General features: G+C 72.0%; 62 protein-coding genes. 43 read left to right on the forward strand and 19 right to left on the reverse strand.

The window, feature by feature from the left end; translation table 11 throughout:
* Positions 1-935 (reverse strand): hypothetical protein (locus E9934_RS19575; RefSeq protein WP_202977244.1); only part of this gene is annotated, 935 nt, incomplete at its 3' end.
* Between the two features lie 704 nt (positions 936-1,639).
* Between E9934_RS19575 and E9934_RS08580 the strand changes: the two genes are divergently transcribed.
* From E9934_RS08580 to E9934_RS08710, 27 genes are all read left to right on the forward strand, one after another.
* The gene (locus E9934_RS08580; RefSeq protein ID WP_136562462.1) at positions 1,640-2,131 is read left to right on the forward strand and encodes a hypothetical protein; all 492 of its coding nucleotides are present in this window, start codon (positions 1,640-1,642) and stop codon (positions 2,129-2,131) included.
* Positions 2,132-2,204: 73 nt separating this feature from the next.
* On the forward strand, positions 2,205-3,125 hold the full coding sequence (locus E9934_RS08585; RefSeq protein WP_136562463.1) for an oxygenase MpaB family protein: 921 nt from the start codon (positions 2,205-2,207) through the stop codon (positions 3,123-3,125).
* Between the two features lie 228 nt (positions 3,126-3,353).
* Positions 3,354-3,713, forward strand: a complete 360-nt coding sequence (locus E9934_RS08590) for a flagellar basal body rod protein FlgB (protein ID WP_136562464.1) — start codon at positions 3,354-3,356, stop codon at positions 3,711-3,713.
* Positions 3,713-4,105: a flagellar basal body rod protein FlgC gene (locus E9934_RS08595; RefSeq protein ID WP_136562465.1), complete on the forward strand. Its 393-nt coding sequence runs from the start codon at positions 3,713-3,715 to the stop codon at positions 4,103-4,105. The genes E9934_RS08590 and E9934_RS08595 overlap by 1 nt, the downstream gene beginning before the upstream one ends.
* A gap of 20 nt (positions 4,106-4,125) precedes the next feature.
* Positions 4,126-4,443 carry a flagellar hook-basal body complex protein FliE gene (gene fliE, locus E9934_RS08600; RefSeq protein ID WP_136562466.1) on the forward strand — a complete coding sequence of 106 codons (318 nt, stop codon included), beginning with the start codon at positions 4,126-4,128 and terminating at the stop codon, positions 4,441-4,443.
* Positions 4,444-4,468: 25 nt separating this feature from the next.
* Positions 4,469-6,052 carry a flagellar basal-body MS-ring/collar protein FliF gene (gene fliF, locus E9934_RS08605; protein WP_136562616.1) on the forward strand — a complete coding sequence of 528 codons (1,584 nt, stop codon included), beginning with the start codon at positions 4,469-4,471 and terminating at the stop codon, positions 6,050-6,052.
* Positions 6,053-6,057: 5 nt separating this feature from the next.
* The gene (fliG, locus tag E9934_RS08610) at positions 6,058-7,086 is read left to right on the forward strand and encodes a flagellar motor switch protein FliG (RefSeq protein ID WP_136562617.1); all 1,029 of its coding nucleotides are present in this window, start codon (positions 6,058-6,060) and stop codon (positions 7,084-7,086) included.
* Positions 7,070-7,747 carry a FliH/SctL family protein gene (locus E9934_RS08615; protein WP_136562467.1) on the forward strand — a complete coding sequence of 226 codons (678 nt, stop codon included), beginning with the start codon at positions 7,070-7,072 and terminating at the stop codon, positions 7,745-7,747. Before fliG ends, E9934_RS08615 begins: the two co-directional genes overlap by 17 nt.
* The gene (locus E9934_RS08620; protein ID WP_136562468.1) at positions 7,744-9,069 is read left to right on the forward strand and encodes a FliI/YscN family ATPase; all 1,326 of its coding nucleotides are present in this window, start codon (positions 7,744-7,746) and stop codon (positions 9,067-9,069) included. Before E9934_RS08615 ends, E9934_RS08620 begins: the two co-directional genes overlap by 4 nt.
* Positions 9,066-9,518: a flagellar FliJ family protein gene (locus E9934_RS08625; RefSeq protein WP_136562469.1), complete on the forward strand. Its 453-nt coding sequence runs from the start codon at positions 9,066-9,068 to the stop codon at positions 9,516-9,518. The genes E9934_RS08620 and E9934_RS08625 overlap by 4 nt, the downstream gene beginning before the upstream one ends.
* Complete coding sequence (locus E9934_RS08630; protein WP_136562470.1) at positions 9,515-10,480, forward strand: transglycosylase SLT domain-containing protein; 966 nt, start codon at positions 9,515-9,517, stop codon at positions 10,478-10,480. The genes E9934_RS08625 and E9934_RS08630 overlap by 4 nt, the downstream gene beginning before the upstream one ends.
* A 5-nt stretch (positions 10,481-10,485) precedes the next feature.
* On the forward strand, positions 10,486-11,697 hold the full coding sequence (locus tag E9934_RS08635; RefSeq protein WP_136562471.1) for a flagellar hook-length control protein FliK: 1,212 nt from the start codon (positions 10,486-10,488) through the stop codon (positions 11,695-11,697).
* 9 nt (positions 11,698-11,706) lie between these two features.
* Positions 11,707-12,159 (forward strand): flagellar hook capping FlgD N-terminal domain-containing protein, encoded by a 453-nt coding sequence (locus E9934_RS08640; RefSeq protein ID WP_136562472.1) that lies wholly within the window; start codon positions 11,707-11,709, stop codon positions 12,157-12,159.
* A 61-nt stretch (positions 12,160-12,220) separates the two neighbouring features.
* The gene (locus E9934_RS08645) at positions 12,221-13,069 is read left to right on the forward strand and encodes a flagellar hook-basal body complex protein (protein WP_136562473.1); all 849 of its coding nucleotides are present in this window, start codon (positions 12,221-12,223) and stop codon (positions 13,067-13,069) included.
* 94 nt (positions 13,070-13,163) lie between these two features.
* Positions 13,164-13,466, forward strand: coding sequence for a flagellar FlbD family protein (locus E9934_RS08650; protein WP_136562474.1), 303 nt, complete (start codon positions 13,164-13,166; stop codon positions 13,464-13,466).
* Positions 13,467-13,471: 5 nt separating this feature from the next.
* Positions 13,472-14,233, forward strand: a complete 762-nt coding sequence (locus E9934_RS08655) for a motility protein A (RefSeq protein WP_202977254.1) — start codon at positions 13,472-13,474, stop codon at positions 14,231-14,233.
* A gap of 1 nt (position 14,234) precedes the next feature.
* The gene (locus E9934_RS08660) at positions 14,235-15,239 is read left to right on the forward strand and encodes a flagellar motor protein MotB (RefSeq protein WP_158294966.1); all 1,005 of its coding nucleotides are present in this window, start codon (positions 14,235-14,237) and stop codon (positions 15,237-15,239) included.
* Complete coding sequence (locus E9934_RS08665; RefSeq protein ID WP_136562476.1) at positions 15,236-15,670, forward strand: flagellar basal body-associated FliL family protein; 435 nt, start codon at positions 15,236-15,238, stop codon at positions 15,668-15,670. Before E9934_RS08660 ends, E9934_RS08665 begins: the two co-directional genes overlap by 4 nt.
* 142 nt (positions 15,671-15,812) lie before the next feature.
* On the forward strand, positions 15,813-16,751 hold the full coding sequence (locus tag E9934_RS08670; protein ID WP_136562477.1) for a flagellar motor switch protein FliM: 939 nt from the start codon (positions 15,813-15,815) through the stop codon (positions 16,749-16,751).
* Positions 16,751-17,566 (forward strand): flagellar motor switch protein FliN, encoded by an 816-nt coding sequence (gene fliN / locus E9934_RS08675; RefSeq protein WP_136562478.1) that lies wholly within the window; start codon positions 16,751-16,753, stop codon positions 17,564-17,566. The genes E9934_RS08670 and fliN overlap by 1 nt, the downstream gene beginning before the upstream one ends.
* Positions 17,563-18,093, forward strand: coding sequence for a flagellar biosynthetic protein FliO (locus tag E9934_RS08680; protein WP_136562479.1), 531 nt, complete (start codon positions 17,563-17,565; stop codon positions 18,091-18,093). Before fliN ends, E9934_RS08680 begins: the two co-directional genes overlap by 4 nt.
* Positions 18,090-18,911, forward strand: coding sequence for a flagellar type III secretion system pore protein FliP (gene fliP / locus E9934_RS08685; protein ID WP_136562480.1), 822 nt, complete (start codon positions 18,090-18,092; stop codon positions 18,909-18,911). The genes E9934_RS08680 and fliP overlap by 4 nt, the downstream gene beginning before the upstream one ends.
* A gap of 7 nt (positions 18,912-18,918) precedes the next feature.
* Positions 18,919-19,188 (forward strand): flagellar biosynthesis protein FliQ, encoded by a 270-nt coding sequence (gene fliQ, locus E9934_RS08690; RefSeq protein ID WP_136562481.1) that lies wholly within the window; start codon positions 18,919-18,921, stop codon positions 19,186-19,188.
* 21 nt (positions 19,189-19,209) lie between these two features.
* Entirely contained in the window at positions 19,210-19,977 is a 768-nt protein-coding gene (locus E9934_RS08695) for a flagellar biosynthetic protein FliR (protein WP_136562482.1), read from the forward strand.
* Between the two features lie 11 nt (positions 19,978-19,988).
* Positions 19,989-21,137, forward strand: a complete 1,149-nt coding sequence (locus E9934_RS08700) for an EscU/YscU/HrcU family type III secretion system export apparatus switch protein (RefSeq protein ID WP_136562483.1) — start codon at positions 19,989-19,991, stop codon at positions 21,135-21,137.
* Between the two features lie 124 nt (positions 21,138-21,261).
* On the forward strand, positions 21,262-23,346 hold the full coding sequence (flhA, locus tag E9934_RS08705; protein WP_136562484.1) for a flagellar biosynthesis protein FlhA: 2,085 nt from the start codon (positions 21,262-21,264) through the stop codon (positions 23,344-23,346).
* Positions 23,346-23,669, forward strand: a complete 324-nt coding sequence (locus tag E9934_RS08710) for a hypothetical protein (protein WP_136562485.1) — start codon at positions 23,346-23,348, stop codon at positions 23,667-23,669. The genes flhA and E9934_RS08710 overlap by 1 nt, the downstream gene beginning before the upstream one ends.
* Here the strand turns inward: E9934_RS08710 and E9934_RS08715 are convergent.
* The 3 genes from E9934_RS08715 to E9934_RS08725 form a co-directional block, all read right to left on the reverse strand.
* Positions 23,650-25,218: a GAF domain-containing sensor histidine kinase gene (locus E9934_RS08715; RefSeq protein ID WP_136562486.1), complete on the reverse strand. Its 1,569-nt coding sequence runs from the start codon at positions 25,216-25,218 to the stop codon at positions 23,650-23,652. The genes E9934_RS08710 and E9934_RS08715 overlap by 20 nt on opposite strands.
* A 154-nt stretch (positions 25,219-25,372) precedes the next feature.
* Entirely contained in the window at positions 25,373-25,813 is a 441-nt protein-coding gene (locus E9934_RS08720) for a YiiD C-terminal domain-containing protein (protein WP_158294967.1), read from the reverse strand.
* 36 nt (positions 25,814-25,849) lie between these two features.
* Positions 25,850-26,674, reverse strand: a complete 825-nt coding sequence (locus E9934_RS08725) for an alpha/beta fold hydrolase (RefSeq protein WP_136562488.1) — start codon at positions 26,672-26,674, stop codon at positions 25,850-25,852.
* A gap of 337 nt (positions 26,675-27,011) precedes the next feature.
* Between E9934_RS08725 and E9934_RS08730 the strand changes: the two genes are divergently transcribed.
* Positions 27,012-28,619, forward strand: coding sequence for an ABC transporter substrate-binding protein (locus tag E9934_RS08730; RefSeq protein ID WP_136562489.1), 1,608 nt, complete (start codon positions 27,012-27,014; stop codon positions 28,617-28,619).
* 124 nt (positions 28,620-28,743) lie between these two features.
* Here E9934_RS08730 and E9934_RS08735 read toward each other — a convergent pair whose 3' ends face one another.
* From E9934_RS08735 to casG, 8 genes are all read right to left on the reverse strand, one after another.
* On the reverse strand, positions 28,744-29,742 hold the full coding sequence (locus E9934_RS08735; protein WP_136562490.1) for a type IV toxin-antitoxin system AbiEi family antitoxin domain-containing protein: 999 nt from the start codon (positions 29,740-29,742) through the stop codon (positions 28,744-28,746).
* Positions 29,743-29,959: 217 nt separating this feature from the next.
* Positions 29,960-31,369, reverse strand: a complete 1,410-nt coding sequence (locus tag E9934_RS08740) for an amidase (RefSeq protein WP_136562491.1) — start codon at positions 31,367-31,369, stop codon at positions 29,960-29,962.
* Between the two features lie 27 nt (positions 31,370-31,396).
* Complete coding sequence (locus E9934_RS08745) at positions 31,397-32,389, reverse strand: ABC transporter ATP-binding protein (RefSeq protein ID WP_136562492.1); 993 nt, start codon at positions 32,387-32,389, stop codon at positions 31,397-31,399.
* A complete protein-coding gene (locus E9934_RS08750) occupies positions 32,379-33,434 on the reverse strand; it encodes an ABC transporter ATP-binding protein (RefSeq protein WP_136562493.1) in 1,056 nt (351 codons plus the stop codon). Before E9934_RS08750 ends, E9934_RS08745 begins: the two co-directional genes overlap by 11 nt.
* On the reverse strand, positions 33,431-34,459 hold the full coding sequence (locus tag E9934_RS08755) for an ABC transporter permease (RefSeq protein WP_202977245.1): 1,029 nt from the start codon (positions 34,457-34,459) through the stop codon (positions 33,431-33,433). The genes E9934_RS08750 and E9934_RS08755 overlap by 4 nt, the downstream gene beginning before the upstream one ends.
* Entirely contained in the window at positions 34,446-35,399 is a 954-nt protein-coding gene (locus E9934_RS08760; RefSeq protein ID WP_136562494.1) for an ABC transporter permease, read from the reverse strand. Before E9934_RS08760 ends, E9934_RS08755 begins: the two co-directional genes overlap by 14 nt.
* 48 nt (positions 35,400-35,447) lie before the next feature.
* Positions 35,448-36,704, reverse strand: coding sequence for an NADH:flavin oxidoreductase (locus E9934_RS08765; protein ID WP_238694850.1), 1,257 nt, complete (start codon positions 36,702-36,704; stop codon positions 35,448-35,450).
* Entirely contained in the window at positions 36,701-38,365 is a 1,665-nt protein-coding gene (gene casG / locus E9934_RS08770; protein WP_136562495.1) for a steroid-24-oyl-CoA synthetase, read from the reverse strand. Before casG ends, E9934_RS08765 begins: the two co-directional genes overlap by 4 nt.
* Before the next feature lie 101 nt (positions 38,366-38,466).
* Here casG and E9934_RS08775 point away from each other — a divergent pair, with 101 nt between their 5' ends.
* Positions 38,467-39,234, forward strand: coding sequence for an SDR family NAD(P)-dependent oxidoreductase (locus tag E9934_RS08775; RefSeq protein ID WP_136562496.1), 768 nt, complete (start codon positions 38,467-38,469; stop codon positions 39,232-39,234).
* A 281-nt stretch (positions 39,235-39,515) separates the two neighbouring features.
* Positions 39,516-39,839, forward strand: coding sequence for a GIY-YIG nuclease family protein (locus tag E9934_RS08780; protein WP_136562497.1), 324 nt, complete (start codon positions 39,516-39,518; stop codon positions 39,837-39,839).
* Between the two features lie 317 nt (positions 39,840-40,156).
* On the opposite strand, the gene E9934_RS08785 is transcribed toward E9934_RS08780, so the two are convergent.
* Both E9934_RS08785 and E9934_RS08790 read right to left on the reverse strand, forming a co-directional pair.
* Positions 40,157-40,939, reverse strand: a complete 783-nt coding sequence (locus E9934_RS08785) for an SDR family oxidoreductase (protein ID WP_136562498.1) — start codon at positions 40,937-40,939, stop codon at positions 40,157-40,159.
* Positions 40,936-41,562: a TetR/AcrR family transcriptional regulator gene (locus tag E9934_RS08790; RefSeq protein WP_136562499.1), complete on the reverse strand. Its 627-nt coding sequence runs from the start codon at positions 41,560-41,562 to the stop codon at positions 40,936-40,938. Before E9934_RS08790 ends, E9934_RS08785 begins: the two co-directional genes overlap by 4 nt.
* Before the next feature lie 142 nt (positions 41,563-41,704).
* On the opposite strand from E9934_RS08790, the gene E9934_RS08795 reads away from it, so the two are divergent.
* From E9934_RS08795 to E9934_RS08805, 3 genes are read left to right on the forward strand one after another with little or no spacing between them, the layout of a single operon-like run.
* Positions 41,705-42,847 (forward strand): 3-ketosteroid-9-alpha-monooxygenase, oxygenase component, encoded by a 1,143-nt coding sequence (locus E9934_RS08795; RefSeq protein WP_136562500.1) that lies wholly within the window; start codon positions 41,705-41,707, stop codon positions 42,845-42,847.
* Between the two features lie 7 nt (positions 42,848-42,854).
* A complete protein-coding gene (locus tag E9934_RS08800; protein WP_136562501.1) occupies positions 42,855-43,166 on the forward strand; it encodes a ferredoxin in 312 nt (103 codons plus the stop codon).
* Positions 43,159-43,956 carry an SDR family NAD(P)-dependent oxidoreductase gene (locus tag E9934_RS08805; RefSeq protein ID WP_136562502.1) on the forward strand — a complete coding sequence of 266 codons (798 nt, stop codon included), beginning with the start codon at positions 43,159-43,161 and terminating at the stop codon, positions 43,954-43,956. The genes E9934_RS08800 and E9934_RS08805 overlap by 8 nt, the downstream gene beginning before the upstream one ends.
* Before the next feature lie 9 nt (positions 43,957-43,965).
* Here the strand turns inward: E9934_RS08805 and E9934_RS08810 are convergent, their stop codons facing one another.
* Positions 43,966-44,769: an IclR family transcriptional regulator gene (locus E9934_RS08810; RefSeq protein WP_202977246.1), complete on the reverse strand. Its 804-nt coding sequence runs from the start codon at positions 44,767-44,769 to the stop codon at positions 43,966-43,968.
* Positions 44,770-44,963: 194 nt separating this feature from the next.
* Between E9934_RS08810 and E9934_RS08815 the strand changes: the two genes are divergently transcribed.
* From E9934_RS08815 to E9934_RS08825, 3 genes are read left to right on the forward strand one after another with little or no spacing between them, the layout of a single operon-like run.
* The gene (locus E9934_RS08815; protein WP_136562503.1) at positions 44,964-45,830 is read left to right on the forward strand and encodes a TIGR03619 family F420-dependent LLM class oxidoreductase; all 867 of its coding nucleotides are present in this window, start codon (positions 44,964-44,966) and stop codon (positions 45,828-45,830) included.
* On the forward strand, positions 45,827-46,333 hold the full coding sequence (locus E9934_RS08820) for a nuclear transport factor 2 family protein (protein ID WP_136562504.1): 507 nt from the start codon (positions 45,827-45,829) through the stop codon (positions 46,331-46,333). The genes E9934_RS08815 and E9934_RS08820 overlap by 4 nt, the downstream gene beginning before the upstream one ends.
* Complete coding sequence (locus E9934_RS08825; RefSeq protein ID WP_136562505.1) at positions 46,330-47,106, forward strand: SDR family NAD(P)-dependent oxidoreductase; 777 nt, start codon at positions 46,330-46,332, stop codon at positions 47,104-47,106. The genes E9934_RS08820 and E9934_RS08825 overlap by 4 nt, the downstream gene beginning before the upstream one ends.
* A gap of 19 nt (positions 47,107-47,125) precedes the next feature.
* Here the strand turns inward: E9934_RS08825 and E9934_RS08830 are convergent, their stop codons facing one another.
* Both E9934_RS08830 and E9934_RS08835 read right to left on the reverse strand, forming a co-directional pair.
* Positions 47,126-47,530: a DoxX family protein gene (locus tag E9934_RS08830; protein ID WP_136562506.1), complete on the reverse strand. Its 405-nt coding sequence runs from the start codon at positions 47,528-47,530 to the stop codon at positions 47,126-47,128.
* A 62-nt stretch (positions 47,531-47,592) separates the two neighbouring features.
* Complete coding sequence (locus tag E9934_RS08835) at positions 47,593-48,474, reverse strand: helix-turn-helix domain-containing GNAT family N-acetyltransferase (protein WP_136562507.1); 882 nt, start codon at positions 48,472-48,474, stop codon at positions 47,593-47,595.
* A 100-nt stretch (positions 48,475-48,574) separates the two neighbouring features.
* Between E9934_RS08835 and E9934_RS08840 the strand changes: the two genes are divergently transcribed.
* The 7 genes from E9934_RS08840 to E9934_RS08870 all read left to right on the forward strand — a co-directional run bounded on the left by E9934_RS08840 (position 48,575) and on the right by E9934_RS08870 (position 54,719).
* Positions 48,575-49,951: an NAD(P)-binding domain-containing protein gene (locus tag E9934_RS08840; RefSeq protein ID WP_202977247.1), complete on the forward strand. Its 1,377-nt coding sequence runs from the start codon at positions 48,575-48,577 to the stop codon at positions 49,949-49,951.
* On the forward strand, positions 49,944-51,197 hold the full coding sequence (locus E9934_RS08845) for an MFS transporter (protein WP_136562509.1): 1,254 nt from the start codon (positions 49,944-49,946) through the stop codon (positions 51,195-51,197). Before E9934_RS08840 ends, E9934_RS08845 begins: the two co-directional genes overlap by 8 nt.
* 62 nt (positions 51,198-51,259) lie before the next feature.
* Positions 51,260-51,619 carry an ArsR/SmtB family transcription factor gene (locus E9934_RS08850; protein ID WP_136562510.1) on the forward strand — a complete coding sequence of 120 codons (360 nt, stop codon included), beginning with the start codon at positions 51,260-51,262 and terminating at the stop codon, positions 51,617-51,619.
* Positions 51,616-52,353: an aquaporin gene (locus E9934_RS08855; protein WP_136562511.1), complete on the forward strand. Its 738-nt coding sequence runs from the start codon at positions 51,616-51,618 to the stop codon at positions 52,351-52,353. Before E9934_RS08850 ends, E9934_RS08855 begins: the two co-directional genes overlap by 4 nt.
* Positions 52,350-52,973 carry an arsenate reductase ArsC gene (locus E9934_RS20240; protein ID WP_238694851.1) on the forward strand — a complete coding sequence of 208 codons (624 nt, stop codon included), beginning with the start codon at positions 52,350-52,352 and terminating at the stop codon, positions 52,971-52,973. Before E9934_RS08855 ends, E9934_RS20240 begins: the two co-directional genes overlap by 4 nt.
* A gap of 25 nt (positions 52,974-52,998) precedes the next feature.
* Positions 52,999-53,418, forward strand: a complete 420-nt coding sequence (locus E9934_RS08865) for an arsenate reductase ArsC (RefSeq protein ID WP_136562512.1) — start codon at positions 52,999-53,001, stop codon at positions 53,416-53,418.
* Positions 53,419-53,558: 140 nt separating this feature from the next.
* Positions 53,559-54,719 carry a zinc-binding dehydrogenase gene (locus tag E9934_RS08870; RefSeq protein WP_136562513.1) on the forward strand — a complete coding sequence of 387 codons (1,161 nt, stop codon included), beginning with the start codon at positions 53,559-53,561 and terminating at the stop codon, positions 54,717-54,719.
* 66 nt (positions 54,720-54,785) lie between these two features.
* Here the strand turns inward: E9934_RS08870 and E9934_RS19580 are convergent, their stop codons facing one another.
* Entirely contained in the window at positions 54,786-54,926 is a 141-nt protein-coding gene (locus E9934_RS19580; protein ID WP_158294968.1) for a hypothetical protein, read from the reverse strand.
* A gap of 14 nt (positions 54,927-54,940) precedes the next feature.
* Positions 54,941-55,468 (reverse strand): DUF4396 domain-containing protein, encoded by a 528-nt coding sequence (locus tag E9934_RS08875; protein ID WP_238694852.1) that lies wholly within the window; start codon positions 55,466-55,468, stop codon positions 54,941-54,943.
* Between the last annotated feature and the right edge of the window lie 19 nt (positions 55,469-55,487).

Consider the following 55,487-nt stretch of genomic DNA (forward strand, 5'->3'; position numbering starts at 1 on the left):
TCGGTGACCTGCTCGAGGAGCAGGGGGCCGATGCCCTCGACCCTCGCCACCCCGTCACACTGCCCGGCAAGGACCTCGGCAGCGATGTGGACCACGATCTCGGCGCGCTTGCGCCGCCACTTCGGCGGACTCGCCTCGGGAGCGGGCTGGGCGTCGGGCTGGGTGGCGGTGTCGGTTTCGGTTTCGGTTTCGGGGTGGGGGCCGTCGAGGAAGCGGGCTGCGGCGTGGGGGTCGGCCATCAGCTCGACCGCACGGGCGCGGAACTGGTCCATGGTCGGCACGTCGTCCTCGTGGGCTGGGACATGGTCCTCGGCCAGTCTGGTCGCGATCACGGTGGTGGTCTCGTGGAACAGCTCCGAGGCCGCGGTCGACAGCCTCATCCCCACGCCCTGGACATCAGCACCCAGGGTGGCGCCATCGACAGCGCCAAGTGCCTGGCCGACACGACGACGGCGCAACCACACTCCTTGTCGTGCTTCGTCGGCGGCGATACGGGCGCGGTGGGCGTCGGGGTCGGCCTCGATGACCTTGGCCTCGGCGATCACCAGCACCCGCCCCGGTGATTCGTGCCGGGCGGCGGCGACGGCGAGGTCGACGACCTGGGCCTGTTCGGGGGTGAGGCGGCGTGCCAGCGCGGCGGTCTTGCGGGCCACCCACAGCTCCAGGTCGAGGCCCTTGACCGCGTCGTAGACGTTGGGCAGGCGGTGGCGCAGGTCGAGGAAGTCAGCGGCCTTGTTCTTGGTGGCGATGACGCCGGCGTGGGCGGCGATCGCGAACTCCTCGAAACACAGCTCCGCGACCCTCGGCGTCCCTTCCCCGCCGAGGCGGATCAGCCGGTCGCCCCCCGAACCGCACCGGCACCGCCCCCGGCGTCTCTTGCGGGTCGCTCGAGTGGAGGTCGCACCAAGCCAGCAACCGGTCCATGCCCTCGACATCCCCACGGCGCCTCGCGAGCACCCCGTCCTCCTCCGCGGCAAGGACCGCCGCCGGAGTGAGATCGAGGAGAGAGGACATGACCACAGCATCGGACAAGGCTCCGACACAAACCCGACCATGACCGTCGCTGCGATCGTTCATCGAGGAGCTTGCGCAGCAAGCGTCGCGATACGCCGATGCCTTCAGCTCCCGACTGGCCCGGTCCGGCGTACGGCTTGCGGGGTCTCGAGACGGCCGTGGCCGGCCTCCTCGACCACCACGGGCCGGCAGTCAGTCGGGAACAACGACGTGCGGCAGGGCCCAGCCCGGCTGGTCACCGACGCCGGAGGACCAGCCCGGGGTCGGGTGCGTTGACCTGACGGCCCGAAGCGTCGGTAGTCAAGCGGATCGAACGCCTCTCGATACCGCAGCGACGGTCAGCGCCGGGCCGCGGGGAGCGTCCGATGCGGCACCTCGTCACGGACGTACCAGGCAACCCAGGTGACGGGAAAGAAGACCGCCGCCACTCCCGCGAGCACCACGGACGTCCCTCGGCAGCGGGCACCGAGACCGGTGAGGACAGCCAGAGCCACGACTCCGCCAATCGCTGCCACTGCCATCACGATCACGTCGTCAGTATCGTCGCCGACCCGCGAGCGCGCCAGAGGCTCTGATGGAACCGAAGGCGGCCGGAGAGCGTCATCGAGTCATGAGGATGTCGCGGGTGGGCGCTGCCGTGCTGGGGGTCCTGATGCTTGCGGCCTGCTCGTCGGAGAGCTCCGACGACGCTCCGGAGGCAGGGTCGCCGGCGTCCCCGTCGATGCCAGAGTCCCCGTCGGGAGCGGTCGGCGACGACAGCGCGGTGAGTTGCGTCGAGGAGTACTCCCCCGCCGCCGTCAACGGCCGGGGCTTCGCGTTCGACGGCACAGTGGTGGAGGTCGGTCCGGGCACGACGGACCGGCCGGGCAAGGGGCGGCTGAACTACGCGGGCGTGACCTTCGCCGTCGAGACGTGGTTCGTGGGCGGGTCGGGACCGACGGTGAGCGTCGACATGGCCGCGCCCGAGTCCGGCTGGGAGACAGGCACGCGGTTGCTGGTGAGCGGCGAGTCGCGGTACGGCGAGGGCGTGATGGAGGACGGCATCGCGTGGATGTGCGGCTTCACCCGCTACCACGACGAGGACACCGCAGCCGCGTGGGCGGCGGCGACCGACTGACCTCGACAGCCGGCCGTCGACGGGCTACCGTCAATCTGCACACGAACGTGTGCAGATAAGGCAGGATGCTCCCGTGCGCACCCCGAGGACGCCGACCCGGCTGGCCGACACCTTCACCACGGTCGGTACGACGAGCAGCGTCGCCAACATCGTGATGCAGCTGTCGCTGCCGCCGGTGGGCGAGGGCGTCAGCGAGAGCCGGGTCGTCTCCGGCAGCCCGCGCCGGCGGCCGGTGAAGCGCGCGCGGACCACCGCGACCTACCTCGCCCTCGCCACCCTCGGCACCGAGGACGACCGCGCGGTCATGCGCGAGGCGATCGCCGAGGTCCACCGCGCCGTCCACTCCACACCCGAGAGCCCGGTCCGCTACAGCGGCAATGCAGCCGACCTGCAGCTGTGGGTGGCCGCCTGCCTCTTCCGCTTCTTCCTCGACCAGTTCACGACGCTCTACGGCCCGCTCGACCGAGCCGCGCTCGACCAACTGGTCGCCAACGCCGCGCCGCTGGCGACCGGACTCAACGTGAAGCCCGCCGACTGGCCGCAGGACTGGCCCGCCTTCGAGACCTACTGGGACTCGATGCTCCCCCGCCTCGCCATCTCGCAGGAGGTACGCCGCGACTTCGAGTCCCTCGCCGACCTGAGCTTCCTCGCCGAGGCGTGGGGCGGCCCCGGTCGGCTGCTGAGCGCGGTGTTCGGTCCGACGTACCACCTGATGACGCGGGGCAACCTGCCGTCGCACTTCCGCGACCTCATGAGGTGGTCGTGGACCGACGCCGACCAGCGGCGCTTCGAGCGGGTGTTGTGGCTGCAGCGCTGGGCCGACCGGCTCGGCAACCGCTCGGTGATCCGGCTCTTCTACCGGCTGCACGTGTGGGACTTCCGGCTCCGGCGCCGGCTCGGCATCCCTGTCCTGGGCAGGCTGCGGCTCTCCGAGGCGATGATCCGCGACGGTGGCGGGCAGCGGCGGTGGCTGAGGAGGAGCGCGCGGGGCTGAGTCACGAGGTCGGCTGCGGGCGTCTCGTGACGCTCGCTGGCGCTCGCTCCTCGACGACCAGAGGGCTCGATCGGCCGGACTATTCAGGACCAAGTCCCAGAGATCCTGGCTCAGGTCGTCGGGCACGGGACCGATCGGGGGCGGTGAGCGACGGAATGCTCATCCCCGCCGAAGGACCGGCACCGAATGCGTCGACCTGGTCGACGCCTTCCTCAGGAGACGCCTGAAGTGTCCTTCGCAGCGACTGATGCCGTCGGCTTCGTGTTGCACACCGCGATCAACGGACTGTCCCTGCGCCAGCAGGTGACGGCCGACAACATCGCCAATGTCGACACCCCCGGCTTCCGGGCCCGCGCCGTGGACTTCGAGTCCGCGCTGCGCGACGCCATCGACCGCGGTCGCGCCACGGGCAGCTCCCTCGGCCTGTCGGTCCAGGCGACCGAGACTCCTGTCGGTGCCAACGACAACAACGTGGACCTGCGCAACGAGACGATCGCGGCGATCCAGACGCAGTACCAGTACCAGGTGATGAGCCGCGCGATCAGCGACCGCGACACCCGGATCTCCACGATGGGGGCTGCGTTCTGATGGGCGCCTTCGACACCCTGCGCATCGCGAACACCTCGCTCGGCGCCCACCAGGTGTGGCTCGACGCCGTCGCCGGCAACATCGCCAACGTCAACACCGTCCGCTCCACCGACCAGGACGCCTTCCAGGCGACCTACGTGATCATGGACGGCCTCGAGGACGGCGGCGTCGACGTCACCGGCTTCGCGAAGTCCGACCCCGAGGGCCGGATCGTCCACAACCCCGAGCACCCCCTGGCGGACGAGGACGGCTACGTCCGCCTCCCCGAGATCGACATGTCCGCCCAGATGGGGCAGCTCGTCATGGCGCAGCGCGGCTACCAGGCCTCGGTGCAGATGACCAAGACCGCCCAGGACACCTACACCGCAGCCCTGCAGATCGGGAGCCGGTGATCGCCATGAGCATCTCCCCCATGGAGTTCCCCTCCCTGTCCGGCATTTCCGGCATCGGCGGGATCGCGCCCGCGTCCCTGACCCCGAGCACCGCCGTCCAGGCGACGCCGGGCACCGACACCGAGTTCGGCTCCCTCGTCCTCGACGGCCTCGACCGGCTCGAGGGCCTGACCGACAAGGCCGACGGCCTGGCGGTCCAGGCCGCGACCGGCGACCTCGAGAACATCCACGACTACACGATCGCCGCCAGTGAGGCCTCGGTCGCCAGCCAGCTCACCGTGGCGCTGCGCAACAAGGGCATCGAGGCCTTCAACGAGATCATGCGGATGCAGGTCTGAGGGCGACTGAGTAATGGCACAGACGATGCAACAGAAGCTCCAGGGCTCCCTCACCCGAGGCCGCGACACGTTCGCGGCCTTCACCGCCGGCCAGAAGGCCGTCGCCGTCATCGGTACGGCGGCGCTGCTCATCGCGGCGTTCATGGTCTTTCGCTGGGTGTCGGCCCCCAGCTATGCGCCGCTCTATTCGAACCTGTCCGGCGAGGACGCCAGCGCGGTGATCGAGGAGCTCGAGGCCAAGGGCATCCCCTATGAGGTGTCCGGCGGTGGCGGCACGATCATGGTGCCGCGCGCCGACGTCTACACGACGCGCATCGCCCTGTCCGGCGAGGGCCTTCCCGGCAACTCCGAGGGCGGCTACGCCCTCCTGGACGGCAACAGCCTCTCCACCTCGGAGTCGCAGGAGCGCACCAACCTCAAGCGGGCGATGGAGGGCGAGCTCGCCATGACCATCGAGGCCATCGACGGCGTCGAGACCGCCGTCGTGCACCTCGCGATGCCCGAGAAGCAGGTCTTCTCCGACGACCAGGACCCGACCACCGCGTCGGTCCTCGTCGCGACCTCGGCCGGCGACGAGCTCACCGAGGAGAGCGTCCAGACGATCGTCCACCTGGTCTCGTCGAGCATCCCCGCGCTCGACGCAAAGAAGGTCACCGTGAGCGACTCCACCGGCAAGCTGCTCACTGCCGACACCGCGGAGGGCAGCGCGGGCGCGGCCTCCACGCGGGCCAAGCAGGTCGAGGCCTTCGAGTCCTCGACCCAGGGCAAGATCCAGGCCGCCCTCGACAACGTCCTCGGCGCCGGCAACTCCTCGACGACCGTCACCGCCGACCTCGACTTCGACAAGTCCACGGTCAACAGCCGCACCTACGGCTCGAGCGAGGGCGTGCCGCCGCTGTCGGAGTCGACGTCGACCGAGACCTACAACGGGACCGGCCAGCCCGACACGACCGGAGGCGTCGTCGGCTCCGACGGCGAGATGGACCCAGCCGCAGCCGGGACCGGCGACAACAGCTATCGCAAGTCCGACACGACCCGGGACAACCCCGTCGACGAGACCGTCGAGACGCGCGAGGCCGCGCCGGGCAAGGTCAACTCGCTGCACGTCGGCGTCATCCTCGACGCCACGGCGGCCGCGGCCATCCAGCCCGAGGTCATCGAGGACACCATCGCCAGCGCCGTCGGCATCGACGCCGAGCGCGGCGACACCATCGACGTCACCGCCCTGCCCTTCGACCGCTCCGCGCAGGACGCAGCCGCCAAGGAGCTCGCCGCCGCCGAGGCCGCCAAGGCCGCAGCGAGCCGCAAGGACCTCTATCGCAACCTCGGCATCGCCGGCGGCATCGCGCTGATGGTGTTGCTGGCCTGGTTCCAGGCACGGCGTCGCGCCGCGGCGCGGGCCGAGGCGACGGCGTACCTCGTCGAGCAGCTCAAGCTCGACCAGGCCAAGCGCACTCCCGAGCTCGAGACCCCGGCACTGGCCGCGCTCGAGTCCGCCGAGAACGACGAGGAGGAGTCCATGCGCGAGGAGCTCATCGCCCTGGTCGAGAAGCAGCCCGAGGACGTGGCCGCTCTCCTCCGCGGCTGGCTGGTGGAGCCGCGCCCGTGAGCCTCATGACGATCAACCCCAACGGCAGCGCGCTGGCGCAGCTGGGCGTCCGCAAGGCCGCGATCCTCCTGATCCAGCTCGGCAAGGAGCGCGCCGCGCAGGTGATGGCGCACCTCAACGACGCCGAGGTCGAGGGCATCTCCGCCGAGATCGCCCGCCTCGACGCCGTGTCGGCCAACGAGACCAGCCAGGTGCTGAGCGAATTCCACGACCTCGCCGTCGCCCACGCCCACGTCACCCAGGGCGGCTTCAACTTCGCGCAGCAGCTGCTCGAGCAGTCCCTCGGCCCCGAGCGGGCCAAGGAGATCATGGAGCGGCTGCACGCCGCCGCGGTCCAGATGCCCTTCCAGTTCCTGCACCGCGCCGACCCTGCCCAGCTGCGCGGCTTCATCGCCGACGAGCACCCGCAGGTGATCGCGCTCGTGCTCGCCCACATGGCGGCCGACAAGGCCTCTCTGCTGCTCAGCGGCCTGCCCGCCCACCAGCAGGCGGTCGTGGCCCACCGGATCGCGGTGATGGACCGGACCTCCCCCGAGATCGTCCGCACGGTGGAGAGCATCCTCGAGCGCAAGCTCTCCTCGATGCTGCAGCCCACCGAGGTCTCCCGCGTCGGCGGCGTCGACCCGCTCGTCAACATCATCAACCGCTCCGACCGCCCGACCGAGCGCCAGATCGTCGAGGGCCTCGAGGGACTGGACCCGGCGCTCGCCGACGAGGTCAAGAGCCGGATGTTCATGTTCGAGGACATCGTCGGCCTCGACGACCGCTCGGTGCAGCAGGTGCTGCGCCAGGTCGACACGGCCGAGCTCGCCCTCGCCCTCAAGGGCGTCAGCGAGACCGTCCGCACCAAGATCACGGGCAACCTGTCCGAGCGCGCCGCCGAGAACCTGCTCGACGAGGTCGAGCTCCTCGGCGCCGTCCGTCTCGCCCAGGTCGAGGAGGCGCAGCAGAGCATCATCCGCACCATCCGCCAGCTCGAGGAGCAGGGCCAGATCATGGTCCGGCGAGGGAACGACGATGAGTTCATCGTCTGACGCCCGAGGGGCCACCACGGTCACCGTGCCCGCGCTCCCCGAGCTGCGGGTCGGCACCTGGACCCGCCGGGGCGGCGACACGCTGCTCGGCGACGAGGTGACCGAGTCGCTGCTGGCCGGCGTGGCGGCCGAGACCCGCGACGCCGCCCGCGCCCAGGGGTACGCCGTGGGGTGGGCCGAGGGTCGACGGGCGGCCGCCGAGGAGGCAGCCGAGGAGGCCAGTCGCCGCGCCTCCGTGCACGCCGCTGCCGAGGCGCGCCACGAGCTGGAGCACCGCGCCGCCCTCGACGCGTTGGCCACCGCCGCCCGCGACGTCCGGGGCCTCCTCGACGGGCTCGCCGCCGCGGTCGAGCACCAGGCCACGGACCTGGCACTGGCCCTGGTGACCGAGCTGGTGGGGCAGGCCGTCGCCATCGCGACCCCGGCCGACGTCGTCGCGCGCGTGCTGCAGGTGCTGCCGCCCGCGCCGGTGGCCACGGTCCGGCTGCACCCTTCGGTAGCCGCAGCTGCAGCCGCCGCCGACCTGGCGGACCGGGGCCTCGTCGTCGTCGCCGACGCACGCCTCGACCGCGCCGACGCACTCGTCGAGACCGACAGCGGTGCCGTGACCGACCTGCGCATCGCCGAGGCGATGGCACGGGTGCGGGAGGTCCTGTCGTGAACGCCCTCTCCCCCGCCGTCCTCGACCGCGCCCTCGATGCGGCGCGCCCCCTCGAGCTGGGCACGGTCGCCGAGATCGTCGGCCTGCAGCTGGAGGTCCGCGGCGTCCCCACCGCCGCCGTCGGCGACCTGCTCGAGATCCGCACCTCCGACGCGCAGGGCCCGCTGCTCGCGGAGGTCGCCGCCCTGCGCCCCGGCACCGCCGTCTGCCTGCCCCTCGGCACCACCACCGGCGTGCGGGTCGGCGACCACGTCCGCCCCACCGGCGCACCCCTGCACGTCCGGGTCGGCGACGCCCTCCGGGGCCGCGTGCTCGACGGCCTCGGCCGGCCGATCGACGGCGGCACCCCGCTCGACCTCGTCGACGGTCTCGAGCTGGTCTCGACCGAGCACCCCACGCCCGACGCCCTGGCCCGGCCGCGGATCACCGAGCCGCTCGGCCTCGGTGTCCGTGCGCTCGACGCGCTCGTCCCGGCCGGTCGGGGCCAGCGGCTCGGCATCATGGCCGGCTCCGGCGTCGGCAAGTCGTCGCTGCTGTCGATGATCGCGCGCGGCACCGACGCCCAGGTCAACGTGATCGCCCTCGTCGGCGAGCGCGGCCGCGAGGTCCGCGAGTTCATCGACGGCGACCTCGGACCCGAGGGTCTGGCCCGCTCCGTCGTCGTCGTCGCCACCTCCGACGCTCCCGCCGTCGAGCGGCTGCGCGCCGCCTTCACCGCGACCCGGATCGCCGAGTGGTTCCGCGACAGCGGCCAGGACGTGCTGCTCATGATGGACTCGCTGACCCGCGTCGCGATGGCGCAGCGCGAGATCGGCCTGTCCGCCGGCGAGCCGCCCGCGACCCGCGGCTACCCGCCCAGCGTCTTCGGCCTGCTGCCCCGTCTCCTCGAGCGCGCCGGCACCGCCGCCGCGGGCTCCATCACCGGTCTCTACACCGTCCTCGTCGAGGGCGACGACCTGCAGGACCCGATCGGCGACACCGCCCGCTCGATCCTCGACGGCCACGTCGTGCTCTCCCGCGAGCTCGCCACTGCCGGACACTTCCCCGCCATCGACGTCCTCGAGTCGATCTCCCGCGTCCACGGCGCCGTCACCACCCCCGCGCAGAAGCAGGCGGCTGCGCTGCTCCGCCGGATGATGGCCGCCCACCGCAACGTCAAGGAGCTCGTCGAGATCGGCGCGTACGTCGCCGGGGCCGACACCTACGCAGACGCGGCCCTGGAGCGTCGGGTCGCCATCGAGGACTTCCTGCGCCAAGACATGGGCGACACCACCGCACCCGCCGACACCTGGGGCCGACTCGCCGGGCTGGTGGCCCCGTGAGCACGCGCCCCCACCCCGCCGACCGCGGTCTCGCCGCCGTCGCCCGGGTCCGCGAGGTCCGCGAGACCGACAGCCGGATCGGCCTGCAGCAGATGCTCGCCGAGCAGGCGTCGGTCGCCGGTCGCCTGGCCGCGCTCGAGCAGGGTCTCGCCAACGCTGCGGTGCCGGCCGTCACCACGCCCGCCGCGCTCCTCGCCGACCGCACCGCGCTCACCGGCGCCGGTGTCCTCATCGGCGAGACCCGCACCGCCCTCGACCACGCCCAGGTCCTCACCGCGGAGTCCCGCGCCCGCTGGACGACCGACAAGACCCGGCTCGCCGCGGTCGAGCACCTCCTCGAGCGACGGGCGGCAGGGCGTCGTACCGCTGCGGCACGGGCGGAGGCGCGCGACGCCGACGACCTCGCCGGGCAGGCCTGGGCCCGCAACCGAGCGGGGGCACGCCGATGAGCATCGACAACGTGACCGCGCGGATCGCACAGATCCAGTCCCAGCTCGCGCGCTTCAGCACGACCAGCACGACCAGCGCGACAGGGGCCTCGGCCACCGACGCGACGGAGTTCGCGACCGCACTCGCCTCCACGAGCGGCGCAACTGCCGACCCGGCGACCGGTGTCAGCGGCGACGACGTGGTGGCCGAGGCGAAGAAGTACCTCGGACTGCCCTACGTGTGGGGTGGCACCAGCATCACCAAGGGCGTCGACTGCTCGGGGCTGGTGCAGTCGGTCTACAAGGCGCTCGGCTATGACCTGCCGCGCGTCTCCGCCGACCAGGCCCGCTCCGGCACCGCGGTCCCCAGCCTCGCCGAGGCCCGACCCGGCGACCTCATCGCGTGGGACAACTCCAGCCGCAACAACGGCGCCGACCACATCGCGATCTACATCGGCGACGGCAAGATGATCGAGGCGCCGCGCACCGGCCTGGACGTGCGGATCCTCGACGTCCCGTCCGAGCCCGACATGATCCGCCGCATCATCGACACCCCCGCGGCCACCGGCAGCAGCGCGACCGGCGGGATCTCGGCGAAGGTCTCCGCCGCCACGCCGTACGCCGACCTGATCAACGCCGCTGCAGCCCGCACCGGCGTGCCGGGCGAGCTGCTCGCGGCCGTCGCGAAGCAGGAGTCCGGCTTCGACCCGCGTGCCGTCAGCCCGGCCGGCGCCCAGGGACTGATGCAGCTGATGCCCGCCACCGCGCGCGGGCTCGGCGTGACCAACTCGTTCGACCCGGCCCAGGCCATCGACGGGGCCGCCCGCCTGCTCGACTCGCTGCTCGACCGGTTCGGGACGACCGAGCTGGCCCTGGCCGCCTACAACGCCGGCCCCGGCGCCGTCAGCCGCTATGGCGGGATCCCGCCCTATGCCGAGACCCAGAACTACGTCCGCAACATCATGTCCATGGTGAGGAGCTGACCTTCGTGAGCATCGCCCCCTTCCTGCCCGCGCTGCCGACCCCCGTCGGCGCCGGTCCGGCGACCGATGCCGGCACGTCCGACACCGGGACCCCCGCCGGCGAGGGTGAGAGCCCGTTCGTCGACGCGCTGGCTGCCGCGCTCGCCGCGGTGGCGCCGGCAGCCACGCTGATCCCGGAGGCCAACCCGGCCGCCCCGGTGGGCCTCCCGACTGCGTCCCCGGCTGCAGCGGCGCCGGGGCCGCAGACCTCTCTGCCGCTCCCGGCCGTCGAGGCGCCGGCTGCCTCCGCCGACGCCGAGGTCGCCGCGCCCGCGATGCAGGGGTCCTCGACGGTGGCCCCGGTCCCCGGCACCACCGTCACCGCACCCAGCGCCTCCGACACCTCCGCCGGGACGGAGCCGCTGCCGCTCGACGGCGTCGCCACCAGCCGGACCGACCCCGACCGCTCGTCCCCCGACACCGGGAGCGACCCGGGCAGCGGCGCCCACCCCGGCACTCCCACCGGCACTCGCGCCCCTGCGGCTCCGGCCGAGGCCACCGCACCTCCGCTGCCCGCGACACCGACCGCGGCCACCGCACCCGCGGCGCCGACCGCCACCGCCGTCACCGTGGGCGCTCCGGTCGACGTCGCGCCGGTCCGGGGCGAGATCCCGGGCACCACGGTCACCAAGGCCGTCGTGCAGCAGGTCTTCCCGGAGGTCACCCGGGTCGTCACCGCGGCCGCCCAGGGCCCCAACGGCACCCAGCGGATCACGCTGACCCTCCAGCCCGAGCAGCTCGGCGAGGTGCGCGTGACGCTCGTGGTCCGCGACGGCAGCGTCCAGGTCCGCCTCGCCGGCGACGCCGGGGACGGGCGGATCCACCAGGCCCTCGCCCAGGGCGCACCCGAGCTGCAGCGACTGCTCGAGCGCGGCGGCGCCGACGCCAAGGTGCTCGTCCGCGACGCCCTCCCCGGACTGCCGACCAGCCCCGTCCCGGCGTCCTCCAGCACCGCGGGCACCAGCTGGCAGCAGGCCGGCGAGCAGGCCCACCAGGGCTGGGCGGACCAGGGCCAGCCCGGTCAGCCCGGCCAGTCCCGTCAGCCCGGCCAGTCCCGTCAGCACGGTCAGCCCGATGACGGGGCAGCCGGTCGTCGTACTCCCGGCGAGGCGCAGCCCGCCGTCACCAGCCCGGTCCCGGGCACCACCCCGCCCGGTCGCCTCGACCGGGCCCTGTGAGGAGGCAGCATGTCGATCTCGGCCACCGAGGGCGTGACCTACGGAGTCACCGGCACCGCCGGCACGTCCAGCACCAGCAGCACCGCGTCGGACAAGAACATGTTCCTCGAGCTGATGGTGACCCAGCTGCGCTACCAGGACCCGCTCAACCCGGCCGACTCCAGCGAGATGCTCGCGCAGACCGCGCAGTTCACCGCGCTGGAGAAGATGGAGGCCGTCGCCGAGCAGACCGCGATGCTGCTGAGCACGCAGCTCGCGTTCGGCGCGACGACCATGATCGGCAAGACCGTCCGCTGGTACGACGAGACCGGCGCCGAGCTCAGCGGCGTGGTCCAGGGCACGACCTATCTGTCCACCGGCCCGGTCCTGAGCGTCGACGGCCAGACCGTGCCCATCACCGACGTCGTCAGCGTCGGCGACGCCCCGACGGCCACGCCCACCCCGCCCACGGCGACCGCCTGACCCACCGTTCGACCCCGACCCGACAACCCACACAGCAACCACCAGATCGAGGAGACACCCCATGCTTCGTTCGCTCTTCGCCGGCATCTCCGGCCTCCGCGTCAACCAGACCATGCTCGACGTGACCGGCAACAACATCGCCAACGCCAACACCACCGGCTTCAAGGCCTCCACCACGGTCTTCTCCGACACGCTCAGCCAGATGCTGACCGCGGCGTCGGGCGGCAACGCCGAGCGCGGTGGCACCAACCCGATCCAGATCGGCCTCGGCGTGCAGCTCGCGGCGACGTCGACCAACTTCGGCCAGGGCTCTGCCCAGCTCACCGGTCGCCAGACCGACGTGATGCTCAACGGCGACGGCTTCTTCGTCCTCGCCGACGGCGCCGAGAACGTCTTCACCCGCGCCGGCGCGTTCACCTTCGACCAGAACGGCATCCTCGTGTCGCCGACCGGCATGCGCGTCCAGGGCTACGAGCTCGACGCGCTCGGCGTCCCGACCGGCGGCCTGGTCGACGTGGACCTGAGCCTGATCGACGCGTCGCTGCCGCCGGGCGTGGAGCTGACGTCGTACTCCATCTCCGCCGACGGCAAGGTCCGCGGCGTCTTCTCCGACGGCGTCCAGCGCGACGTCTGCCAGCTGGCCGTCGCCGACTTCACCAACCCGATGGGCCTGGAGAAGATCGGCGACACCACCTTCCGCGCCTCCGCCAACTCCGGCGCGGTCGACCTCGGCGTCGCCGGCGAGGGCCAGCGCGGCACCATCCAGGCCGGTGCACTCGAGATGTCCAACGTCGACCTGTCGGCCGAGTTCACCAACCTGATCCTCGCCCAGCGTGGCTTCCAGGCCAGCTCGCGCGTCATCACGACCAGCGACCAGGTGCTCGAGGAGCTCGTCAACATCAAGCGCTGACCCCTCAGCCCCGTCGGCCTCCAGCCGATGGAAGACCCGAGGCGTCCACGGACGGACCGCCTGAGCCGAACCACACGCACATGGAGGTGCCGCGGTGATCTCGCTGACCCGATTGTCCGGGACGGCGTTCCTGCTGAACGCCGACCTCATCGAACGAGTCGACTGCACCCCCGACACCGTCGTCACCCTCGTCGACGGCACGAAGTACCTGGTGTCGGAGTCGCTCGGCGAGGTGCTGGAGAGCGTCGTCCGCTACCGCGCCTCCATCGTGGCCTACTCCGCGCTCCCCGAAGCCGCGACGCTGCCCACGCTGCGTCCCGGCCCTGTGCGCGCCAGCCGCCTGGCCGCCGTACCCCCTGCCGTCCACCTGCCCATTGACCGAGGAGGTACGCCGTGAAGGACATGGCCAGCATGCTCGGCATCGGTGCCGCCCTCGGCGTCATCATGCTCGCCAACATCCTGGAGGGCGGCAGCCCGGCCAGCCTGTTCCTCCTCCCCCCGCTGCTGCTGGTCTTCGGCGGCACCCTGATGGTCAGCGTCGCGGGCGGCACGCTCGCCGACGCCAAGAACGCCATCAAGTCCGTCAAGCACGCGCTGACGGGCAAGATCGCCACCTCCGCCGACGTCGTCCCCGTCATCGTGGAGCTCTCCGACAGCGCCCGCCGCGAGGGCATGCTCGCCCTCGAGGGCAAGCTCGAGTCGATCGACGATCCCTTCCTCGTCAAGGGCGTGACCCTCGCGGTCGACGGCATCGACCCCGACGAGCTCCGCGAGATCATGGAGTACGAGGTCCACGCCAAGAAGGCGACCGACAAGCACTCCGCGAAGTTCTTCACCGACGCCGGCGGCTATGCGCCGACCATCGGCATCGTCGGCACCGTGATGAGCCTGGTGCACGTGCTGGAGAACCTCTCGAAGCCCGACGAGCTGGGCCACATGATCGCCGCGGCGTTCCTCGCGACCCTGTGGGGCGTGCTGTCGGCCAACGTCCTGTGGCTGCCGATCGCCGCGCGCCTCAAGCGGATGAGCGAGCTCGAGTGCACCCGCATGGAGATCGTCATCGAGGGTGTCGCCGCGATCCAGGCCGGCGCCAACCCGCGCGTGGTGGCCCAGAAGCTGCGCTCGCTCCTGCCGCCGCAGGAGCAGCTGGACGAGGCGGCCTGACGTGTCCCGCAAGACCGGGCAGAAGCGCGCCGTGGAGGAGGAGCACGAGAACCACGAGCGGTGGCTCGTCTCCTATGCCGACATGATCACCGTGCTGATGGCGCTGTTCATCGTGCTCTATGCGATGAGCCAGGTCGACGAGACCAAGTACCAGCAGCTCCGGGAGGGCCTGGCCGTCGGCTTCGGCCACGAGAAGTCGATCCTCAACGGGGAGACGCCGGTGAGCAGCGCCAAGGGCGCCTCCAACACCGCCGAGACGACCTACCAGCAGCTGCTCGCGCAGGTGCCGGAGGACAGCATCGAGGTGGTCGAGCAGATCGTCAACGAGTCCGAGCGGCTGCGCCGCGACCGGCAGTACGGCGACGCGGCGGTCGAGGTCGAGCGGCTGCTCGAGGTGTGGCGCAAGATCGACCGGGCGCTGCGCCAGCAGGGGCTGCGCGAGGACGTGCGGGCCACGATCGACGAGCGGGGGCTGGTGGTCAGCCTCGTCTCCGAGCACATCGTCTTCGAGCCGGACATCGCGACGCTGACCGACCGGGGCCGGCGGGTGGTCGACACCCTCGCCCCCGTGCTCGCGGTGCTGACCGAGCCGATCGAGGTCGACGGGCACACCAACCAGGAGAAGGTGGATCCGGCGTACTTCCCGACCGACTGGGAGCTCTCCCTGGCCCGCGCCGCCCACGTGCTGCGCCGCCTGGAGGAGGTCCACCGCGTCCCCGCACACCGCCTGCGGGCCACCGGCTTCGGTCACACCAAGCCGTTGATCGACCCGGCCCGGGCCGGGTCGCAGAAGATCAACAAGCGCGTCGACATCATCGTGCTCAGCCAGGTCCCCGCCGAGACGCGGGCGCTGATGACCGAGGCCTACGAGGACGTGCGCCGCGAGGCCGGCCTCGACGAGCCGCCGACGGCCTCGTCGGCCAACGTCCCGGGCACCGACGACGAGCTCCCGACCGCCTCCGGCGAGCACCGCCCCGACCGACCCCATGGAGAGGACCAGCCATGAGCACCGCCACCGCCGCCCCACCGGACAAGGGCGCCGCCGACGCGAAGAGCAGCAAGGTGCGGACCATCGGCATCGCCGTCCTGGTCCTCGGTCTCGCCGCCGGCGCCGCCTGGTACTTCATGCTCCGCCCCAGCGGGGAGACCGAGCCCAAGCCCGGCGAGGTCGTGGCGCTCGAGCCGATCCAGGTCAACCTGGCCGGCGGCCACTACCTGCGGCTGGGGATGGCCCTCCAGCTGGTCGAGGGTGCCCACGAGGTCGACGGCTCGAAGGCCCTCGACGCCGCGATCACCGTGTTCAGCGGCCGCCCGGTCGGCGAGGTCAACAAGGCCGAGAGCCGGGAGCACCTGCGCCACGAGCTCAACGAGGTGCTCCACGAGCGCTATCACGACGAGGTGATGGAGGTCCTCTTCACCGAGTTCGTCACCCAGTGACCCACCCGTCGACCCACCCGGAATGACCGGGACCCGGGACCGTCCCCGGGACCTCACGTGGTCCGTCGTGACCACGGGACCCTGACCGCTCGGCGCCTCGGCGACCCCTCAGGTCTTCCCCACGGCCACCGATGGGGCGGTCGTGACCGTGGCTCCGCAGCGACCCCGCCGGCGTACGCGCTCCTCCGAGCCGACGCCCTACGACTTCCGTCGACCCATCCAGCTCAGCCGCGAGCACCAGCGCACCCTGCAGCTGGGCTTCGACGGCTTCGCGCGCCAGGTGACGACCGTGTTCACGAGCTCGCTGCGCACGGTCTGCACGGTCACCCTCGCGGGCATCGAGCAGCGCACCTACGCGGAATACGTCGACAGCCTCGGCGCGTCGACCTACATGACCCTCTTCTCCGCCGACCCGATCCCCGGCACCGGGGTCCTCGAGATCCCGCTGTTCGCGACCATGTCGTGCATCGACCACATGCTCGGCGGCCCGGGCTCGGACGAGCAGCCGGACCGGCCGCTGACCGAGATCGAGGACGGCGTCATCCGCGGCCTGGTCGAGCGGATGCTCGGCGAGATGCGCTACTCACTCGACGGGATCGTCGCCCTCGATCCGGCCGTGACCGGGATCGAGTACTCCCCCCAGTTCGCCCAGGTCGCCAGCGCCGCCGACGTGATGGTCGTCGTGCGCCTCGAGCTGCGGATCGGCGAGCAGGCCCACCACATGTCGGTCTGCCTGCCCTTCAGCGGCCTGCTGCCGCACCTGACCAACGCCAGCGGCGCCGGCGCGATGAGCGACCGGGAGCGACTGCAGCGCGCCCAGTCGGCCGTGCTGCTGCAGGACCAGTTCCACCAGGTCCCGGTCGCCGTCGCCGTGCGCTTCCGGCCGATGGAGATGGACCCCGCGGAGCTGGCCGGCCTCGAGCCGGGCTCGGTCGTCCGCCTCAGCCATCCGGCCTCCGCCCCCCTGGACGTCTGCATCGCTGGTGGCGCCGCCGGCAACACCTTCGCCCACGCCACCCCCGGAACCCGCGGCCAACGCCTGGCCGCGCTCATCGTCACCACGCCCGAGGAGAACTCCTGATGACCACCGCTCCCGACACCCAGGCCCTCGCCGAGGCCGTGACCGCGGCCGCGGCCGACCTGCTCCCCTCGGTCACGCCGCTCCAGCTGGGCCCTGTCCAGCCCGGATCGCCGCACGTCGCGGCGGCCTTCGCCGGCGGCGCCGTCGCCGAGCTCGACGGTGGCGTGCCCGGCGTCGTCGCCGTCCTGGTCGGCAAGGAGCTCGTCGACGCGCTGGCCTCCAGCCCGATCGGCGAGCTCGAGGTCGCCGCCGCCGTCCAGCCCGCGATCGACGCTGCCGCGCTGCGGCTGGGCGCCCACGCCCGCACGGCGCGCGCGCTCGACCTCGCCGACGACGCCTTCGACATCACCGCCGAGCTGGGCGGGGAGTTCGTCACGGTCCCGCTGATCGGCATGGGCATCGCTGCCGCGGTCCTCATCCCCCTCGCCACCGCCGAGGGTGCCCGGGAGCCGATCGACCCGGCCGCGGCGCCTGTCGCCGAGGAGCCGTCGCCCGCGCTCGCCGCGCTCGCCGCGTCGGAGCCCTCCGAGCCCTTCGTCCCCGCCTTCGGCGCCGCCGCCCTCCCCCCGCGCGGCCTGGAGCTGCTGCACGGCGTCGACATGGAGGTGACGGTCGAGCTGGGCCGCACCCGGATGACGGTCCGCGACCTGCTCGCGCTCACCCCCGGCGCCGTGCTCGAGCTGGACCGGGCGGCCGGGAGCCCCGCCGACCTGCTCGTCAACGGCCGGCTCGTCGCGCGCGGCGAGGTCGTCGTCGTCGACGAGGACTTCGGCCTGCGGGTCACCGAGATCGTCGACGCAGCAGCCGCGTCATGATCATCCTGGCCGCGTCGGACCCCGGGGTCGGGGCGCTCGCGTTCCGCCTCCTCGGCTCGCTCGCGGTCGTGGTCGGACTGCTGCTGCTCATCGCCCGCTTCGTCAACCGCCGCTTCACCGCGCCGTCCGGCGCGCCCGTGCAGGTCATGCACCGCCAGCAGCTCGGCCGCGGCCAGGGTGTCGCGGTCATCTCCGTCGGCGGCCGCGTCCTCGTCGTCGGCACCACCGAGCACCAGGTCACCCTGCTGACCGAGCTCGAGCCCGACCCTGCGGACGACGGGATCGAGGTCGACCCGATCGTCGCCGGCGCGCTGGGGCTGGACGCCCCAGCCAACCACGAGGCCGTCGACCCCGACGACGGGTTCGAGAAGGAGCTCGCCGCCGCGTCGGCGGGAGTCGCGTCGTCGGGAGTCGACAGGCCGGGCGCACTGGCCGGGTCGCTCCTCTCGCCGCAGACCTGGCGCCAGACCTTCGCCGCGATCAGCGGTCAGGGCGGGCATCCGCCCCCGGGGCGGCGCGCGTCATGACCACCGCGCGACGGCTGGCGATCCTCCTCGTGGGCACCGCCGGCCTGGTCCTCCTTGCCCCGATGACGGCGCTGCCGGGATCGGCGGCCTCGGCCGCCCCGACGCCCAACGGCCCGAACGGTCCCAACGGCCCCAGCGGCACGGGAGGCGGCTCGGTCCAGATCGACCTGACCGGGATGACCGAGAAGCCGAGCAACAGCCTGGTGGTGTTCCTCGCGCTGACCCTGCTGAGCCTGCTGCCGGCGATCCTGCTGACCTGCACCAGCTTCACCAAGATCCTCGTGGTGCTGGGACTGACCCGCAACGCGCTCGGCCTGCAGCAGACGCCCAACAACCAGGTGCTCGCCGGACTGGCGCTCTTTCTCAGCCTCTTCATCATGGGCCCGGTGTTCGCGGCGATCAACGACGCCGGCGTGCAGCCCTATCTCGACGGCGACAAGACGACGAAGACCGCCTTCAACGACGGCCTGGAGCCGCTGCGCGAGTTCATGCTCGACAACACCGACGACGAGGAGCTGATGCTCCTGACGAGCGTCGCCGACCGCGAGCTGCCGGCCAACCGCGACGAGGTCGGCACGACGACGCTGATCCCGGCCTTCGTGCTCTCGGAGCTGAAGGACGCCTTCATCATCGGCTTCATCATCTTCATCCCGTTCCTCGTCATCGACATCGTCGTGAGCGGCGCACTGATGAGCCTAGGCATGATGATGATGCCGCCGGTGATGGTGTCGTTGCCGTTCAAGCTGTTGCTGTTCGTGATGGTCGACGGCTGGGCGTTGATCATCAAGTCCCTCGTCGCGTCGTACGGGACGGGGTGAGGCAGCCGTGACCGACACCGCGATCATCGAGATCGCCCTGCGGACGATGCTGGTCGCGCTGAAGCTCTCGGCGCCGATCCTCGCGACCTCGCTCGTCATCGGCTTCGCGATCTCGCTCTTCCAGTCGATGACGCAGATCCAGGAGTTCACGCTCTCCTTCGTCCCGAAGCTGATCGGCGTGGGGGTCGCCCTGCTCCTCTGCGGCAACTGGATGCTGCACACGCTCATGGAATTCACCCGGCAGCTGTTCGAGTCGCTGCCCGGGCTGCTCACGTAGGCCCGCGCGAGTCCCGAAGTCATGGTCCTCACCGTCGACGGCGCCGCCCTGACCGCGCTGCTGCTCGCGTCCGTGCGAGTCGTGGCGTGGATCGCCGTCGTACCTCCCTTCGCGACGCGGGGCATCCCGACGATGGCGAAGGTCGTGCTCTCGCTCGGCCTGTCCTTCGCGATCGCGCCGGTGCTGGCGACCCAGGAGCTGCCCTCGACGCTGCCGGGGCTGCTGGTGTCGACGCTGACGCAGCTGCTGATCGGCCTCGGCATGGGCTACGTGACGATGCTGCTCTTCTCCGCGATCGCCGCGGCGGGCGCGCTGATCGACCTGTTCGGCGGCTTCGCGCTCGCCGCCGCCTGGGACCCGATGACGATGAACAACAACACCGTCTTCGGCCGCTTCCACCAGATGCTGGCCACCGCGCTGCTGCTCGCCACCGGCGGCCACCTGCTGGTGATCGGCGGACTGCTCAGCACCTTCCACTACCTGCCGCTGACGGGATTCCCCGACGTGTCGGGCTGGGACGGCATCCTCATCACGGCCTTCTCGATGTTCTTCACGATCGCCGTGCAGATGGCGCTGCCGATGATCGCGGTGCTCTTCGTCGCCGACCTCGCGCTCGCACTGCTGACCAAGGTGGCACCGCAGCTCAACGCCCTCAACGTGATGTTCCCGGCCAAGGTGGGCCTGACGCTGCTCCTGCTCGGACTGTCCTTCCCGATGCTGCCCGGCGCCGTCGAGAACCTCGTCGAGCTCGCCAACGAGGCCATGGCGGCCATGGCCGGCGCGGACTGAGGGGGTGACGGATGGGAGCCGACTCCGGAGGTGAGAAGACCGAGAAGCCCACCCCCAAGCGCAAGAAGCAGGCCCGCAAGGACGGGCAGGTGCCGCGGACCCCCGAGCTCGGCGGCTGGCTGGCCCTGCTCATCATCACCCTCGCCCTGGGCCCGCTGCTCGACAACGAGCTCGAGCGCCTGCGCACCATGATGGCCACCCACCTGCGCGCGATCGAGGACGCCTCGCTGCCGCTGGCGCTCGAGCTGCTCGGCGACGCGGGGAAGCACATGCTCGTCACCTTGGTGCTGCTCGGCGTGATCGTGCTGTTCGTCGGGGTCGGCGCCGCGCTCGCCCAGGGCGGCTTCTTCCTCTCCCCCAAGCTCGTCAAGCCGGACCCCAAGAAGCTCGACCCCTTCAAGGGAGCCAAGCGGCTCTTCGGACCGCACGCCCTGTGGGAGGGCGTGAAGGTGCTGGTGAAGAGCTCCGTCGTCGCGTTCATCGCCTACGGCGCCATCCGCTCGATGATGCCGCTCGTCGGCGGCCTCGTGCCGATCGACTACGTGCTGCACCAGGTGCGCTCCGAGATCTCCCACCTGATGCTGACCGTGGCCCTCGCCGGACTGGTGATGGCGGCCGCCGACTACGCGATGATGCGCCGGCGGATCGGCAAGCAGACCCGGATGAGCCACCACGAGATCAAGCAGGAGCACAAGCAGTCCGAGGGCGACCCGATGCTCAAGGGCGCGATCCGTGCCCGGCAGCTCGCGGCGGCCCGCAACCGGATGATCGCCGACGTCTCGACCGCCGACGTGCTGCTGGTCAACCCGACCCACGTGGCCGTCGCGCTGCGCTACGACCCCGAGCAGGGCGCGCCCCGCGTCGTGGCCCGCGGCGCCGGTGCGATCGCCGCGAGGATCCGCGAGCGGGCCGCCGAGGAGCGCATCCCGCTGGTCCAGGACGTCCCGCTCGCCCGGGCCCTCTATCGCCACTGCCAGGTCGGCCAGGAGATCCCCCGCGAGCTGTGGGCGGCGGTCGCGCAGGTGTTGGCGTTCGTGCTGAGTCGCCGGCGGGCCGGTCAGTACGGCGGCGAGCACCGCACCCCGCGTCGTACCGACGAGCTGCCGGAGGTGCTGGCGGCCGCCCGCCGCCGGCGCGCCACGGTCCAGGAATCCGGATGATCGCTCAGACCCCGGATCGCGCGGCCGATGAGTCCTTCGGTGCCAGGACGACACCACCGACGTGCCACGGACGGCGCTCCGCTCGACCGACCCCCGGTCACCCCGCGAGAGGCTGACGCCGCACATGTCCACGCCCAGGCCATCGAAGTCGCTGACCCGGCTGGGTGTCCCGCTCGGGATCATCCTCATCGTCGTGATGCTGGTCGTCCCGCTGCCCGCGGTCGTCCTGGACCTGCTGATCGCCCTCAACATCACCGGTGCGCTCCTGGTGCTGATGGTCGCGATGTTCATCCACAAGCCGCTGGAGTTCGCGGCGTTCCCGTCGGTCATCCTCGTGATGACGCTCTTCCGCCTCGCGCTCAACGTGAGCGCCACCCGGCTCGTGCTGCGCGACGGCTACGCCGGCAAGGTGATCGACACCTTCGGCCACTTCGTCGTCGGTGGCTCGCTGATCATCGGCCTCATCGTCTTCGCGATCCTGCTCGTCATCCAGTTCGTCGTCATCACCAACGGCGCGGGCCGGGTCGCCGAGGTCGGCGCCCGCTTCACCCTCGACGCCATGCCGGGCAAGCAGATGGCGATCGACGCCGACCTCAACTCCGGTCTCATCGACGAGGAGGAGGCCCGTCGGCGTCGCGCCGAGGTGCACGCCGAGGCCGACTTCCACGGCGCGATGGACGGTGCGTCGAAGTTCGTGAAGGGCGACGCGATCGCCGCGATCGTCATCACCCTCGTCAACCTCGTCGGCGGCTTCGCCATCGGGGTGGCCCAGCACGGCATGCCGTTCGGCGAGGCCGTCAACACCTACTCGCTGCTGTCGATCGGCGACGGCCTGGTCTCCCAGGTGCCGGCGCTGCTGCTGTCCGTGGCGACCGGCCTCATCGTCACCCGGTCGGTGGCCGACTCCGACATGGGCTCCGACATCGTCGGGCAGCTCTTCGCTCGGAGGATGCCGCTGCGGGTCGCCGGCTTCGGCGCCCTCGGCCTGTGCCTGATCCCCGGCCTGCCCAAGCTGCCGTTCCTCATCGCGGGCGGGGTGATGCTGATCGCCGCCAGCCGGATCGACGAGGATGCCGACGCCGTCGGTGCGGATCTCGCCGCGACCGGAGCGGCCGGCGAGCTCGCCGAGGTCCCGGACACCCCGGAGGCGTTGGTCGCCGAGATCCGCGTCGACCCGCTGGGGCTCGAGCTGTCCGCCGACCTGATCGACCTCGTCGACACCCGCACCGGTGGGGACCTGCTCGACCGGGTCAAGGCGCTGCGTCGCAAGGTCGCCGGCGAGCTGGGCATCGTCATCCCGCCGGTCCGCACCCGCGACAACCTCGAGCTGCCGCCGCACACCTACGCCATCACGCTCTTCGGCGCCGAGGTGGCACGCGGCGAGGCGCCGCGCGGCACGGTGCTGGCGATCGGCGACTTCCTCGGGTCCCTGCCCGGGACGCCGACCCAGGAGCCGGTCTTCGGGCTGGAGGCCAAGTGGATCCCCGCCGAGCTGCGGCACCAGGCCGAGATCGGTGGGGCGACCGTCGTGGACCGCGCGTCCGTCGTCACCACCCACCTCTCCGAGGTCGTCCACCAGCACGCCGGCCGCCTGCTCGGCCGCGAGGACGTCCGCATGCTCACCGACGTGGTCAAGCGCAGCCACCCCGTCGTCATCGAGGAGCTCACCCCCACGCTGCTGCCCCTCGGCGAGGTGCAGCGGGTGCTGCGGGCCCTGCTCGACGAGCGGATCCCGATCCGTGACCTCGTGCGGATCTTCGAGGCGCTGTCGATCCGCGCCAGCATCTCCAAGGACCTCGACGGTCTGGTCGAGGCCGCCCGTGCCGCGCTCGAGCCGTCGCTCGCGGCGCCGTACGTCACCGACGGCGTGCTGCATGCCATCACCTTCGAGCCGGTCCTCGAGCAGCATCTGCTCGAGGGCCTGCGACCGACCGACCAGGGGGCTGTCATCGTGATCGATCCCGACCTCGCGCAGACCATGCTGATGGGCCTGTCCCAGTCGGCGCAGACCTGCGAGAACACCGGCGCCCGGCCGGTCCTGGTGTGCGCGCCCCAGGTGCGTGCCGCCGTACGACGGATGGTGGCGCCGGCGCTCGAGCGGCTCCCCGTGCTCGCCTACTCCGAGCTGGCGGCCGCCCGCGAGGTGCGCTCCGTGGCCGTGATCAGCGCCGCCGGGGCCCGCCCGGCGCTGGCCGAGGTCGGTGCCTGATGGGCCGGCGTCGCAGTGCGCTCGGCACGGGCCGGGCGGCCAGCGACCCGGGATCACCGATCATCGACGTGAAGGTCCTCGTCGTCGCGGCGCTGGTGGCCTCGCCGGCCGCCTGGCGGGCGAGCCAGGGCCTGCTCAGCGTCGACGAGGCGATCACCCGCTTCCTGCTGGTGATGCTGGCCTGCATGGTCACGGCCACCCTGGTGCGGGCCGTGTGGCCGATCCTCGCGGGACCGATGCCGTCCTCATCCGAGCCGGCCGCGCTCGAGGAGGGCGCGCCTCTCCCGCAGGACGAGGCGGCGCTCAGCCCACTGACGGAATGACCCACTCCACCGTGGTGCCCTCGCCACGGGCGGAGGTCAGCAGCAGGTGACCGCCGAGGTCCTCGGCGCGCGACCGCATGCTCATCGCCCCGAGGCCGCTGGTCACCGTGCCGGGGTCGAAGCCGACGCCGTCGTCGGTGACCCGCAGGCGGAACCAGGCGGGCGAGGCGGTCAGCTCGACGGAGACCGCGGTCGCCTGGGCGTGCCGGGCGACGTTGGACAGCGCCTCGCGCAGCGTCGACAGCACGTGGGTGCCCGACGCGGGCAGCAGGGCGCGGTCGACGGGGCCCGAGATCCGCAGGACGGGCTGGAAGCCCAGGACGCTGGCGTACTCGCCGAGCACGCCGCGGACGTCGTCCAGCAGCGGCCGGCCGGAGCCGGTGCCGAGCTCGAAGATCGCCGCCCGGAGCTCCTTGATCGCGACGTCGAGCTCGGCGACGGCGGCGTCCACGCGGCCCCGCATCTGCTCGGGCTCGAGGTTGCGCCCGCCCTGGAGCTGCATGCCGGTCGCGAAGAGGCGCTGGATGACGAGGTCGTGCAGGTCGCGGGCGATGCGGTCGCGGTCGCGGGCGACGAGCAGCTGGGTGCGCTCGCGCAGGGCCTGGTCGCGGTCGAGGATGAGGCCGAACTGGACCGCGGTCACCGCGACCAGGTCGATCATGACGTCGCGCAGCGAGGTGGTCTCGCGGGCCTCCTCGACGAGGATCACGCCGGAGCCGGCGAGCCGGGTCTCGACGGGGACGATGAGGGTCGCCCGGCCCGGGGCGTCGGAGATGCGCTGCTGCGTGCGGCGCCGGGCGACGTCGTGGATGGCGGCCGAGCGCTGCTCGATGACGTCGGCCGCGACGTCGGCGTCGCCGGCCACCTGGCGGATCTCGAGGACGTCGCCGTCGGCGCGGACGTAGGCGACGAGCCGGGCCTCGCACAGCTCGCGCAGCGACACGACCAGCTCGTCGAGGGCCTCCTGCACCCGGCTGGACCCGGTCAGGTCACTGCCGATCTCGGCGGTGCCGGCGAGCCAGCGGCGGCGCCACTCGGCCTGCTCGTAGGTGCGGGCGTTGTCGATGAGGACACCCGCCGCACGGGCCAGCGCCTCGACGAGGGCCTGGTCGGTGGCGGTGAACTCCACCTCGCCCCGCTTGTTGCCGAGGTAGAGGTGGCCGTAGGCCTGCTCACCCACCATCACCGGCGCGCCGAGGAAGCTGTCGATGTCGGGATGGTGGCGGGGGAACGCGCCGAGGGCCTCGGGATGGCCGTGGACGTGGTCGACGCGGATCGCCCGGCGCTCGCGCGGCACCAGGCCGATCAGGCCGTGGCCCTCGGGCATCAGGCCGATCTTGTCGAAGCGGTCGGCGACGGCCGCGTTGGGCACCAGGTCGATGAACTTGCCGTCGTCGTCGACGATGCCGAGGACGCCGAACTCGGCGCCCGTCAGCCGACACGAGGTCTCCACGATGCGCGACAGCACGCCGCGAAGGTCGAGGTCGGAGCCGATCGCGACGACGGCGTCGAGCAGCGCGCTCGCCTCCGGCGGCAGCTCCAGATCCATGTCGTTCCCTCCCAAGTCCGACGGGACCCTCAAGGTTAACCCCAAGGAGCCGGTTGGCGCGTCATCGTCGCGGCGGCGCCGCAGCCCGGCGGGTCCATCGGCTCCGGGACGTCCGTCCTGAGGAGTCCCGGGAAAGAGGGAGCAGGGTCCCGGGTCAGAAGCGGCGCAGCTGGTAGAAGCCGCGCGTGGCCGCCACGACGGTGCCGGCGGTGTCGGTGACCTCGGTCGCCAGCTCGAAGTCGGCCTTGCCCCGCTCGTCGTACTCGCTGAGGATGCGGGCAATCTCGTCCTCGGTGATCGAGGTGCGGGAGACGACGTCGGTCGCGGCCGGGCGGAGGAAGTCGATCTCCATCCGCTTGACCAGCGGGACGCCGCCCTCGGCGGCCAGCGAGGTCCGCGGGAAGAGGCCGCCGAGGACCTCGGCGACCGTGAAGAGGGAGCCCGCATAGGCCATGCCGAAGTGGTTGACGTTGGGCCCGGCGGGGATGCGCGCGGCCGCGGTCGTCCGGTCCAGCTCGATGATCTCGACCTGCATGGCGTCGAGGATCGGGATGAGACGACGGACGTCGGCGGTCAGCTCCTGGAGGTCGATCACGATCGACAACCTAGCGCTCCCACCGGGCAGGCACCGTCACGCCACGTGGGTGACCTGCTGGCCCCGCAGGCCGTGCGAGGAGCCGCGGAGCAGCACGTCGGCCACCAGCTCGACGTCGTCGACCATCGGGACGTGACCGCACTTCGGCAGCGTGACGTGGGTGGCGTCGGGCAGCGCCTTGCGGGCGCGGGTCGCCTGGTAGGGCAGCAGCACGAGGTCGCGGGTGCCCCACGCCACGGTGACCGGGATGGACGGGTCGATCGGGCGGTCGAAGGGCTCGCCGCCATCGATGATCGTGCGCAGCGCGGGCTTGGCCTGGATCAGGCCGCGGACGTCACCGAGGACGCGCTCGGCGTCGAGCCGGCCGCCGTGGGTCATGAGCAGGCCCATCGCGGCCGCCCGGGCGGGCGCGGACCTGAGCAGGGTGGGCGCGATCGGCTCGAGCAGCGTCGCGGCGCCGGTGAGCGCGACGAAGACCGCGCGGATGTAGAGGAACTCCAGGTTGCCGCGCCAGAAGCCGGCGGGCGCCAGGGTCGTGGCGCTGCTGACCAGGTCGTCGGCCGCCGCCTCGAGGGCGATCCGGCCGCCGAGGCTGTTGCCGGCGATGTGCGGCCGGTCGAGGCCGAGGTCGTCGAAGAAGTCGACCAGGATGTCGTGGAGGATGTCCTTGACCGGACGACCGTCGGGCACCAGGGCCGGCGACTCACCGTGGCCGGGCAGGTCGAGCAGGATGACCTCGCGCTCCTCGGCCAGCCGGTCGACGAGCGGGTACCAGGCCTGCCGCCGGTGACCGATCCCGTGGACCAGCACCAGGGGCTCCCCCGAGCCGATCCGTTCGTGAGCGAGCGTGATCCGCGACATCGTCGACCTCGATTCCTGCGCACCGCCGTTGGTGCGACTTACCCGCAACTCTGCGTTGCGGATACTGACGGTATGCCACGTGCTAACTGTTGGCAAGCACTTCTTCCGCACTGTCCGAGGGGCGAGGTCGCCCGCACGAGGTGCGCCGGTTTCTCGCACGAGGTGCGCCGGTTTCTCGCACGAGGTACGGCGGTTTCTCGCTCGAGGTACGGCGGTTTCTGCTCTCCCGGTGAGTGGGACGGGGCCCGCCCCCCTGCCGTCGAGGACTCCTAGCGTGACGCGGGACACACCAGCCCGGGCGTCGTACGCCGTGGGCCTGACCCAATCTGGAGGATCAGTGAGGAACCGCATCACGACACGAAGCCGTGTCGTCACCGCATTCCTGGCGACGGCGCTGCTCGTGAGCGGATGCGCCAGCTCGGGAGGCGACGACGGCGAGGACAGCTCGGCGTTGACCAAGGAGGAGATCTACAGCGCGGGCGTCGTCGGCGCCGACGGCGACGCGGGCGACCCGGTCCAGGGCGGCACCCTGACGATCGCCGACTACTCCGAGGCCCGCAGCCTCGACCCGACCAGCACGATCCCCAACGGCGCGGCCGGGGGCAACGCCCTGGCGGCGATCTATGACGTGCTGATGCGCTACGACCAGGCCTCCGGCGAGTTCGTCCCCCACCTGGCCGAGTCGCTGACCACCGAGGACAACACGACCTGGACCCTGACCCTGCGCGAGGGCGTGAAGTTCAGCGACGGTACGCCGCTCGACGGCGCGGCCGTCGCGGGCAGCCTCGGCTACTACATGCAGAACGTCGGCTTCAACACCCTGCTGCTGGCGACCAACATCAAGTCGATGGTCCCCAACGGCAACGAGGTCGTCTTCACCCTCAACCAGCCGTGGGCGACCTTCCCCAACATGCTCGCCTCCGGCCCCGGCATGATCCTGGCGCCGGCGGCCTACGCGAAGGGCAAGGAGAAGTTCACGCCGATCGGCGCCGGCCCGTTCGTCCTCGACGACTACAAGCCCGCCGAGGAGCTCGTCCTCACCGCCAACCCGGACTACTGGGGCGGCGCCCCGAACCTCGAAGCCGTGCGCTTCGTCTGGCTCGGCAGCGATGACGACCGACTGACCTCGCTGGCCGACGGCACCGTCGACATCAGCAACATCCGCGCGCCGCAGACGGTCGAGAAGGCCCGCAACGACGGCTTCGCGGGCATCATGATCCCCTCCGGCCTCGGCACGGTCTACTGGATCAACAACCGCAAGGGCTACCCGGGTGAGGACGTGCGCGTCCGCCAGGCGATCAACTACGCGATCGACCCGGCCGTCGTCGCCGAGCGCGTCAACGGCGGCGCCGGTCTGCCGGGCCGCAACATCTACTCGCCGTCGGCGCCCTACTACACCGACGTCGAGACCGCCGACTACGACCTGGAGAAGGCCAAGGAGCTGCTGGCCGAGGCCAAGGCGGACGGCTACGACGGCAAGATCAGCTACATGGGCCAGTCCGACCAGGCGTCGCAGACGCAGGCAGTCACGGTGCAGGCCATGCTCGAGGCCGCCGGCTTCGAGGTCGAGACCGAGCTGCTGCGCAACATCGCCGACCAGACCAACCGGATCTACGTCACCCAGGACTACGACCTGGTCGTCGCGGCGTTCAGCGTCCCCGACGAGGACGCCTACGGCCGGATGTCCTCGCTCGCCTCGACGAACCCGCAGAACGCACCGGGCTACGCCAACGAGGAGATGGACGGCCTGATCGCTCAGCTGCAGGCCGCCGAGGGGGACGCCGCCACCGATCTCCTCACCCAGATCAACGAGCTGTGGCAGGAGACCGTCCCCGGCGTGGCCATGGGCGCGGGCGCCTTCTTCTACCCGTGGACCGACAAGGTGCACGGCGTCGGCTACAGCTCCGAGGCCCTGCTCCTCCTGGGCGACGCCTGGAAGAGCTGACCGACTGCTCCAATCCTGGGGAGCCCCTCTCGCCGACCGGTGGGAGGGGCTCCTCTGCTGTCGCCGAAGTGCGCAGGTTTCTCGCACGAGGTGCGGGGGTTTCTCGCACGAGGTGCGGTGGTTTCTACCCCCTCCGCCAGCGGTACGACGCCCGCTCGGTCCCCCGCGCATAGCGCCTCTTGCCCGTTTGACCGGGCGTGCGCTCATCGATCGCGGCGGACAGGTCGGCGAGCCAGGCTGCCCGTGGCCCGGGCGCGAAGTCGCCCTTGCGGAGCACCAGGATGATCCAGCCGTCGTCGACCAGCGCGCCGCGGCGGACGTCGTCACGCTCGCGGTCCTCGCTGGAGGAGTGGTGCTCCTCCCCGTCGTACTCCACGGCGATGCGGCGGTGTCGATAGGCGTTCTCGAGGCGCGCGTGCCCCCAGCCGGGGACGAGGACCTCGACCTGGGGCTCGGGTGTCGGCAGGCCGGCGTCGCGGATCGTCAGCCGGGTCCAGGACTCGGGTTGGGAGTCGGCGCGGTCGGTCGAGAGCGGGATCAGCTCGCGCAGCTGGGTGACGCCGCGACGACCACGAAAGCGCGGCAGCATCGAGGCGAGGTCGTCGACCGACAGGTGGTGCTTGCGACGGAACTCGTCGAGGGTGGCGATGGCGCGATGGCGCCCGAGCAGGCAGGCAACGTCACAGGCGGTGCGCAATGGTGTCGTGACCCGCAGTCCCGACGGGAGCACCATGATGTCGCTGGCCGACAGGTCGCGCTTGCCGCCGAAGACACCGCGCCGGGCAGACGGTCCCTTGCCGCCGACCGAGACGGCATCGAGCGCCGGAGGGGTGTCCTTCTCGGCGAAGGCGAGGATGTCGACGTCGTGGAGCCAGGCGGCGCACCGGTCCGCCACGACGGCGTGGGGTGGCAGGACGAGCGCGGCGGCGCGGGCCCGGAGGTCGATGGAGTCCGGGACGGACGAGCGCACGTAGACGCCGTAGAGGACGGCGCGCAGCTCGCCGCCGGCGACCAGCCGGTGCAGGTGGTTGCGGTCGATGCCCGCCGCGCGAGCCGTCTTGGCGGTGAAGGGGCGGGGGGCGAGAAAGGCACCCGGGACGGTGGGATCGGCGAGGTCGGTCATGGCAGGAGGATGCGCCGCACAACCACCCTGGCCGGCTCCACGCAGGTGTGCCCTGTGGAGGACGAGTCGTGTCGCCGTACCTGCGGAGAATCGGTGGCCGACGGTGGGAAGTGTGGGATCAGCCAGGTCTCACCTCGAGCGAGAAACCGGCCCACCTCGTGCGAGAAACCTCCCCACCTCGCGCGAGAAACCTCCCCACCTCGCGCGAGAAACTGGCCTACTTCGTGGGGGCGAGGAGGGGCCAGGGGGCGGCGGCCTCGAGCTGGGCGGCGAGGGAGAGCAGGGTCCCCTCGGAGCCGAGATCAGCGATGAAGTGGGCGCCCATCGGCAGGCCGTGGGAGTCGAGGCCGCACGGGACCGACATCGCTGGACTGCCGGTGGCGTTGGCGACCGCGGTGAAGGAGGAGTAGTCGCTGCCGCGCTCCCACATCGCCATCGGGTCGGTGGTGTCGAGGTAGCCGAGCTCGGGCACCGACATCGGCAGCGTGGGGGTGAGCAGCAGGTCGAACGACCGGAAGGACTCGCCCAGCTGCCAGCCGACCAGCTGCAGCGCCTCCAGCGCGTCGTGGACCTGCACGGCCGTCATCGTGGCGCTGTAGTGCTCGTGCAGCAGTCGGGTGAACGGCTCGAGGTCGTCGTCGGCCAGCCCGCGCCCGAGGTCGGCGAGCCGGTGGTCGACGGCGGCCAGCAGCGAGACGCCCATCATGGTGGCGAAGCCGGTCATCAGCAGCTCGGCGTCATAGGTCAGCTCGGTCTCCTCGACGTGGTGGCCGAGGTCCTCGCACAGCGCGGCCGTACGACGGACGACGGCCACCATCTCCTCGTCGACCCGACCGCCGTCGGCCCGGCGGGTGGCCAGGCCGATCCGCAGGCGGAGCGGCTCGCGGCCGGCCTGCTCGACGAAGGTGGTCGTCGGGGTGGGCGCGGCGAAGGCATCGCCGGGCAGCGGGGCGCTGGAGAGATCGAGCAGCAGGGCGCTGTCGCGGACCGAGCGGCTGAGGACGTGGTTGCACGACAGGGGTGCGGCCAGGGAGCCGGGCGCGGGATGGGTGGTGACCCGGCCGCGGCTGGGCTTGAGGCCAAAGAGCCCGCAGGCGCTGGCGGGGATCCGGATCGAGCCGCCGCCGTCGTTGCCATGAGCGACCGGCACGAAGCCGGCGGAGACCGCGGCGGCGGACCCGCCGGACGACCCACCGGCGGAGTGGCCCGCCGACCAGGGGTTGCGGGTCGGGCCGTGGTGGACGGGCTCGGTGCTGGCGTTCTTGCCGAGCTCGGGGCTGTTGGTCATCCCGAGCACGACCATCCCGGCGCGGCGGTAGCGCTGGACGAGCTCGCTGTCGACGCTCTGGACGTCGTCGGCCCACAGCTTGCTGCCGCGGGTCAGCGGCAGGCCGGCGACCTGCAGGCCGAGGTCCTTGATGAGCGTCGGGACACCGTGCAGCGGCCCGGCCGGCAGGCCCGCGTCGACCTCGGCGAGTGCCTCGTCGAAGCGGCGGGCCACCACGGTGTTGAGCTCGCCGTCGCCCTTCTCGATGCGGGCGATGGCGTCCTCGACGACCTCGCGCGCGGACACCTCCCCGGCGCTGATCGCGGCGGCGGTGGCGGTGGCGTCGTCGTACAAGGTCATCGGGCCCTCCTGGGGGCGTGGGAAAGGTCAGGCCTCGACGTGGTGGCAGGCCACGAACTGGCCGGGACGGAGCTCGCGCAGCTGCGGCTCCTCGGCCGCGCAGCGGTCGGTGGCCAGCGGGCAACGGGTGCGGAAGCGGCAGCCCGACGGCGGGTCGATCGGCGAGGGCAGCTCGACAGCCTTCGCGGGCTCACCTCGTCGCTCGGCGTCCGACTCCCGCGGGACCGAGTCGAGCAGCAGGCGCGTGTAGGGATGCAGGGCGGTGCGCTCGAGACCGTCGGAGGGCAGCACCTCGCAGGTCTTGCCGAGATACATCACCATCACCCGGTCGCTGATGTTCTTGACGACGGCGACGTCGTGAGCGATGAAGACCATGCTCAGCCGGTAGCGCTCACGGGCCTGCTCCAGCAGGTTGAGGATCTGCGCCTGCACGGAGACGTCGAGGCTCGAGACGGGCTCGTCGCAGATGAGGACGTCGGGATCGAGGGCCAGCGAACGCGCGATGCAGACGCGCTGGCACTGGCCACCGGACAGCTCGTGCGGCCGCCGCTCCCGCACGACCTCGGGGTCGAGGCCGACGGCGGTCAGCAGCTCGTCGACGAAGGCGTCCTTGCCGCGCTGGTCCCGCTCGCCCCAGCCCCAGATCTCCAGGCCCTCGACGACGAGGTCCTTGACCTTGCGGCGCGGGTTGAGCGCGGACACCGGGTCCTGCAGGACCAGCTGCATGCGGGCCCGGGCCCGCCGCATCTCCTTCTCCTTGAGGCCGGTGAGCTCGACGTCGCCGAGGGTGACCGTGCCGGCCGTCGGCGGAGGCAGCTGCATCACGGCCCGCCCGGCGCTCGACTTGCCGCAGCCGGACTCGCCGAGGATGCCGAGGGTCTCACCGGGCAGCAGGTCCAGGTGCAGGTTGGAGACGGCGTGGACCGTGCCGCCGGCGACCGGGAACTCGACGACGAGGTCGTCGACCGTCAGCGCCCGGGGCTGGTCGTGGCGCAGGTGCGCGGTGCCGCTACCGGCCATCGGGTCCTCCTGGAGCGGCGAACGCCGCGGAAGTGGTCGGGTGGTGGCACGCCACCTCACGGTCGTACGACGCGGCCGGCGACCCGACCGACAGTGGCATCGACAGGGGCACCAGCGCCGGCATCGCGCCGGCGCAGTCGTCGTGCCGGACCGCGCAGCGCGGGGCGAAGCGGCAGCCTGCGGGCGGGCGGGCCATGTCGGGCGGGGTGCCCTCGATGGCGCGCAGCACGGTGTGCGGCGGGGCGTCGAGCTGCGGGATCGACGCGAGCAGGGCCTCGGTGTAGGGGTGCCGGGGCGCGGCGAACACGTCGCGGGTGCGGCCGGACTCGACGGTGCGGCCGGCGTACATGACCTGCACCCGGTCGGTGCGGCCGGCGACGGCGCCGAGGTCGTGGCTGACCAGGACCATCGCCATGGAGCGCTCCTCGACGAGCGAGCCGAGCAGGTCGAGGATCTGCTGCTGCACGGTCACGTCGAGGGCGGTGGTCGGCTCGTCGGCGATGAGCAGCCGCGGGTCGCAGGCGAGCGCGATGGCGATGACGACGCGCTGGCGCATGCCGCCGGAGAGCTCGTGGGGATACTGCCGCAGCCGGCGGGCCGGCTCGGGGATGCCGACCTGGCGGAGCAGGTCGACGGCCCGGTCGCGGGCCTCGGCGCGAGAGCAGTCGAGGTGGCGGCGCAGGGTCTCGGTGAGGTGGGTGCCGACCCGCTTGACGGGGTTGAGGGAGGTCATCGGGTCCTGGAAGACCATGGCGACCTCGGGGCCCCAGAGCCGGCGCCGGCGGCCGCGGGACAGGCCGTGCACGTCCTGCCCGTCGAGCAGCACCGAGCCGGTGACGGTCGTCGTGGCGCCGGTGGCGATCAGGCCCATGACGGTGCGCCCGAGCACGGACTTGCCGGAGCCGGACTCGCCGACGAGACCGAGCGTCTCGCCGCGGGCGACGGTGAAGGAGACGCCGTCGACGGCACGCACGGCGCCGCGAGCGGTGTGGAACACGGTGCGAAGGTCGTCGACGACCAGCAGCGGAGTGGTGGGGGCGGTCACAGCTTGGCGCTCCTCGTGTCCCAGCGTGCCTGCGCCTTCTCCCCCAGCAGGTTGAACGAGAAGACCGTCAGGAAGAGGCAGACGCTCGGCACGACGACGATGTAGGGGTGCTCCTCCATGACGCCGCCCTGGCCCTCGGCGATCATGTTGCCCCAGGTGGGCTGCGGGGGCTGGATGCCGATCCCGAGGAACGACAGCGACGCCTCGGCGACGATGAGCACCGAGATCATCACGACCGCGAGCGACAGCACGGGAAGCACGACGTTGGGCAGGATCTCGCGGCGCAGCAGGCGCATCCGCGACGCCCCGAGCGCCCGGGCGGCCAGCACGAACTCGCGCTCGGCGACCGTGATCGTGTTGGCGCGGGCCAGCCGCACCATGCTCGGGATCGTCAGCAGGGACAGGGCGAACGCGATGCTGCGCACGCTCGGGTCGAGCACGGTGCCGAGCGCGATCAGCAGGATGAGGGGCGGTACGGCGAGCAGAGAGTTGGACACGATGCCGACCAGCCGGTCCGTCGTACCGCGGACGAAGCCGGACACCATCCCCACCAGTCCCCCGACGGTGGTGCCGATCAGGACGGCCAGGAGGGCCACGAGGATCGACGTGCGGGCGCCGTGGATCGCGCGGGAGAACACGTCCAGGCCGTAGTTGTTGGTGCCGAGCAGGTAGCCGTCGCCGGGCTGGGCGAAGATCGGCGCGGTGAGACCGGCGACCGCGTCGTCGTGGTTGCCCAGCGGCAGCCAGGGAGCGAGGATCGCGGCGCCGAGGATGAAGGTCAGCCAGCCGATGCCGAGCCACAGGACGACGTCGACCGCACGACCGCAGACGGCGTGCGCGACCTTGCCGAGCCCGGCGATGGCGGCGAGCACGCCGGCGGCCAGCAGCAGCATCCGCACGATCGTGACGACGACCTCGGTGGTGAACGCCCAGCCGGCGAGCGCCAGGCCGGCGACCAGCAGCGGGAGGCCGGTGAGGAGGAGGGTACGCCGCGGGTGGGCGGCGCGGGTGTCAGGCGCGAGCACGTCGGGTCCTCGGGTCCAGATAGCCGTAGGAGCCGTCGATCAGCCGGTTGCTGGCGACGTAGATGAGCGCGATGACGAGCACCGCCCCCTGCACCACCGGGTAGTTGCCCTGGTTGGCGGCGTCGATGACGAGCTTGCCCATGCCGGGCAGCGCGAAGAGGTATTCGACGATCACCGTCGACCCGACGAGGCGTCCGATGCTGAGCCCGAGGATCGTCACCAGCGAGAATGACGAGGGCCGCAGCGCGTCGCTGACCATGATCCGCAGCGGCGACATGCCGCGGGCCCGCGCGGCGAGGATGTAGTCCTCGTTGAGGGTGGTGACCAGGTCGTTGCGCAGGATGCGCGTGAACATCGCGGCCTCCATCAGCGCGATGGTCAGCGCCGGCAGGAAGGCGTGCTGCAGGTTGCCGCCGATCCCGTCGCCCAGACGCACCCACTCGTTGCGCGGGAAGATCCCGAGCGCGTTGACCAGCACTGCGATCAGCACGATCCCCAGCAGGAAGGACGGCATCGACAGCAGGCCGAAGGTCGCGGCGCTGATCACCCGGTCGGCGCGGCCGCCCTGGTGGTAGGCGGACCACATCGCCAGCGGCAGCGCGATCACCAGCGCCATCACCAGGCCGAGGACCGCGAGCTCGAGGCTGACCGGCAGCGCGGAGAGGATCCGGTCGAGCACCTCGGTCTGCGGCGGCACCAGCGACGTGCCGAGATCGCCCGTGAGGACGCCACCCAGCCAGTCGCCGTACCTGCTCAGCAGCGGCTGGTTGAGCCCGAGCTGCTCGCGCATCGCCTCGTACTCCTGGGGCGTGCGTCCCTCGCCGAGCAGCGCGACCGCCGGGTCGCCGGGGACCAGGCTGAGGAGCAGGAACACCCCCAGGCTGACCAGGAAGAGGACCGCGACCAGCTCGAGGGTCGAGATCAGGAGTCGGCGAAGCACGGCATCAATCTCGCATCGGGGCGGGGGCGCAGGTGTGACCTGTCCCACTCACCGGGTCTCCGGTGGGACGGCGTAGCCCTCGGGCTTGCCCCAGCTCATGCTGCGCGTCGTACGACGGTCGACGAGCACGCACCGGGTGCCGGTGAAATTCGTCGGCATGCACCGGTTGCAGTGGTTGCACAGCGACCGCTTGCCGGCGTCGGCGGCCAGCTGGTTGACGAAGTCGGGCTCGCGCAGCAGCGCCCGCGCCATCGCGACGAAGCCGAAGCCGTCGGCCATCGCCTGGTCCATGACCGTCCGGTTGGTGATGCCGCCGAGCAGGATCATCGGCAGGTCGACCGCGGCGCGGATCTGGCGGGCGTCCTCGAGCAGGTAGCCGTCCTCGTAGGGATAGCTCTTGAGCAGCCGGTGGCCGATCAGCTTGACCCCGGTGCGGATCGGCTGCGGCATCACGCCGGCGAAGTCGTCGAGCGGCGCGTCGCCCTTGAAGAGATACATCGGGTTCAGCAGCGAGCTGCCCGCGGTCATCTCGAGGGCGTCGACGGTGCCGTCGGCCTCCAGCCACTGGGCGACCGGGATGGCCTCATCGAGCCAGAACCCGCCGGGCACGCCGTCGTCCATGTTCATCTTGGCGATGATCGCGATCCGGTCGCCGACGGCGGCACGCACCGACTCCATGATCTCGCGCGCCACGCGCGCCCGGTTGCGCAGCCCGCCACCGTAGTCGTCGGTGCGGCGGTTGACCTTGGGGCTGAGGAACGAGCTGGCGAAGTAGTTGTGGCCCAGGTGCACCTCGACGGCGTCGAAGCCGGCCTCGATCGCCCGGCTCGCGGCGCGTCCGTGGGCGGCGACGATGCGCTGGATGTCGTCGACAGTGGCCGCCTGCGAGGCGTTCATCGCGATCAGGTTCACGCGCTTGCTCGGCGCCAGCGCGGGCGCCTTGTTGCCCCGCGGCTCCGCCACCGGGCCGCCGTGACCGATCTGCGCCGACACGGCCGCACCCTCGGCGTGCACGGCCTCGGTGAGTGCGCGCAGTCCCGGCATCGACTCGTCGGTCCAGTACACCTGGTGCCGGTCGGTCCGGCCATCGCGGTCCACCGCCAGATAGGCGACGGTGGTCATCCCGACGCCACCCTTCGCATAGGCGACGTGGAAGTCGACGAGGTCCTGGGTCACCAGGCCGCGGTGGGCCAGCCCCTCATAGGTCGCTGCCTTGATCGTCCGGTTGCGCAGCTCGACGGGACCGATGCGGCCCGGCGAAAGGACGTCGGGCGCGGGGATGCGACCGGTGCGGCTCGTCGTCACAGCGCCACCGCCGGCCGGACGACCTTGCCGGTCGCGTTGCGCGGCAGGGGCAGCGGGTCGATCCGCCAGCGGGTGGGCACCTTGTAGTGCGCGAGCTCGCTGGCGACGTACGACGACAGGCTGGCCTGCAGCTCCGCGAGGTCGACGTCGGGGTCGGTGGGCACGACGACCGCGCCCACTTCCTGGCCGAGGTCGTCGTGGGCGACGCCCAGGACGACGCACTCGCGCACGGCCGGGTGCTCGGCGAGCACGCCCTCCACCTCCGCGGGATAGACGTTCTCGCCGCCGCGGATGATCAGGTCGGAGCGGCGGGCAGCCAGGCGGATCCGGCCCTGCTCGTCCAGGGTGCCGATGTCGCCGGTCTGCAGCCAGCGATCGTCGTCGAAGGCGCCCGAGGTGGCGGCGTCGTCGGCCCAGTAGCCGAGCATGTTGTAGGCGCTGCGCACGCAGACCTCGCCCTCCTCGCCGACGGCGAGGACGTTGCCGAGCGGGTCGCGGACCTCGAGCTCGACGCCGATGTTGGGACGGCCCAGCGTGCCCGGCGCCTCGGCGAGATCCATCGGCGTGGCGACGGCGACGGCCGTGCAGGACTCGGTGAGGCCATAGCTGTCGACCAGCGCGCCGGCGAAGGGCAGGTGCTGGCGCAGGCGGTCCTTGAACGCCGGCGACGACGGCGCCGAGGCGAGCGCGAAGGCATAGAGGGAGGACGTGTCGTAGTCGCGGACGCCGTCGAAGGCGAGCAGGCGGTTGGCCATCGTCGGCACCGCACCCCAGTGCGTCACCCGCGCGTCCTGCACCAGCTGCAGCACCCGCGCCGGGTCGAACGCCCCCAGATGCAGCGCCGCCGTGCTGCCGGTGGCCAGGCGCGGCACGGCCAGGTTGTGGAGGCTGCCGATGTGGAAGAGCGGCATCGCCAGCAGATAGACCTTGTCCTGCGGCACGACCGGATCGCCGAAGGTGGCCGCGACGACGTCGTTGTAGCGGTGATAGCCGATCACCGCGCACAGGTTGCGGTGGGTGTGGGTGGCGCCCTTGGGCCGCCCCGAGGTGCCCGAGGTGAAGAGGATGACGGCCGGGTCGTCCTCCGCGACATCGGCCGAGGGCAGCGGTGCGTCGGGGTACGACGTCGCTCGCTCCTCGTGTCCGTCCTCGAGGTCGAGCACCGGGATCGGTGTCCGGTCGGGCAGGTCGGGCAGGTCGGCGGCGACGGCGGCGCGCTTGGCGTCGACGAGCAGCAGCGTCGGCGTGGTGAGCTCGAGGGCGTGCCCGAGCTCGCGCGGCGACCACCAGGCGTTGCAACCGACCGCGATCGCGCCGATCGACGTGATCGCCCAGAAGGACTCGATCCACGCGGCCGAGTTGGCGGCGGCGATGGCGACCCGGTCACCCTGCCGGACGCCGTGGTCCTCCCGCAGCGCGTGGGCGAGCGACGAGACCCGGCGCGCGTGCTCGGCGAAGGTCAGTCGGCCCTCCAGCGAGACGAGATAGGCGCGGTCGCCGTACTCCACGGACGCGGCGAGGACCTCGTGCAGCGCACGGAAGCGATCCGCGAACACCTGCACCGGGGCGCCGAGCACCTGCTCGGTGCGCAGCTCGCAGGGACCGCCGGGGCCGGTGATGGCGGCGATCGCGGCGACGGGGCTGGTGTCGGTGGTGCTCATGACCCGGATTCAACCCGCGCGAGGCGGACGTGACCGGCCTCTCTCCCGGTCACCGGGACGCGCCTCGGGTCAGGCGTGGTGGCGCACCCACGATGTCGCCCATGGCCATCACGAGGACGCTGCAGGACAAGGTCGCCATCGTCACCGGAGCCGGGCAGGGCGTCGGCCAGGGCATCGCCCTCGCCCTCGCCGAGGAGGGCGCGAGCATCGCCGTCGTCGGCCGCACCCGCGCCAAGCTGGAGGCGACCTGCGCGCTGCTGCGCGAACGCGGTGTGCGGGCCGAGGCCTACGAGCTCGACCTCCTCGACACCGACGCCATCGCGCCCCTCGTCGACCGGATCGTCGCCGACCTCGGCCGCCTCGACGTGCTCGTCAACAACGCCTACGACGGCGTCACGATGCCGCTGCTCGACATGAGCCTCAAGAACTTCACCAAGGGCTTCGTCACCGGCCCGTTCGCGGCCTTCGCGTTCATGCACGCCGCCCACCCCCACCTCGTCGCCGCTGGCGGCGGCTCCATCGTCAACCTGGTCACCTCGGCGATGGTCCGGTGGGACCCCAGCAACTACGGGGCGTACGCCGCCGCGAAGTCCGCCCTGCGCTCCCTGACCCGCACCGCCGCCGTCGAGTGGGCCGCCTCCGGGATCCGCGTGAACTCCGTCGCCCCGCACGCGATGTCGCCCGGCCTCCAGTGGTGGACCGAGACCCACCCCGAGGAGGCCGCCGCCTTCGTCGCCAGCATCCCGATGAAGCGGATCGGCGACCCCGAGGCCGACATCGGCCGCGCCGTCGCCGCCCTCGTCGGCCCCGCCTTCACCTACCTCACCGGCGCCACCATCCCCCTCGACGGCGGCCAGGCCCACTTCTGACCCGGATTCGCCGTCGCTCGTCGAGTAGCAGGCGAGCGCCAGCGCGCCGCGTATCGAGACGACCGCAACCCTCCTCCCGACCAGGCCAGACCCAGCACCACCGCACCACGTCTCGATACGACCTCGCCTAGCGGCTCGGGCTACTCGACGACCGACAGGAGCCGCCGTCGCTCGTCGAGTAGCAGGCGAGCGCCAGCGAGCCGCGTATCGACGACCGCAACCTGCAAGGCGGCCTGTGGATGAGCACTGCGTGAGTCCCCGAGTCGCGCCATGGTGGGGCGATGGCCTACGTCTACATCCTTCGCTGCGCCGACGACAGCTACTACGTCGGCAGTACGCACAGCCTCGAGCATCGCCTGGAGCAGCACCACGTCGGTGGCGGCTCTGCCTACACACGTCGTCCGGGACGGCGGCCCGTCACCTTGGTCTGGTCGGCAAAGTTTCCTCACATCGGCGATGCCTTCGCCTTCGAGAAGCAGGTCCAGGGCTGGTCCCGCGCAAAGCGCGAAGCCTTGATCCGCGGCGACTTCGCGGCGCTGCCCGGGCTCGCGAAGAAGGATTTCTCGCGGCAGAGGGAAAGGCCACCCCGGCCGCCCGCCGACTAGCCGCACCCTTTCGCTCGTCGAGTAGCAGGCGAGCGCCAGCGCGCCGCGTATCGAGACGCACAGCAGCCCGCCACCCGACCGGGCCGGACCCAGCACCGGGCACAGCCGTCTCGATACGCCCGCCCGTCCCTCGCGGGCTACTCGCCGCCCGACAGAAGCCCCCTTTCGCTCGTCTAGTAGCAGGCGAGCGCCAGCGAGCCGCGTATCGAGACGCACCGCAGCCCGCCACCCGACCGGGCCAGACCCAGCACCGGGCACAGACGTCTCGATACGCCCGCTCGTCCCTCGCGGGCTACTCGACGACCGACGGGAGCGGGCTACTCGACGACCGACGGGGGCGCGGTCAGCACCTGCGCTCCCCCGTCGACGAAGACGGTCTGGCCGGCCATGTGGGTGTTGTCGGGCGAGATGAGCCAGAGGAGGGCGGAGGCGATGGCCTCGGGTGGGGCGTAGCCACCCAAGGGCATGGGGACGGCGCGGTCCATGATCGCCTTCCACTGCGGGTCGGAGACCAGCTCGGCGGTCATCGGGGTGAGGACGACGCCGGGGGCGATCGCGTTGACCGGGATGCCGGCGCCGGCGAAGTCGGACGACACCGCGACCGTCCGCATCCAGCGGTTGAGGGCGGCCTTGGTGGAGGAGTAGATCTCGTGCGGGCGTCCGCCCGCGACCAGCTCCTCGGCCCGGGCCAGCGCGGCCTCCTCGTCGCCGGCGACGCAGAGGTCGACGAGCTCGGCGTCGTGGGGCTGGGTCGAGGAGATGGAGCTGACGAGGGCGACCCGGCCGGCGGACGACGCCGCGAGCGCCGGCTGCAGGCCGAGCACCAGCTCGGTGGTGCCGAAGTAGTTCACCGACACCTGCGGGGCGCCGGCGCGGCTGAGTCCGGCGCAGGTCACGATCCCGTCGAGTACGCCGCCCGCCTGGTCGTCGACGGCAGCCACTGCGGCGGCGCGGCCGGCGGCGGTCGACAGGTCGGCGCACACCTCGGCGTCCTTCAGGTCGACGCCGATGACGCGGTCGCCCCGCGCGCGCAGCATGGCCGCGACGGCGGCGCCGATCCCGGAGGCCGACCCCGTGACGGCGACGACGCGGGCGCTCACGCCGCACTTCCGTCGTACCGCGGACCGAGGAGGAGCTGGGAGGCCAGCCGGATGTCGTCGTCGGCCTGGTCGGCGTCGATGACGCCGTTGAGCACGGACACGAGGACGCCGTACCAGGTCTGCTCCATGATGCGGACCATCCGGTAGTCCTCGTCGCCGGGCTCCTCAACGCCGAGGGCGCGGATGAGCACGTTGTGGAAGGCCGCGTTGGCCTCGGTGTACTCCCGCCCGCCCTGCAGTTGCGCCGCGTTGTTGGCCTGCAGCATGGCGGTCGCCAGCTGGGGTCGGGCGAGCATGCCGCGACCAGCGCCGATCAGGACCTCGGCGACCGCGGCGGCCCGCTCCCCCGCGGGGGCAGCGGTCACGACGCCCTCCCCCGACGAGCTGAGCCACTGGATCTGGCTGTGCAGCACGCCGACGAAGAGGTCGGTCTTGGAGGGGAAGTAGCGATAGAGCGTGGCGATCGCGACGCCGGCCTCCTTGGCCACGTCGTTCATCTGCATCCGCTCGAGGCCGTGCTCGGCGCCGAGCTTGCTGGCCGCGCGGAGGATCCGGCGATAGCGGTCCTTCTGCTCCGCGGAGGTGGGCTCGGCGGGCTGCCGGGCCTCGGCGATTCGCGGCACGCTCTTCTCCTGCTCTGACGGTGGCGCCCGGCACCACCGGGCGCTCCCATCCTGCGCCCACCCGTCACCGGAGCCCCTGCAGGCTACCGCTGAGTGGGACCGCACCCGGCGCGGTTGGCGCCACGCGGCCGACACTCGGACCATGACGAGCAAGGACCAGGTGCGGCAGATCGAGGTGGACGCGACCCCCACGAGGTTCGCGCGTGGCTGGCACTGTCTGGGCCTGGAGCGCGATTTCGCCGACGGCAAGCCCCACCAGGTCAACGCCTTCGGCTCCAAGCTGGTCGTGTTCGCGGGCTCCGACGGCAAGGTCAACGTCCTCGACGCCTACTGCCGCCACATGGGTGGCGACCTCTCCCAGGGCGAGGTGAAGGGCAACGAGATCGCGTGTCCGTTCCACGACTGGCGCTGGGGCGGCGACGGCCGCTGCAAGCAGATCCCCTACGCCCGGCGCGTCCCCCTTCGCGCGCGTACGGCGGCATGGCCGACGCTCGTCCAGGACGGCATGGTCTTCGTGTGGAACGACCCCGAGGGCAACCCGCCGCCGGACGACGTCACGATCCCCCGGATCCCCCAGGTCGACTCGGACCGGTGGACCAACTGGATCTGGTACGAGACGGTCATCGAGGGCTCCAACTGCCGCGAGATCGTCGACAACGTCGTCGACATGGCGCACTTCTTCTACGTGCACTACTCGTTCCCGACGTACTTCAAGAACGTCTTCGAGGGCCAGGCGGCCTACCAGTACATGAACGGCGACGGCCGCGAGGACGTCCGGCCCGCCAAACCGTCGAAGAACAACCCGACGGTGCTCGGCACGACCAGCGTGGCGGCCTATCACGGGCCGAGCTTCATGATCGACGAGGTGACCTACCACTACGAGGACCTCGACGTGGACACCATCCTGATCAACTGCCACTACCCGATCGACGAGAACTCCTTCGTTCTGCAGTACGGGATCATCGTGGAGAAGAAGGACGGCATCTCCGACGAGGACGCCGACCAGATGGCCGCCAAGACCGGCGCGTTCATCAAGTACGGCTTCGAGCAGGACGTCGCGATCTGGAAGAGCAAGGCGCGCATCGACAACCCGCTGCTGTGCGAGGAGGACGGGCCGGTCTATCAGCTGCGGCGGTGGTACCAGCAGTTCTACGTCGACGCCGCCGACGTCACGCCGGAGATGACCGACCGCTTCGAGTTCGAGATCGACACCACCCGGCCCAACGAGGCCTGGCGGGCCGAGGTCGAGTCGAATCTCGCGGCGCGAGCAGCCCGACGGTCGTGAGGCGGTCATGACCGCGCCGCGGCCGGACGTCCGGCTCGACGACGCCCCGATGCAGTCCGTGTCGTGCGCGGCCTGCGGGGCGGCGGTGCTGGCCCGCAAGAGCAGCTGGGACCAGGTGACCGTGCAGTGGTCGGCCGAGGCGATCGCCACCTGCGACGAGCGACGGCAGTCGCTGCCCCCCTCGGAGCGCCCGAACCGCAATGCCTTCGCGGGTTGTGGTGCGTTGCGCGCCGCGATCCGCGAGGCTGCGGTGCGCGGACAGCTCCACGTGCAGTCCGACGAACCCCTCAAGACCAACCCGGAGGCCGCTCATGGCTGATCTCGACCACTACGGCCCGTGGGCCGTCGTCGCCGGCGGCTCGGAGGGCACCGGCGCGGCCTTCGCCGACCAGCTGGCGGCAGCCGGCATCAACCTGCTGCTCGTGGCCCGCAAGCCCGGTCCGTTGGAGGCGACCGCCGAGGCCGCGCGACGGCACGGCGTCGACGTACGCACCCTGGCGGTCGACCTGACCGACCCGGCGGCGATCCCCGCGATCATCGACGCGACCGCCGACGTCGAGGTGGGCCTGCTGGTCTACAACGCCGGCGCCAACACGGCCGGCGGCCCCTTCCTCGACAACACCCTGGCCGGCGTACGCGGCGTCATCGACCTCAACGTCACCGCCATGCTCGCCTTGGTGCACCACTTCGCGCCCACGATGAAGGAGCGCCGCCGCGGCGGCATCCTGCTTGTCGGCTCGCTCGCGGGCTACGTCGGCACGTCGACCGAGAGCGTCTATGGCGGCGCCAAGGCGTTCAGCCGGATCTTCGCCGAGGGCCTGTGGTCCGAGCTGCGGGAGTACGACGTCCACGTGCTCGAGCTCGTCCTCGGCCTGACCCGCACGCCGGCGATGGAGCGGGCCGGTCTCGCCTTCGACGTCCCCGGCCTGCACGTCGGCGACCCCGTCGAGGTCGTGCGCGAGGGCCTTGGCGCCCTCGGCCCGGACCGGGGTCCCGTGCACGTCGTCAGCGGCAACGAGGGCGTCGTCGAGATGCGCACCACCACCGATCGCGCCCGCCTGATCCGCGGCACCGAGAAGATCATGCGGCTGCTGGTCCCCGGCCACTGACCGGGTGCCCTACAGGTCGGCGGCGATCCGGCGGGCGGCGTCGAGGACGAGCGGGCCGACCCGCTCGAGCGTCGTACCGGTCGCGGCGACGACGGACAGTGCGCCGACGGGGCCGCGGGGGCTGCGGACGGCGGCGGCGACGCAGGAGATCTCCGGGACGTACTCGCCGTGCTCGAGGGCGAGGCCGTGGCGGCCGCGGATCCGGGTGAGCTGCTGGTGCAGGGCGGGGAGCTGGCTGACCGACGAGGGCGTGCGCGGGGCGAGCTCGCGCCCGACGAGCTCGTCGACGTCCTCGGCGGGCAGCCAGGCGAGCATCGCCTTGCCGAGCGCGGTGCAGTGCGCGGGGGCGGTGCCGCCGACGCGGGAGGGGACGTTGACGGCGAAGCGGCCGCCGAGCTTGTCGAGGTAGCGGACCTGGGCGCCCTCCAGGACGCCGAGGTGGATGACGGCGCCGGTGCGCAGCAGCAGCTCGTGGAGGTGCGGCGAGGCGGCGGCGCGCAGGTCGTCGTGGTGGGCGGCGCCGCCACCGAGCTGGTGGGCGCGGCGACCGAGGCCGTAGCCGGCCGGCGAGTGGTCGAGCCACTGCAGTCGCACGAGCTGCTCGAGGATGCGGTGCGAGGTCGAGCGGGGCAGGCCGGTGCCGCGGGCGATCCGGTCGAGCGGCAGCCACACGTCGCGGGGGTCGGTGCCCTGCTCCGTGTCGCCGGCGAAGAGATCGAGGATGAGGGTCATCCGCTCGACCATCGACGGCGGCAGGGCCGCCTGCGTCTGCTCGGACGGCGCCATCGCCAGGACCGACATCGTTCCTCCCACGGGTTGGAGATTCCAGAACTGAAATGAATTCTAGTGACGACGGTAACACCGGACCCGGGCGCTGCCAAGCCATTTCTGAAATGAATTCTACCTACCGTCGAGGGGTCGCCCCGATGACCGGGACGACGCCCATCACCGAGCTCCCGAGGCGCGCTTGGATGGGGCATCAGCCCCTCTCGTGCACAGGAGACGCCATGCGGATCGGCCTCACCAGCCCCGTCGTCACGGCCCTGCCCGGCTTCCACTCCCCCTGGGAGCGCACCGCCGGGATCGACGAGCTGGTGGCCGTCGCGGCCGCGGCTGACCGGCTCGGCTTCGACCACCTCACCTGCTCCGAGCACGTGGCGGTGCCGGCCGCCGTCGCCGAGCAACGCGGCGGCACCTACTGGGACCCGCTCGCCACCCTCAGCCACCTCGCCGCCCACACCAAGCAGATCCGCCTCGCGACGCAGGTCCTCGTGCTCGGCTACCACCACCCCCTCGCCATCGCGAAGCGCTACGGCACCCTCGACCGGATCAGCGGCGGACGGCTGGTCCTCGGCCTCGGCGTGGGCTCGCTCGAGGAGGAGTTCGACCTGCTCGGGGCAAGCTGGGCGGACCGTGGCGCCGTGGCCGACGACGCGCTCGCAGCCCTGCGCGCCGCGCTCGGCCAGCGCCTGCCGTCGTACGACGGACCGCACTTCAGCTTCGCCGACCTGGTCGTCGAGCCCCATGCCGTGCAGGACCGCGTGCCGTTCTGGATCGGCGGCTCCACGCCGCGGAGCCTGCGCCGTGCCGTCACCCTCGGCACCGGCTGGGTGCCGTTCGGCCTCGGGCACGACCAGCTCCGCGCGATGCTCGACGCCACCGAGCTGCCGGACGGCTTCGAGGTGGTCCTCGGCTCGGGGCGCCCGCTCGACCCGACGGGCGATTCGGAGCGCACGACCCGGGCACTGACCCGCACCCGTGCCGCCGGCGCGACGGTGATCACCAGCCACGTCGCCGCCGACTCGGCGGACCACTACGTCGAGCAGCTGGAGGCCCTCGCGGTCCTCCGCGACCGGATCGAGGAGAGCGCATGACCACCGACGACCCCGCCAGCACCGACACCCGCATCGCCGCACTGGAGGCCCGCCTCCGGCACCTCGAGGACGTGAGCGCGATCAGCCAGCTGGTGGCGTCCTACGGTCCGCTGGTCGATGCCGGCGACGCCGAGAGGGTCGCGGCGCTGTGGACCGAGGACGGCAGCTATGACGTCGAGGGCTGGCACATGGCGAGCCGCGCCGAGGTCGCCGCGATGGTCCGCTCCGAGGCGCACCAGGGCCTGATCGGCAACGGCTCCTCCCACTTCCTCGGGCCCGCCCACGTCACCATCGGCGCCGACGGCGACACCGCGGTCGCGGTCTGCGAGTCGGTGCTGCTGGTCCAGCACAAGGGACACCCGGTGGTGGCGCGGATCGGCGCCAACCTCTTCGAGCTCGTCCGTACGCCGGACGGCTGGCAGACGACACGCCGCACCACCCGCGGCCTGGACGGCAGCCAGGGGGCCCGCGACCTGCTGGCGGGCCGGGTGCCGCCGCAGTGAGCGGCCGACTGGAGGGGCGCGTCGCCGTCGTCACCGGCGGCGGCGACGGCATCGGCGCGGGGATCGTCCGCGCCTTCGCCGCGGAGGGAGCCCGGGTGCTCGTCGCCGAGATCGACGAGGCCCGCGGCCGGGCAGTCGCTGACGAGGTCGGCGGTCTGTTCGTCCCTGTCGACGTCACCGACCGGGGCCAGGTCGAGGCCATGGTCGCGACGGCGGAGCGGGAGCTCGGCGCGGTCGACGTCCTGGTCAACAACGCGTGGGGCGCCGGCACGATCAGCCGCGTCGAGCACAAGAGCGACGAGGCCCTCGAGCGCGGCTTCGCGATGGGCTACTACGGCCCCTACTGGGCGATGCGCGCCGCCTTCCCCGGCATGAAGTCGCGCGGCTGGGGTCGCGTCATCAACATGTGCAGCCTCAACGGCGTCAACGCACATGTGGGGACGCTGGAATACAACAGCGCCAAGGAGGCGCTGCGCGCCCTGACCCGTACGGCGGCCCGCGAGTGGGCGCCCACCGGCGTGGTGGTCAACGCGATCTGCCCCGGCGCCAAGAGCGCCGCGTTCCGCCGGATCGCGTCGGCCAACCCGGCGATCGCCGCCAGCGCGGAGGCCGCCAACCCGATGGGCCGGCTCGGCGACCCGCTCACCGACATCGCGCCGGTCGCGGTCTTCCTGGCCAGCGATGACGCCCGCTACCTCACCGGCAACACGCTCTTCGTCGACGGCGGCGCGCACATCAACGGCGTCGCGTGGGCGCCGGAGCTGCCGGACTGAGCCTGTCCCCGACGGCGGGTCAGTCCGACTCGCCCTTGCGTCGCGGGACGAGGCCTCCGCCGAACAGCGCCCACAGGACCAGCACCGGCTGGAAGAACAGCCGGACCAGTCGCTTCTGGTCGGTGTCGAGACCGAAGGCGGAGTTGCCCTCGACGTACTGCGCGATGTTGCCGGGGAAGATCGCGACGAAGAACGCGGCCAGCAGCAAGCCGATCGTGCGCCGCTGCTTCGGAAGCGCGACGAACGCTGCGCCCAGGCCGATCTCGACGACGCCGGACGCCAGCACCACGACATCCTTGTCAACCGGGAACCAGTCGGGCACCTGGGCCTGGAACTCGTCTCGCGCCACTGTCAGGTGCGTGATCCCGGCACCCGTCATGGTGACGCCGAGGACGAGACGGGCGACGTGCTGGGCAATGCTCATGGCAGACCTCCGGCTCGGGCCGGTGGGGCCGGCCACTGGTGCCACGCTAGCGGCGCGTCGTCTCAGCTCTCGTCGCCCCGGCGTCGCTCGAGCAGCACCGTGTCACGCCAGACCCCGTCGAGCCTGGCAATGCGGGAGCGCACCGCCAAGGTGCGGTAGCCGGCGGAGTGGTGCAAGGCGATCGAGGCGCGATTCTCGGGGAAGATCGAGGTCTGCAGCGTCCACAGCCCCCCGGCATCGGCCTCGACGACCTGGCGGAAGAGCAGGCTCTTGCCCACGCCAGCCCCCCGAGACGCCTCGGCGACGTAGACGCTCGTCTCGCCCACTCCGGCGTAACAGGCGCGGGACGAGACGGGGCTGGTCGCCGTCCAGCCGACGACGCGACCGGCACGCTCGGCGACCCAGCGGTGGCCGGGCAGCCAGCGGGCCGCGAGCTCGGCGAGCGACGGCACCTCCGTCTCGAAGGTGGCGTTGCGGGTGGCGATCCCCTCGGCATAGATGTCGCGGACGACCGCGAGGTCCTCGTCGCTCATCGCGCGGGTGGTGACGTCGACGGGCAGGTCGTCGGGGCAGCACGGAGCGGCGGCGAGCGTGCCCATCACGACGTCCGCAGCGTGCGGCAGGCCGGTGCAGCAGGCCGGGTTGACGGTGACGACCGATGCGGTGCCGACCTTGTCGACCGCGACGAAGCCGACGTCGGCGAGCCTGCGCACGTGGTGGGAGCAGGTCGCCTGGCTGATGCCGAGCGTGGTCGCGAGGTCGCCGACCCGCACCCCGGAGGCCGCGCTGGCCACGGCGTGGAGCAGGCGCACGCGGGTCGGGTCGGCGAGGGTGGCGAACCACTCGGCATAGGTCGTCGCCGACGCCGCGTCGAGCGTGCCGGCCGCGACGGCGGGCGTGGCCGGCGGTGCGTCGATCAGTGGCAGCGACGTACGGGCGCTCATGCCGGCCAGTTTACATCGATTGACATCGATGGTTGCCTTCATCGATGGATGTCGATACTCTCCTTTCATCGACCAACGTCTATGTCTTCAAGGAGTCCCGATGAGCAGCACCAGTGCCCCGTCCCCCGTCGTGATCGTGGGGGCCGGGCCGATCGGCCTCGCCGCCGCGGCCCACGCCCACGTCCGCGGCCTGCCCGCCATCGTGCTCGAGGCGGGCGCGTCGGTCGGCGCCGCCGTCCGCGCCTGGGGCCACGTCCGGCTGTTCTCCCCGTGGGCCGAGCTGGTCGACCCGGCCGCGGCCGACCTCCTCCTCGCCGACGGCTGGGTCCGCCCGGAGGCCACCGACTATCCCACCGGTGCGGAATGGGCGGAGCGCTACCTCGAGCCGCTGACGCGCTCGCTGGTCGCCACGGGCGCGATCGAGGTGCGCCTCGGCCACCGCGTCACCGGCGTCGCCCGACGCGGTCGGGACCGACTCGTCGACTCCGGTCGCGACGAGGCCGACTTCTCAGTCCACGTCGAGGGACCGGACGGCCCGCTGGTCATCGAGGCCCGCGCCGTGATCGACGCCTCGGGCACGTGGGGCGACCCGAACCCGCTCGGGGCCGAGGGGCTGCCCGCGCTCGGGGAGCTGGCCCACGGCGACCGGATCACCTACGGCATCCCAGACCTCGCCGATCCCGCGACCCGGCAGCGGTACGCCGGTCGCCACGTCGCCGTCGCCGGCACGGGCGCGTCGGCGCAGAACACCCTCGTCGGCCTGGCCGACCTGGCACGGGCAGAGCCGGGTACCCGGGTCACCTGGCTGGTCCGGCGCGGGGAGACGGCGACCGCCTTCGGCGGCGGAGACGCCGACCAGCTCGAGGCGCGCGGCGCCCTCGGCACGCGCGCCCGGCGAGCGGTGGAGTCCGGCACCGTCCAGACGCTCACCGGGTTCCGGACCGTCGGTCTCGAGCCCGATCCGGGCGCGAACGGGACGCTGCGGCTCGTCGCCCTCGACGGTCGCCACGTCGACGGCATCGACGAGATCGTCGTCGTGACGGGCTTCCGGCCGGACCTGACCTGGCTCTCGGAAGTGCGGCTCGACCTCGACCCGGTCCTCTCCGCCCCGCGCCAGCTGGCCCCCCTGATCGATCCGAACGTCCACTCCTGCGGCACGGTCTACCCGCACGGCGCCGCCGAGCTCACCCAGCCCGAGTCCGGGCTCTACCTGGCCGGCATGAAGTCCTACGGCCGGGCGACGTCCTTCCTGGCACTCACCGGTTTCGAGCAGGTCCGCAGCATCGTCGCGGCGATCGCCGGGGACCACGCGGCGGCTGCCCGGGTCGAGCTCGTCCTGCCCGAGACCGGCGTGTGCGGCGGCTCCGGGCTGTACGACGGTCTGCCGGCCGACGACGCCGGGGGATGCTGCGGGCCGACACCGGCTTCCCCGGAGCTGATCACCCTCGGCACCCGATCCGCCGGCGGCTGTGGCTGAGACCCGTCCCGCGGAGGCGGGCCTGGCCCCGGACGCACTGCGCCGGGTCGTGGTGGTCCTCTGCGGCACCCAGGTGGTCTCGTGGGGGACGCTGTTCTACACGCTCCCGGTCCTCGCACCCACGATCGCCCGGGAGCAGGACTGGTCCCTCAGCCTCGTGGTGGCGTCGTTCACCCTCGCGCAGCTGTTCGCCGCCGCGGGCAGCGTCGTCGTGGGCCGTCGGATCGAGGCGCGGGGCCCCCGGGCGGTCATGGCCGGCGGCGCGCTGGTCGGGGCAGCCGGGCTCGTCGGGGTCGCGACAGCGCCGACACTGTGGGGGTTCGCCGTCGCGTGGGCGGTCGCCGGATCGGCGATGTCCGCGGTGCTCTACCCGCCCGCCTTCGCCGCGCTCACCGAGTGGGGTGGGGAGCGTCGGGTGCGTGCGCTGACGGCGCTGACCCTGGTCGCCGGCCTGGCCTCGACGGTCTTCGCCCCGATGGCCGCGTTCCTCGTGACGCCGATGGGGTGGCGGGGCACCTACCTCGTCATGGCGTCGATCCTGGCCCTCACCGCTCCCGTGCTGTGGGCGACGCTGCACCACCCCTGGCGCGCGTCCACGGTCGTCGTGCCCGTCGACGGCGCTGCGACCACGACCCGGGAGGCGACCGGAGCGGTCCCACCCACCTGGCGCACACCCGCCTTCCTCCGGGTCGTGGCCGCGCTCGGGCTGGTCGGCTTCAGCCTGTGGGCCGCGGTGTTCCTCCTCGTGCCGCTGCTCGTCGAGCGCGGCCTGTCGACGCAGGCGGCCGCGCTCGCCCTCGGCGTGGGCGGGGTGGGACAGGTGTGCGGCCGGCTGGCCTACGCCCGCATCGAGGCCGCCTCGGGCGTGACCGCCCGGACCCGGCTGGTCTTCGCAGCCGTGGCGGTCACCACGGGATCGCTGGCGGTGGTGAACGGGCCGGCGGTGGCGCTCTTCGGGCTGTCGTTCGCTGCGGGGGCCGCCCGCGGGGTCTACACCCTGGTGCAGGCGACCGCCGTGACCGACCGGTGGGGCACCGCGTCGTACGCCAGCCTCAACGGCATCGTCTCGGCCGCGCTCCTGGTGGCCGGGGCGGCGGCGCCCTGGGCGGGGACCGCGGTGGCCGAGGCGTCGGGGAGTCATGCGCTGGCCTTCGGCCTCCTCACTGCCATCGCCCTGGCCGGGATCGTCGTGCTCCCGGCTGGACGACACGACCGGCACCGAGCCGCCAGACCCGTCGTGTCATGAGTTCACCGTCCGTTCGCCGAGCCGACGCCCTGACAGACATCGACCTGCGTCAAGATAGACACATGTCGAAGTCTGCCGTGAGCGTCAGCGCGACCGAAGCCGTCGCGTGCTGCTCGCCCCTGACCGCCGAGCCCCTGTCGGCAGCGTCCGCAGCGCGGATCGCCCCCCTGCTGAAGGCGCTGGCCGATCCGGTGCGCCTGCGCCTGATGTCGCTCGTTGCCTCCCACCAGGACGGCGAGGCCTGTGTCTGCGACCTCAACGACGCCTTCGACCTCACCCAGCCGACGATCAGCCATCACCTCAAGGTGCTGCACGAGGTGGGTCTCCTGGACCGCGCCAAGCGGGGTGTGTGGGTCTACTACCGGGTCAACGACGACGCCCTGGGCGACCTTGCCTCGCTGCTGGGGGGTGGCGTGCGATGAGCGCCTCGCCCGCGGTGCGACGGGTCGCGGCCGAGTTCGTCGGGACGGCGTTCCTCGTGGCGGCCGTCATCGGCTCGGGCATCGCCGCCAGCCGCCTCTCCCCCGACGACGTGGGCCTGCAGTTGCTGCAGAACAGCCTGGTCACGGGGGCCGTCCTGGTCGCACTAATCCTGGCCCTGCAGCCGGTGTCGGCGGCCTTCAACCCCGTGGTCACCGCGGTGGAGGTCGCGCTCGGGCTCGTGGGCTGGAAGGAGGCAGCGGGCCTCGTCGCGGGCCAGGTCTCCGGTGGCGTCCTCGGAGCGGTGGTCGCGAACCTGATGTTCGACCTGGACGCCGTCTCGGTCGCAGCGACCGAGCGCAGCGGCGGGGCACTGTGGCTCAGCGAGGTGGTCGCCACCCTCGGCCTGGTGCTGGTCGTCTTCGGCTCGGTCCGCTCGGGCCGGACCGACACGATCGCCTACGCGGTAGGCGGCTACATCACGGCGGCGTACTGGTTCACGGCGTCGACCAGCTTCGCGAACCCCGCGGTCACCGTGGCTCGGATGTTCTCCGACACCTTCGCCGGCATCGCGCCTTCCTCGGTGGCGATGTTCGTCCTCATGCAGCTGCTCGGCGGCCTCGTCGCGCTCGGCGTCGTGAAGCTGCTCTACCCGTCCTCCTCCCTGCACATCCCGACTGCCGCGGCCCCTGGTCCCGTCGCGGCCGCGCCCGGTTCCGAAGGAGCCCGCCCGTGATCACCGACGACACCCTCGAGCCCCGCTACGCCATGATCGTGGACGATCTGGCCTACCAGTACGACGGCGTCTTCAGCCGCGAGTCCATCGAGGCCGCGGTTGCCGCCGCCCGCCAGGATCTCGAACCCTCGGCGCGGATCACCGAGTTCCTGCCGGTCCTCACGCAGAGGTTCGCCGAGGAACAGCTCCGCGCAGCGGCCCAGGCTGAGGGCCGGCTGGCGAAAGGCGTCCCCGAGCTGTTGTTCGTCTGCGTCCACAACGCCGGCCGCTCCCAGATGGCCGCCGCCCTCGCCGAATCCCTCTCCGGCGGTCGTGTCCACGTCCGAACGGCCGGGTCGGACCCGGCCGACCAGATCAACCCTCAGGTCATCGAGGTGCTCGCCGAACGCGGCATCGAGCTCACCGAGGCCTACCCCAAGCCCCTGACCGACAACGTCGTGCGCGCCGCCGACGTCATCATCACGATGGGCTGCGGCGACGCCTGCCCGGTCTACCCCGGCAAACGCTACGAGGACTGGACCGTCGCCGACCCCGCCGGCGCCTCGCTCGAGCAAGTCCGCAGCATCCGCGAAGACCTCCAGGCGCGTGTGAGCAATCTGCTCCGCGAGCTCGGCATCTGACCACTCATTCCACAGGAGCATCACCATGACCACCCACGTCCCCGACGACGCCGGCAAGCCCACCGTCCTGTTCGTCTGCGTGCACAACGCGGGCCGCTCCCAGATGGCCGCCGGCTTCCTCGAGCACCTCGGCGGAGATCGCGTCCAGGTCCTGTCCGCCGGCTCGAAGCCCGGCCACGAGATCAACCCGGTGGCCGTCGCAGCGATGGCGGAGGTCGGCATCGACATCGCCGCCAACCAGCCCAAGATCCTCACCACCGAGTCCGTGCAGGCCTCCGACGTGGTGATCACGATGGGCTGCGGAGACGAGTGCCCCTACTTCCCCGGCAAGCGCTACGAGGACTGGGCCCTCGACGACCCAGCGGGCCAGGGCATCGAGGCAGTGCGCCCGATCCGCGACGAGATCCGGACCAGGGTGGAGGCCCTGATCGCCACGCTCGTCTGACGGCTCGTCTGACGGCTCGCCTGCGGGGCGGCCATGGCTGGCGCTCCCATGGGAGGCTGCACGGCAGGACCCGGACGGCGACACTGACGCCTGGGGGCGCCGCACGTCCAGGCCCACCGGACCGAACCCCGAGGAGAGCCATGAAGGCCGTCGTCTGCCACGACACCCACCTGCAGGTCACCGACGTCCCGACCCCGGAGCCGGGGCGCGGGCACCTGCTGCTCGACGTGCACCACTGCGGCATCTGTGGCTCCGACCTGCACGCGCGCGTGCACGCCGAGGAGATGGCCGAGGCGGCCGCGGCGAGCGGGTACGACGGCTTCATGCGCACCTCCGACACGATCGTCTTCGGCCACGAGTTCTGCGGCGAGGTCGTCGACCACGGCCCTCGGACCAGCAAGGAGATCAAGGCCGGCACCCGGGTCGTCGCGATGCCGATCCTGCGCACCGGCGGCGCCGTGCACACCACCGGGCTCTCCCCGCACGCACCGGGCGGCTACGCCGAGCAGGTCGTCGTCCAGGCTGCCTTGGCGATGCCGGTGCCCAACGGCCTGCCGTCGGACAAGGCCGCGCTCACCGAGCCGATGGCCGTCGGGCTGCACGCCGTGCGGCGCGGCCAGGTCAAGAAGGGACAGATCGCGGTGGTGATCGGCTGCGGCCCGATCGGTCTCGCCGTGATCTCCCTGCTGAAGGCCTCGGGAGTGCGCACGGTCATCGCCAGCGACTTCTCGGCAGGACGCCGCGCGCTCGCTGCACAGTGCGGCGCCGACGTCGTGGTCGACCCGGCCACCGACTCGCCGTACGCCGCGGCCGACGAGCGCGGGAAGTTCATCACGGCGGCCGGGCTCTTCGACCTCGCCATCGACTCCATGTCCAAGCTGCGCGCCCTCCCGCTGGTGCCGTGGTGGACCGTCATGGAGACCGCCGAGAAGCTCGGCGCCCTTCCGAGCGGCCCGGTGATCTTCGAGTGCGTCGGCGTGCCCGGCGTGATCGACCAGGTGATTGCCAGCGCCCCGATCGCCTCACGCGTGGTGGTCGTCGGCGTCTGCATGGGAGCCGACTCGATCCGCCCCGCGATCGCCATCAACAAGGAGATCGATCTCCGCTTCGTGCTCGGCTACACGCCCACCGAGTTCCGCGAGGCGCTGCACCTGATGGCCGACGGCAAGGTCGACCCCACCCCCCTGATGACGGGCGTCGTCGGCCTGGACGGCGTCGCGGACGCCTTCACCGCCCTCGGCGACCCCGAGCGGCACGCGAAGATCCTGATCGACCCGCGCTCGGACGTCGTCGCGCTGTAGCGCGAACAGGGTCATCGCGACCAGGACACCGACGCCGATTGCGAGGTTGTCGTCATGGCCCTGTGGTCAGTCCCGTAGGGACTGGTGGTTGCTGGATCCGTGGCTGGGGGCGCGATCCTCGTCGTTCTCGAGCTCGGCAGCGATCGAGACGGTGAGTCCGCCGAGGAGGAAGCCGATCACGGCGGCAGCGAGAGTGTTCGTGTTCATCGACGTGCTCCAGATCAGTGTTGATGGGCGTGGTCATCCGGGCTGCCCGGCGAGTGGTCGCCAGCGTGCGGCCCGGCCTTCGCGTGACTCTCGTGCGCGGCGCCGTGGTGGTACTGGTGGGTGAGGGCGTGACCCTTGCCCTTGTCGATGAGGTAACGGTTGACCGGGAAGGCGGCGAGGAAGGCCACCGAAAGTGCGATCATCATGCCGACCCAGAAGATCGGGTTGACCAGGCCGGAGTCCATGGCTCCGGGGATGAGGGCCATGACCACGTTGTCGACGAGCTCCATGACGGCGATCGACAGGGTGTCGGCGGCGAAGACGACGCTGAGCGCGGCGCCGAAGCCGAGGCCGGCCTTGATCAGCGGCAGCGTGGACAGGGCATAGCCGAACAGGAAGGCCAGGCCGACGGCGAGCGCGATCGTGGCGCCGGTGCTCAGGCCGAGGGCGGTTCCGATCATCAGGCCGAGGATCTCGCCGATCGCGCAACCGGTGAGGCAGTGCAGGGTGGCGCTGGCGGCCATGGCGTTGCGAGTGTTCATCGCGGTGTGCCTCTCGTCG

It is taken from the genome of Nocardioides caeni (genome assembly GCF_004912195.1).
GTDB classification, from domain to species: Bacteria; Actinomycetota; Actinomycetes; order Propionibacteriales; family Nocardioidaceae; genus Nocardioides; species Nocardioides caeni.

Coding starts and splice junctions, on each gene's coding strand:
- E9934_RS08595 (WP_136562465.1), top strand. CDS start 3,713: ATGGGCGCCTTCGACACCCTGCGCATCGCGAACACCTCGCTCGGCGCC.
- fliE (WP_136562466.1), top strand. CDS start 4,126: ATGGAGTTCCCCTCCCTGTCCGGCATTTCCGGCATCGGCGGGATCGCG.
- fliF (WP_136562616.1), top strand. CDS start 4,469: ATGCAACAGAAGCTCCAGGGCTCCCTCACCCGAGGCCGCGACACGTTC.
- fliG (WP_136562617.1), top strand. CDS start 6,058: ATGACGATCAACCCCAACGGCAGCGCGCTGGCGCAGCTGGGCGTCCGC.
- E9934_RS08615 (WP_136562467.1), top strand. CDS start 7,070: ATGAGTTCATCGTCTGACGCCCGAGGGGCCACCACGGTCACCGTGCCC.
- E9934_RS08630 (WP_136562470.1), top strand. CDS start 9,515: ATGAGCATCGACAACGTGACCGCGCGGATCGCACAGATCCAGTCCCAG.
- E9934_RS08640 (WP_136562472.1), top strand. CDS start 11,707: ATGTCGATCTCGGCCACCGAGGGCGTGACCTACGGAGTCACCGGCACC.
- E9934_RS08645 (WP_136562473.1), top strand. CDS start 12,221: ATGCTTCGTTCGCTCTTCGCCGGCATCTCCGGCCTCCGCGTCAACCAG.
- E9934_RS08655 (WP_202977254.1), top strand. CDS start 13,472: ATGGCCAGCATGCTCGGCATCGGTGCCGCCCTCGGCGTCATCATGCTC.
- E9934_RS08665 (WP_136562476.1), top strand. CDS start 15,236: ATGAGCACCGCCACCGCCGCCCCACCGGACAAGGGCGCCGCCGACGCG.
- fliN (WP_136562478.1), top strand. CDS start 16,751: ATGACCACCGCTCCCGACACCCAGGCCCTCGCCGAGGCCGTGACCGCG.
- E9934_RS08680 (WP_136562479.1), top strand. CDS start 17,563: ATGATCATCCTGGCCGCGTCGGACCCCGGGGTCGGGGCGCTCGCGTTC.
- fliP (WP_136562480.1), top strand. CDS start 18,090: ATGACCACCGCGCGACGGCTGGCGATCCTCCTCGTGGGCACCGCCGGC.
- E9934_RS08695 (WP_136562482.1), top strand. CDS start 19,210: ATGGTCCTCACCGTCGACGGCGCCGCCCTGACCGCGCTGCTGCTCGCG.
- E9934_RS08700 (WP_136562483.1), top strand. CDS start 19,989: ATGGGAGCCGACTCCGGAGGTGAGAAGACCGAGAAGCCCACCCCCAAG.
- flhA (WP_136562484.1), top strand. CDS start 21,262: ATGTCCACGCCCAGGCCATCGAAGTCGCTGACCCGGCTGGGTGTCCCG.
- E9934_RS08710 (WP_136562485.1), top strand. CDS start 23,346: ATGGGCCGGCGTCGCAGTGCGCTCGGCACGGGCCGGGCGGCCAGCGAC.
- E9934_RS08715 (WP_136562486.1), bottom strand. CDS start 25,218: ATGGATCTGGAGCTGCCGCCGGAGGCGAGCGCGCTGCTCGACGCCGTC.
- E9934_RS08725 (WP_136562488.1), bottom strand. CDS start 26,674: ATGTCGCGGATCACGCTCGCTCACGAACGGATCGGCTCGGGGGAGCCC.
- E9934_RS08735 (WP_136562490.1), bottom strand. CDS start 29,742: ATGACCGACCTCGCCGATCCCACCGTCCCGGGTGCCTTTCTCGCCCCC.
- E9934_RS08740 (WP_136562491.1), bottom strand. CDS start 31,369: ATGACCTTGTACGACGACGCCACCGCCACCGCCGCCGCGATCAGCGCC.
- E9934_RS08745 (WP_136562492.1), bottom strand. CDS start 32,389: ATGGCCGGTAGCGGCACCGCGCACCTGCGCCACGACCAGCCCCGGGCG.
- casG (WP_136562495.1), bottom strand. CDS start 38,365: ATGAGCACCACCGACACCAGCCCCGTCGCCGCGATCGCCGCCATCACC.
- E9934_RS08775 (WP_136562496.1), top strand. CDS start 38,467: ATGGCCATCACGAGGACGCTGCAGGACAAGGTCGCCATCGTCACCGGA.
- E9934_RS08780 (WP_136562497.1), top strand. CDS start 39,516: ATGGCCTACGTCTACATCCTTCGCTGCGCCGACGACAGCTACTACGTC.
- E9934_RS08795 (WP_136562500.1), top strand. CDS start 41,705: ATGACGAGCAAGGACCAGGTGCGGCAGATCGAGGTGGACGCGACCCCC.
- E9934_RS08800 (WP_136562501.1), top strand. CDS start 42,855: ATGACCGCGCCGCGGCCGGACGTCCGGCTCGACGACGCCCCGATGCAG.
- E9934_RS08805 (WP_136562502.1), top strand. CDS start 43,159: ATGGCTGATCTCGACCACTACGGCCCGTGGGCCGTCGTCGCCGGCGGC.
- E9934_RS08815 (WP_136562503.1), top strand. CDS start 44,964: ATGCGGATCGGCCTCACCAGCCCCGTCGTCACGGCCCTGCCCGGCTTC.
- E9934_RS08820 (WP_136562504.1), top strand. CDS start 45,827: ATGACCACCGACGACCCCGCCAGCACCGACACCCGCATCGCCGCACTG.
- E9934_RS08830 (WP_136562506.1), bottom strand. CDS start 47,530: ATGAGCATTGCCCAGCACGTCGCCCGTCTCGTCCTCGGCGTCACCATG.
- E9934_RS08835 (WP_136562507.1), bottom strand. CDS start 48,474: ATGAGCGCCCGTACGTCGCTGCCACTGATCGACGCACCGCCGGCCACG.
- E9934_RS08840 (WP_202977247.1), top strand. CDS start 48,575: ATGAGCAGCACCAGTGCCCCGTCCCCCGTCGTGATCGTGGGGGCCGGG.
- E9934_RS08850 (WP_136562510.1), top strand. CDS start 51,260: ATGTCGAAGTCTGCCGTGAGCGTCAGCGCGACCGAAGCCGTCGCGTGC.
- E9934_RS08855 (WP_136562511.1), top strand. CDS start 51,616: ATGAGCGCCTCGCCCGCGGTGCGACGGGTCGCGGCCGAGTTCGTCGGG.
- E9934_RS08865 (WP_136562512.1), top strand. CDS start 52,999: ATGACCACCCACGTCCCCGACGACGCCGGCAAGCCCACCGTCCTGTTC.
- E9934_RS08870 (WP_136562513.1), top strand. CDS start 53,559: ATGAAGGCCGTCGTCTGCCACGACACCCACCTGCAGGTCACCGACGTC.
- E9934_RS19580 (WP_158294968.1), bottom strand. CDS start 54,926: ATGAACACGAACACTCTCGCTGCCGCCGTGATCGGCTTCCTCCTCGGC.
- E9934_RS08875 (WP_238694852.1), bottom strand. CDS start 55,468: ATGAACACTCGCAACGCCATGGCCGCCAGCGCCACCCTGCACTGCCTC.